The 47,120-nt window shown below is 70.3% G+C and carries 51 protein-coding genes (1 of these 51 running past the window's edge); 20 read left to right on the forward strand and 31 right to left on the reverse strand.

Features of this window, described 5'->3' with window-relative positions:
• A protein-coding gene (locus tag ACIA8R_RS00495) for a germacradienol/geosmin synthase (protein WP_397035661.1) crosses the window boundary here: on the forward strand, positions 1–562 show its end. 1,646 nt of this gene lie to the left of the window's left edge; 562 of the gene's 2,208 nt are visible here — the last part of the coding sequence; its start codon lies beyond the left edge, outside the window; it ends in the stop codon at positions 560–562.
• Here ACIA8R_RS00495 and ACIA8R_RS00500 read toward each other — a convergent pair.
• Together ACIA8R_RS00500 and ACIA8R_RS00505 are read right to left on the reverse strand one after the other, a co-directional pair.
• Positions 529–876 (reverse strand): STAS domain-containing protein, encoded by a 348-nt coding sequence (locus tag ACIA8R_RS00500; protein WP_397035663.1) that lies wholly within the window; start codon positions 874–876, stop codon positions 529–531. The two genes, ACIA8R_RS00495 and ACIA8R_RS00500, sit on opposite strands and share 34 nt — an antisense overlap.
• Positions 877–1,329: 453 nt before the next feature.
• Complete coding sequence (locus ACIA8R_RS00505) at positions 1,330–1,596, reverse strand: hypothetical protein (protein WP_357702350.1); 267 nt, start codon at positions 1,594–1,596, stop codon at positions 1,330–1,332.
• Between the two features lie 452 nt (positions 1,597–2,048).
• Here ACIA8R_RS00505 and ACIA8R_RS00510 point away from each other — a divergent pair, with 452 nt between their 5' ends.
• On the forward strand, positions 2,049–2,483 hold the full coding sequence (locus tag ACIA8R_RS00510; RefSeq protein ID WP_357702348.1) for an NlpC/P60 family protein: 435 nt from the start codon (positions 2,049–2,051) through the stop codon (positions 2,481–2,483).
• Between the two features lie 248 nt (positions 2,484–2,731).
• Here the strand turns inward: ACIA8R_RS00510 and ACIA8R_RS00515 are convergent, their stop codons facing one another.
• From ACIA8R_RS00515 to ACIA8R_RS00525, 3 genes are all read right to left on the reverse strand, one after another.
• A complete protein-coding gene (locus tag ACIA8R_RS00515) occupies positions 2,732–2,998 on the reverse strand; it encodes a hypothetical protein (protein WP_357702346.1) in 267 nt (88 codons plus the stop codon).
• Between the two features lie 650 nt (positions 2,999–3,648).
• Complete coding sequence (locus ACIA8R_RS00520; RefSeq protein WP_364084171.1) at positions 3,649–4,143, reverse strand: MarR family winged helix-turn-helix transcriptional regulator; 495 nt, start codon at positions 4,141–4,143, stop codon at positions 3,649–3,651.
• Entirely contained in the window at positions 4,140–4,757 is a 618-nt protein-coding gene (locus ACIA8R_RS00525) for a DJ-1/PfpI family protein (protein ID WP_397035666.1), read from the reverse strand. The genes ACIA8R_RS00520 and ACIA8R_RS00525 overlap by 4 nt, the downstream gene beginning before the upstream one ends.
• A gap of 61 nt (positions 4,758–4,818) precedes the next feature.
• Between ACIA8R_RS00525 and ACIA8R_RS00530 the strand changes: the two genes are divergently transcribed.
• Positions 4,819–6,165 carry an NERD domain-containing protein gene (locus ACIA8R_RS00530; protein ID WP_357702340.1) on the forward strand — a complete coding sequence of 449 codons (1,347 nt, stop codon included), beginning with the start codon at positions 4,819–4,821 and terminating at the stop codon, positions 6,163–6,165.
• An 8-nt stretch (positions 6,166–6,173) separates the two neighbouring features.
• On the opposite strand, the gene ACIA8R_RS00535 is transcribed toward ACIA8R_RS00530, so the two are convergent.
• A complete protein-coding gene (locus tag ACIA8R_RS00535) occupies positions 6,174–8,855 on the reverse strand; it encodes a BTAD domain-containing putative transcriptional regulator (protein WP_397035668.1) in 2,682 nt (893 codons plus the stop codon).
• A 115-nt stretch (positions 8,856–8,970) separates the two neighbouring features.
• Between ACIA8R_RS00535 and ACIA8R_RS00540 the strand changes: the two genes are divergently transcribed.
• On the forward strand, positions 8,971–9,879 hold the full coding sequence (locus ACIA8R_RS00540; RefSeq protein ID WP_357702336.1) for a M23 family metallopeptidase: 909 nt from the start codon (positions 8,971–8,973) through the stop codon (positions 9,877–9,879).
• Between the two features lie 6 nt (positions 9,880–9,885).
• On the opposite strand, the gene ACIA8R_RS00545 is transcribed toward ACIA8R_RS00540, so the two are convergent.
• Positions 9,886–10,689, reverse strand: a complete 804-nt coding sequence (locus ACIA8R_RS00545) for an FKBP-type peptidyl-prolyl cis-trans isomerase (RefSeq protein ID WP_397035671.1) — start codon at positions 10,687–10,689, stop codon at positions 9,886–9,888.
• A 107-nt stretch (positions 10,690–10,796) separates the two neighbouring features.
• Between ACIA8R_RS00545 and ACIA8R_RS00550 the strand changes: the two genes are divergently transcribed.
• The 3 genes from ACIA8R_RS00550 (at position 10,797) to ACIA8R_RS00560 (ending at position 12,644) form a co-directional block, all read left to right on the forward strand.
• The gene (locus ACIA8R_RS00550) at positions 10,797–11,843 is read left to right on the forward strand and encodes a DUF2293 domain-containing protein (protein ID WP_397035673.1); all 1,047 of its coding nucleotides are present in this window, start codon (positions 10,797–10,799) and stop codon (positions 11,841–11,843) included.
• 98 nt (positions 11,844–11,941) lie between these two features.
• Positions 11,942–12,121 (forward strand): hypothetical protein, encoded by a 180-nt coding sequence (locus ACIA8R_RS00555; protein ID WP_397035675.1) that lies wholly within the window; start codon positions 11,942–11,944, stop codon positions 12,119–12,121.
• A 148-nt stretch (positions 12,122–12,269) separates the two neighbouring features.
• Positions 12,270–12,644 (forward strand): MmcQ/YjbR family DNA-binding protein, encoded by a 375-nt coding sequence (locus ACIA8R_RS00560; RefSeq protein ID WP_357702328.1) that lies wholly within the window; start codon positions 12,270–12,272, stop codon positions 12,642–12,644.
• Here the strand turns inward: ACIA8R_RS00560 and ACIA8R_RS00565 are convergent.
• The 7 genes from ACIA8R_RS00565 to ACIA8R_RS00595 form a co-directional block, all read right to left on the reverse strand.
• Complete coding sequence (locus tag ACIA8R_RS00565) at positions 12,624–13,232, reverse strand: LysE family translocator (protein WP_364084153.1); 609 nt, start codon at positions 13,230–13,232, stop codon at positions 12,624–12,626. The genes ACIA8R_RS00560 and ACIA8R_RS00565 overlap by 21 nt on opposite strands.
• Positions 13,233–13,502: 270 nt before the next feature.
• The gene (locus tag ACIA8R_RS00570; protein ID WP_397035677.1) at positions 13,503–14,714 is read right to left on the reverse strand and encodes a serine hydrolase domain-containing protein; all 1,212 of its coding nucleotides are present in this window, start codon (positions 14,712–14,714) and stop codon (positions 13,503–13,505) included.
• 123 nt (positions 14,715–14,837) lie between these two features.
• Positions 14,838–16,034 carry a kynureninase gene (kynU, locus tag ACIA8R_RS00575; protein ID WP_397035679.1) on the reverse strand — a complete coding sequence of 399 codons (1,197 nt, stop codon included), beginning with the start codon at positions 16,032–16,034 and terminating at the stop codon, positions 14,838–14,840.
• A gap of 118 nt (positions 16,035–16,152) precedes the next feature.
• Positions 16,153–16,668 (reverse strand): 3-hydroxyanthranilate 3,4-dioxygenase, encoded by a 516-nt coding sequence (locus ACIA8R_RS00580; RefSeq protein ID WP_357702320.1) that lies wholly within the window; start codon positions 16,666–16,668, stop codon positions 16,153–16,155.
• Positions 16,665–17,090 carry a RidA family protein gene (locus ACIA8R_RS00585; protein WP_357702318.1) on the reverse strand — a complete coding sequence of 142 codons (426 nt, stop codon included), beginning with the start codon at positions 17,088–17,090 and terminating at the stop codon, positions 16,665–16,667. The genes ACIA8R_RS00580 and ACIA8R_RS00585 overlap by 4 nt, the downstream gene beginning before the upstream one ends.
• The gene (locus ACIA8R_RS00590) at positions 17,087–17,884 is read right to left on the reverse strand and encodes a 2-keto-4-pentenoate hydratase (protein ID WP_397035682.1); all 798 of its coding nucleotides are present in this window, start codon (positions 17,882–17,884) and stop codon (positions 17,087–17,089) included. Before ACIA8R_RS00590 ends, ACIA8R_RS00585 begins: the two co-directional genes overlap by 4 nt.
• Positions 17,877–19,286 carry an aldehyde dehydrogenase family protein gene (locus ACIA8R_RS00595; RefSeq protein WP_397035684.1) on the reverse strand — a complete coding sequence of 470 codons (1,410 nt, stop codon included), beginning with the start codon at positions 19,284–19,286 and terminating at the stop codon, positions 17,877–17,879. The genes ACIA8R_RS00590 and ACIA8R_RS00595 overlap by 8 nt, the downstream gene beginning before the upstream one ends.
• 258 nt (positions 19,287–19,544) lie before the next feature.
• On the opposite strand from ACIA8R_RS00595, the gene ACIA8R_RS00600 reads away from it, so the two are divergent.
• The 3 genes from ACIA8R_RS00600 (at position 19,545) to ACIA8R_RS00610 (ending at position 21,287) form a co-directional block, all read left to right on the forward strand.
• On the forward strand, positions 19,545–20,027 hold the full coding sequence (locus ACIA8R_RS00600; RefSeq protein WP_397035686.1) for a VanZ family protein: 483 nt from the start codon (positions 19,545–19,547) through the stop codon (positions 20,025–20,027).
• Between the two features lie 153 nt (positions 20,028–20,180).
• Positions 20,181–20,933, forward strand: coding sequence for a GntR family transcriptional regulator (locus tag ACIA8R_RS00605; protein WP_357702310.1), 753 nt, complete (start codon positions 20,181–20,183; stop codon positions 20,931–20,933).
• Between the two features lie 123 nt (positions 20,934–21,056).
• Positions 21,057–21,287, forward strand: coding sequence for a hypothetical protein (locus ACIA8R_RS00610; RefSeq protein ID WP_397035688.1), 231 nt, complete (start codon positions 21,057–21,059; stop codon positions 21,285–21,287).
• 156 nt (positions 21,288–21,443) lie between these two features.
• On the opposite strand, the gene ACIA8R_RS00615 is transcribed toward ACIA8R_RS00610, so the two are convergent.
• On the reverse strand, positions 21,444–22,478 hold the full coding sequence (locus ACIA8R_RS00615; RefSeq protein ID WP_397035690.1) for a hypothetical protein: 1,035 nt from the start codon (positions 22,476–22,478) through the stop codon (positions 21,444–21,446).
• 147 nt (positions 22,479–22,625) lie between these two features.
• Here ACIA8R_RS00615 and ACIA8R_RS00620 point away from each other — a divergent pair, with 147 nt between their 5' ends.
• Complete coding sequence (locus ACIA8R_RS00620; protein ID WP_357702304.1) at positions 22,626–23,147, forward strand: gamma carbonic anhydrase family protein; 522 nt, start codon at positions 22,626–22,628, stop codon at positions 23,145–23,147.
• Here the strand turns inward: ACIA8R_RS00620 and ACIA8R_RS00625 are convergent.
• Positions 23,119–24,000: a hypothetical protein gene (locus tag ACIA8R_RS00625; protein ID WP_364084134.1), complete on the reverse strand. Its 882-nt coding sequence runs from the start codon at positions 23,998–24,000 to the stop codon at positions 23,119–23,121. The two genes, ACIA8R_RS00620 and ACIA8R_RS00625, sit on opposite strands and share 29 nt — an antisense overlap.
• 74 nt (positions 24,001–24,074) lie before the next feature.
• Here ACIA8R_RS00625 and ACIA8R_RS00630 point away from each other — a divergent pair, with 74 nt between their 5' ends.
• The gene (locus ACIA8R_RS00630; protein ID WP_397036519.1) at positions 24,075–25,403 is read left to right on the forward strand and encodes a hypothetical protein; all 1,329 of its coding nucleotides are present in this window, start codon (positions 24,075–24,077) and stop codon (positions 25,401–25,403) included.
• Positions 25,404–25,617: 214 nt separating this feature from the next.
• Positions 25,618–25,779 carry a hypothetical protein gene (locus ACIA8R_RS00635; RefSeq protein WP_020540796.1) on the forward strand — a complete coding sequence of 54 codons (162 nt, stop codon included), beginning with the start codon at positions 25,618–25,620 and terminating at the stop codon, positions 25,777–25,779.
• 118 nt (positions 25,780–25,897) lie between these two features.
• Here ACIA8R_RS00635 and ACIA8R_RS00640 read toward each other — a convergent pair whose 3' ends face one another.
• From ACIA8R_RS00640 to ACIA8R_RS00670, 7 genes are all read right to left on the reverse strand, one after another.
• Positions 25,898–26,179, reverse strand: coding sequence for a metal-sensitive transcriptional regulator (locus ACIA8R_RS00640; protein WP_352327377.1), 282 nt, complete (start codon positions 26,177–26,179; stop codon positions 25,898–25,900).
• 29 nt (positions 26,180–26,208) lie between these two features.
• Positions 26,209–27,276, reverse strand: a complete 1,068-nt coding sequence (locus ACIA8R_RS00645; protein WP_397035693.1) for a glycosyltransferase — start codon at positions 27,274–27,276, stop codon at positions 26,209–26,211.
• Complete coding sequence (locus ACIA8R_RS00650; RefSeq protein ID WP_397035695.1) at positions 27,273–28,067, reverse strand: hypothetical protein; 795 nt, start codon at positions 28,065–28,067, stop codon at positions 27,273–27,275. Before ACIA8R_RS00650 ends, ACIA8R_RS00645 begins: the two co-directional genes overlap by 4 nt.
• A gap of 147 nt (positions 28,068–28,214) precedes the next feature.
• The gene (locus ACIA8R_RS00655) at positions 28,215–30,314 is read right to left on the reverse strand and encodes a (Fe-S)-binding protein (protein ID WP_397035697.1); all 2,100 of its coding nucleotides are present in this window, start codon (positions 30,312–30,314) and stop codon (positions 28,215–28,217) included.
• Between the two features lie 126 nt (positions 30,315–30,440).
• Complete coding sequence (locus ACIA8R_RS00660; RefSeq protein WP_357702293.1) at positions 30,441–31,025, reverse strand: TetR family transcriptional regulator; 585 nt, start codon at positions 31,023–31,025, stop codon at positions 30,441–30,443.
• Positions 31,026–31,041: 16 nt separating this feature from the next.
• Positions 31,042–31,830, reverse strand: a complete 789-nt coding sequence (locus tag ACIA8R_RS00665; RefSeq protein WP_364084125.1) for a class I SAM-dependent methyltransferase — start codon at positions 31,828–31,830, stop codon at positions 31,042–31,044.
• Complete coding sequence (locus tag ACIA8R_RS00670; RefSeq protein ID WP_357702289.1) at positions 31,827–32,636, reverse strand: sugar phosphate isomerase/epimerase; 810 nt, start codon at positions 32,634–32,636, stop codon at positions 31,827–31,829. Before ACIA8R_RS00670 ends, ACIA8R_RS00665 begins: the two co-directional genes overlap by 4 nt.
• Before the next feature lie 115 nt (positions 32,637–32,751).
• Here ACIA8R_RS00670 and ACIA8R_RS00675 point away from each other — a divergent pair, with 115 nt between their 5' ends.
• The 5 genes from ACIA8R_RS00675 (at position 32,752) to disA (ending at position 36,757) form a co-directional block, all read left to right on the forward strand.
• The gene (locus ACIA8R_RS00675) at positions 32,752–33,450 is read left to right on the forward strand and encodes a class I SAM-dependent methyltransferase (protein ID WP_364084122.1); all 699 of its coding nucleotides are present in this window, start codon (positions 32,752–32,754) and stop codon (positions 33,448–33,450) included.
• 66 nt (positions 33,451–33,516) lie between these two features.
• The gene (locus tag ACIA8R_RS00680) at positions 33,517–33,891 is read left to right on the forward strand and encodes a MerR family transcriptional regulator (protein WP_357702285.1); all 375 of its coding nucleotides are present in this window, start codon (positions 33,517–33,519) and stop codon (positions 33,889–33,891) included.
• The gene (gene trxA / locus ACIA8R_RS00685; protein WP_357702283.1) at positions 33,888–34,196 is read left to right on the forward strand and encodes a thioredoxin; all 309 of its coding nucleotides are present in this window, start codon (positions 33,888–33,890) and stop codon (positions 34,194–34,196) included. The genes ACIA8R_RS00680 and trxA overlap by 4 nt, the downstream gene beginning before the upstream one ends.
• A gap of 37 nt (positions 34,197–34,233) precedes the next feature.
• Entirely contained in the window at positions 34,234–35,640 is a 1,407-nt protein-coding gene (radA, locus tag ACIA8R_RS00690; protein WP_357702281.1) for a DNA repair protein RadA, read from the forward strand.
• A gap of 40 nt (positions 35,641–35,680) precedes the next feature.
• The gene (gene disA / locus ACIA8R_RS00695; protein ID WP_357702279.1) at positions 35,681–36,757 is read left to right on the forward strand and encodes a DNA integrity scanning diadenylate cyclase DisA; all 1,077 of its coding nucleotides are present in this window, start codon (positions 35,681–35,683) and stop codon (positions 36,755–36,757) included.
• A gap of 14 nt (positions 36,758–36,771) precedes the next feature.
• Here disA and ACIA8R_RS00700 read toward each other — a convergent pair whose 3' ends face one another.
• Positions 36,772–37,443, reverse strand: coding sequence for a hypothetical protein (locus ACIA8R_RS00700; protein WP_357702278.1), 672 nt, complete (start codon positions 37,441–37,443; stop codon positions 36,772–36,774).
• Between the two features lie 78 nt (positions 37,444–37,521).
• Between ACIA8R_RS00700 and ACIA8R_RS00705 the strand changes: the two genes are divergently transcribed.
• Positions 37,522–38,397, forward strand: a complete 876-nt coding sequence (locus tag ACIA8R_RS00705) for an A/G-specific adenine glycosylase (protein WP_364084116.1) — start codon at positions 37,522–37,524, stop codon at positions 38,395–38,397.
• 17 nt (positions 38,398–38,414) lie between these two features.
• Here ACIA8R_RS00705 and ACIA8R_RS00710 read toward each other — a convergent pair whose 3' ends face one another.
• Together ACIA8R_RS00710 and ACIA8R_RS00715 are read right to left on the reverse strand one after the other, a co-directional pair.
• Positions 38,415–38,831: a cupin domain-containing protein gene (locus tag ACIA8R_RS00710; protein ID WP_357702275.1), complete on the reverse strand. Its 417-nt coding sequence runs from the start codon at positions 38,829–38,831 to the stop codon at positions 38,415–38,417.
• A gap of 45 nt (positions 38,832–38,876) precedes the next feature.
• Positions 38,877–39,254, reverse strand: a complete 378-nt coding sequence (locus tag ACIA8R_RS00715; protein ID WP_364084113.1) for a cupin — start codon at positions 39,252–39,254, stop codon at positions 38,877–38,879.
• Between the two features lie 59 nt (positions 39,255–39,313).
• On the opposite strand from ACIA8R_RS00715, the gene ACIA8R_RS00720 reads away from it, so the two are divergent.
• A complete protein-coding gene (locus tag ACIA8R_RS00720) occupies positions 39,314–39,784 on the forward strand; it encodes a MarR family winged helix-turn-helix transcriptional regulator (RefSeq protein WP_364084110.1) in 471 nt (156 codons plus the stop codon).
• Positions 39,785–39,789: 5 nt separating this feature from the next.
• On the opposite strand, the gene ACIA8R_RS00725 is transcribed toward ACIA8R_RS00720, so the two are convergent.
• From ACIA8R_RS00725 to ACIA8R_RS00745, 5 genes are all read right to left on the reverse strand, one after another.
• Positions 39,790–40,728 (reverse strand): TIM barrel protein, encoded by a 939-nt coding sequence (locus ACIA8R_RS00725; RefSeq protein ID WP_357702269.1) that lies wholly within the window; start codon positions 40,726–40,728, stop codon positions 39,790–39,792.
• A 579-nt stretch (positions 40,729–41,307) separates the two neighbouring features.
• Positions 41,308–43,809 carry an ATP-dependent Clp protease ATP-binding subunit gene (locus tag ACIA8R_RS00730; RefSeq protein ID WP_357702267.1) on the reverse strand — a complete coding sequence of 834 codons (2,502 nt, stop codon included), beginning with the start codon at positions 43,807–43,809 and terminating at the stop codon, positions 41,308–41,310.
• Between the two features lie 1,052 nt (positions 43,810–44,861).
• Positions 44,862–45,194, reverse strand: coding sequence for an Lsr2 family protein (locus tag ACIA8R_RS00735; RefSeq protein ID WP_125641669.1), 333 nt, complete (start codon positions 45,192–45,194; stop codon positions 44,862–44,864).
• Positions 45,195–45,708: 514 nt separating this feature from the next.
• Complete coding sequence (locus ACIA8R_RS00740) at positions 45,709–46,197, reverse strand: RDD family protein (protein WP_397035704.1); 489 nt, start codon at positions 46,195–46,197, stop codon at positions 45,709–45,711.
• Positions 46,198–46,302: 105 nt separating this feature from the next.
• On the reverse strand, positions 46,303–47,120 hold an 818-nt coding region (locus ACIA8R_RS00745; protein WP_397035706.1), incomplete at its 5' end, for an RDD family protein.

Below are 47,120 nucleotides of genomic sequence, written 5' to 3' on the forward strand. Positions count from 1 at the left end.
GCTCACCTTCGGCTCGGAGCTGACGATGAGCCTGTGCCGGCTGCGGCACGCGCACACGCTGCCCGAGGCGCTGTACGAGAGCGGCCCGATGCGGGCGCTGGAGAACGCGGTCATGGACTGCGGAATGTTGATGAACGACATCTTCTCGTACCAGAAGGAGATCGAGTTCGAGGGCGAGGTGCACAACTGCGTCCTGGTGGTCCAGAGCTTCTTCGACTGCGACTACCCGGCGGCGCTGGGCATCGTCAACGACCTGCTGACCTCGCGGATCAAGCAGTTCCAGCACATCGCCGCGCACGAGCTGCCGGTCCTGTGCGACGACCTCGGGCTCGACTGCGCGGCGAGGGGGGTGCTCGACGCGTATCTGGCCGACTGCCGCCACTGGCTGAGCGGCATACTCAACTGGCATCGCGGCTGTTCCCGCTACGACGAGCCGTCCCTGCGGCGGCACCACCGGCCGCCGGTCTTCCGGCTGTCGGGTCCCCACGGGCTGGGCACGTCGGCGGCGACCCTGCTCTACAGCGGCGTCTACAGCGGCGCGTCGTACGGGCGCGGGGCGTAGAACCAGCCCATCATGCGCAGCAGCCGCCGCACATGCGGCGTGACGTTGTGCAGGCGGATCCACCGCTGGTCCGGGGGCAGCGCGGGCAGCGCCAGCACCCGCAGCCCGGACAGGTCGATGAAGGTCAGTTCACCGGTGTCGACGTCGATGTACGTGCTGCCCCCGCGCGAGTCGGACAGCGTGCTGGCGAGCGCGGGGCTGTTGGTGACGTCGATCTCCCCCGCCAGGGCGACGGCCGGGGCGCCGGCGGCGACCCGCAGCGTGATGCTGAGCTGCCCGTCCTGATAGAGCAGCCGCTCTTCGAGATCGTTCACGACGTGCGCACCCCCCAACAGCTATGGACCAGGGGGTTGCCGGTGGGATGACCGTCAGGGTTCCTCCCGGCCGTCCTGGCCGCCCTGAGGAGGTCACGGCGCCTTTCGCCGCGCTGACGATTAACCCGAAACCAGGTTACACGAATTATGTTTCACTATGGGATGTTCAGGCAAAAATGACCGAATTGCAGCCCAATGATGAAGGGCCGCCTCCGGGGCCTGATCTCCGATCCCTGAACCCCGCTCTCCGGTCTTCGCGGACGAACGAGGCCGGCCCAGCACGCAGGGCTGGGCCGGCCTCGGACCGTCCTCGCGGCGGGGCTCGCCCGCGTCCCGTCGCGGCCGATCCGGCGGCGTTCCGGCAAGGTGCCGCCACGAGGGGTCGTGGCTGTCGGAACGCCTTCAGGTCAGCCTGACGGGCGCACGGACGGGCCGCCGCCGATCAGCGATTGCTCAGTTGTTGTCGCCGTAGTGGCTCTGGGCGTCCAGGATGTTGAGCTCGATGTCCTGGAGGTGCAGGGCGGTGAGGACGTCGACGTACTTGACGGAGTCGTTGAGGACGTCGTTGGCCAGCGTCAGGTCGTCCAGGATGGACAGCTGGCTCAGGATGGCCTTGCCGCTGTTGTAGGCGTTGGGGCCGACGTCGGCCGAGGCGCTCGTGGTCGTGAACCCGAACAGCGCGCCGGCGATGGCTGCACCGGTGAGAATGCGACGCATCATTTTTACTTCCCTTTCATCGGAATCGGCGCAGCGGTGCGCGTCATCATTTATTACCCGCCTCCCGAGTGGCAGGAATTTCGCGAATAACGATCTCGTGGGATCACGGTGGCCCGCAAGGGGAATATGCTAAGCCAAAGTCAAGTACCCGCACTTATTCCTTTGGCCGTCGATCGGGAGATAGTCGTCCCGAAATGCCCGGAAATATCGTGACTCGTCGGATGCGGCGGGCTGTTTTATCCCCATACTCCCGGAGAAGGTAATCGGAAGAAGTCGCTTGAAACGCCGTGCCGTAACGGCGGCATGGCCTGTCCCGCGGGGGTGCCTAATATGCCATGAACGGACTACTGCGGTTGCTGGCAATAGCATTGGCGCACATCAGCGTGTGCGTTTTTCATTCGTTTCCCGCGTATGGCGCCGCCGGATGCCATCCGCACGGGTGCCGCGCGCAGGCCGTGGCCGTCCGGTCGGCGGCGGGCTCGATCGCGCTGAGGGCGGCGGTGGAGATGATCGGCGTCCCGTACACGTGGGGCGGCGGCGGGCCGGGCGGTCCCGGCTTCGGGATCGGAAAAGGGGCCAAGACCTGGGGGTTCGACTGCTCGGGTCTCACCGAGTACGCCTGGGCGCGAGCCGGCGTGGCCATCGGGACGACGACGTACGAGCAGTGGAGGTCCGGGATCCGGATAGCGCGGGAGGAGATCCAGCCCGGGGACCTGGTGTTCTACGACAGTGACGCCGACACCCCGGGTCCTGAGCACGTGGCGCTCGCGGTGGACGGCACCCAGATCGTGCACGCGCCCTTCAGCGGCGAATCCGTACGGTTCGACGCGCTGGAGCGGCCGCACTTCCTGGGCGTCGTACGCCCGAGCCCGGGTCGTTCCGACGCCTAGGCCGGGTCCGCCGGCTCGGCGCGGGTACGAACGAGCCCCGCGGCCCAGGTCGTCCTGCAGTGATCGACCCGGGCCGCGAGGCGTTCAGAGCTCGGTGCGCACCAAGCCCGTGCCGTGGCCTCGCGAAATGCCACGGCGCGTACTTTCGGTCCACCTCAAGGCACCAGGAAGCCGACCTTGGCCGGGCGGCTCGGCGGCATTGTCCGCGAGACGCCGATCGTCTTCCTGCCTACGCCATGTGAGGAGGCTCAGTTGTTGTCGCCGTAGTCGTCCTGGTTGTTGAGGACGTTGGCCTCGATGTCGTTCAGGTGCAGCAGGGTGAGGATGTCGATGTACTTGATGGAGTCGTTGGCGACATCGTTCAGCGCCGTCAGGTCGTCGAGAATGCTCAGCTGGCTAAGGATGCTCTGCCCGTTGTTGTACGGGTTGGGGCCGACGTCGGCGGACGCGGCGGAGACGGAGAAGCCGAGAGCGGTGACCGCGATAGCTGCACCGGCCAGAATGCGACGGATCATGTTTGCTTTCCTCCATGGATCGGCGCCGAATTTGTGCGCCATGGTCGTTTGTGCAGGGCTGTGAGGTGCCGCAAATAACCATCGCGGCAGGCAGCGAAAATCGCAACCTGGATTGGCCTAACGAAGGTCAAGGGGACGCCTCGATTTCTTGGGGATCGGTTTCCGCGCTCATCGACCGGGGACTGCATATATCCCGGCCCCGCTGCCCGGCGAACGGGATTCTTTTGGCCTTCCGGCGGCGAGGTTGGGGCGTTCGTGCACTGCCGTTTAGGCAACGATCACCCGAAACTTGATGAACGGCCTACGCCGAACGGCGTACCTGGGGCGCCATCCATGGGCGGACGTCCCGGGCGAACAAAGGGGTGACGGCGCGGCCTGAGTTCGGCGAATCCGGAGATCGGACGAGTGCAATGCGGACGGATATCCGCAAGACCGTCGTGGTTATCCATGTGGTCGCCTCGGTGGCGATGCTCCGACCAGCCATTGGAGGGTGTTCCGCCATTACTGGACGACGGTCGAGCCGGTTTCCCCGGCGGCCGCGCTCCGCGCGGGCACGTTCCCGTTCGGCCCCGGGGAATGGCGACGGCCCGCCTCCTCCCCCGGGCCCGGAGAGCGGAACCGGCCCGGGGCCGAAGAGCAGAGCGGGGAGGTCAGGCGTCGGTGAGGTGGGTGAGGGCGGCGGTGAGGTGGTGGAGGGCGGTCAGGGCGTCGCGGGTGGCGTCGAGGCCGAGCACCTCCACCAGGCGGGCGGCGAAGTCGCGGTGGCCCGGGACGATTCCGGCGATCGCCTCGCGGCCCGCGTCCGTCGGCTGGAGCAGCTTGGCGCGGCGGTGGGCGGGGTTGGGCCGGTATTCGGCGAGGCCCCTCTCCACCAGCAGGTCCGCGATCCGCTGGACCCCTTGCCGGGTCATGCCCATCACCCGTGCGATCCCCGCCACGGGCAGCGGCTCCCCCAGGACGGCGCCCAGCACCTGCCACCAGGCCGCGGTCATCCCCGCCGGCTTGGCCAGTTCCTCGGCCACGTGCAGGAACTGGCCGTTGAGCCGGAACGACGCCAGCGCCAGCCCGGACAACAGCTCAGCCGCCACATCCCCATCCGGCACGTCCGCGTGGTTGCCGGGGTCGGGGGTGGTGCTCGGGGTCATGCGGCCATCAGCACCTCGAACGCCGAGGCGTCGCTCTTGCCGAACAGGCGGTACCAGGCGTCGAGGACGTCGGGGCGGTAGATGTCGAGCCGGCGGAAGATCTCCCTGGCGAAGGCGGCGGGCTCGGTGGGCCCGGCGGTGACCAGGTCGCCGTCGAGGACGGCGTCCCCCTCCCGGTAGCGCCCGGCGCCGGCGTACCCCTGCTGGGCCATCAGGTACGGCGGCGCCGCGCTGGTGTGGTCGCGGTCGTCGAGCAGGCCCTCGCGGGCGAGGCCGGCGGTGGCGCCGCAGATGGCCGCCACCGGCACGCCCGCCTCCAGGAACTCGCGGGCCTTGCGGGCGAACGGCGCCAGCTCGTCCCCCGCGTCCCAGAGGTCGGCGCCCGGCAGGATGAGCAGCGAGCTGCCCTCGGGCGTGAGCCGGTCGAGCGCGAGGCCGGGCGTGACCCGCAGGCCGCCCATGCTGACGACGGGCTCGGCGGTCAGGCCGACGTTGACGACCTCGTACGCCCCCGGCTCACGCTGGAAGCGCCCGCTGCGCAGATGGGCGGTCGCGTGCCCGGTCTCCCAGTCGGCGAAGGTGTCGTAGACGGCGTGGTGAATGATTCCCTTCATGACAACACACTGTCATTTCGACAGCATGTTGTCAACAGAGAACCGTGGGAGGATAGGCGCCATGGCACAGATCGTCGGCGGAGGACGGCCGGTCAACGACGCCGAACGGCGCGTGATCTCCTACTTGCGCGACCACGCCCCCGCCGACTGGCTGCTGCTGCACAACGTCGAGGTCCCCCGCGGCGACGACGTGTTCGAGGTCGACCTGCTCGTGCTGACCGGCCACTCGCTCGTGGTCGTCGACGTCAAGGGCACCCGCGGGCGCATCGAGGTGTCGGGCACCCGCTGGTACCCGCCGCGCAGGGAGGCGTTCGGCTCGCCGGTGACCAAGCTGCGGGGCACGGCCAAGGCGCTCAAGGGCCTGCTGGTGTCCAGGGCCACCCAGCTCGAACGCGTCTACGTCGACAGCCTGGTCGTGCTCACCTCGCCCGACGCCGAGCTGGTCGACCAGGCCGGCCGCGACGCGCCCAACGTCACCGACCTGCCCGGCCTGGTCGCCACGCTGGGCGACGTCTCACGGGTCAGGCGGGGGTGCAGCCCCGACGCGCGCCCCTACCTGACGGCGGTGCTCGACGCGCTCAACCAGACCGTGCGCCGCAGCACCGCGCCGCCCAGGTTCGGCAACTGGGAGGTCGAGGAGCAGCTCGGCGGCGACGCCAAGATCACCGAGTACCGCGCGTTCAACGCCACCCTGCCGGGCAGCGAGACCGTGCTGCTGCGGGTCTACCAGGCAGACCCGCTGGCCGACCACGAGGCGCGGGCCGCCGAGCGCCAGCGCATCGCCAACGCCTACCAGTCGCTCGCCCGCATCCCGCCCCACCCGTGCGTCGTGCGCTCGCGCGACTTCTTCGCCATCGACGACGAGAGCCGGTTCGTGCTGGTGCTCGACGACGTCCACGGGGAGGCGCTGCACCTGTCGCTGGGCAAGGGGGCCAGGCTGGGCGTGATCCAGGACCTGCTGCGCGGGCTCGCGCACGCGCACGCCAACGGCGTCGTCCACCGGGCGCTCACGCCCGGGTGCGTGCTGGTCACCGACGACGGGCACGCGGTGCTGACCGGGTTCGACTACGCCAAGCCGGGGCCGCGCAACTACACGGTCGCCCACGAGCTGGGCAACGTGCTCGACGCCCATTACGTGGCGCCCGAGTGCCAGGAGCGTCCCGACCGGATGACCACCGCGTCCGACGTCTACGCGGCGGGGGCCATCGCCTACCAGCTGCTCACCGGGGAACTCCCGACCAGCGCCGACGCCCACGGTCCCGACGTGCCCGACGTGGTGCGCCGGATGCTCGACCACGCTCCCGCCAAGCGGCCGAGCGCGGCCGAGGCGCTCGACGCGCTCCAGGGCGTGCCGTTGCAGCAGTCGCGGCTGCGGCGGCTGGTCCGCCGGCTGGTCTCCGGCCCGTGACACCCCCGTCAGGCCGGCAGGCTGCGGCGCAGGGCGCTGGCGTGCCTGAGGTAGTCGAGGGCCAGGCCGGTGCGCCCGGCCGAGCGGTGCAGCTCCCCGAGTAGCTGGGTGGCCGCCGCCTCGCCGCTGCGGTCGCCGAGCTCCTGGAAGACCTCCAGCGAGCGTTCGAGGCCGGTCGAGGCGCGGGTCAGGTCGCCGCGCGCCGCCTGGAGACCCGCCAGGCTCTGCAGCGCGTAAGCCCCGCAGTGGCGGTCGCCGAGCGACTCGAAGATCTCCAAAGCGTGCCGGTGGAACGACATCGCCTGGTGCAGGTGGCCCATCTGGAGGCACACGCATCCCTCCCGGTGGGCGTCCCCGAGCTCCTGGGCCAGCCGCATGGCCTCGCCGAGCGACTCCGCCGCCTGGACGAGGTCGCCCGAGTTCAGGCAGGCCCGTCCGATGGCCTGGTGGGCGAACGCCTCGCCGTGCCGGTCGTCCGAGGCCACGAACATGGCCAGCGCGCGGCGCAGGTGCGCGAGCGACCGGACGTGCCGGCCGCGGAACTGACTCACGGCGCCGAGCCCGCAGACGGAGGTCGCCTCGGCCCTGACGTCCCCCAGTTCGTGGAAGATCTGGCGGGAGAGGGTGAAGCCCTCGGCGGACTCCTCGTACTGGTCCTGGTACAGGCTGACCTGGGCCAGGCCCCTGAGCATGGCGGCCTCGCCGTACCGGTCGCCGGCGGCGCGGGCGGCGGCCAGGGCGACGGTGTGCGTACGGCGCCAGGTGCCGAGGTGGCAGTGCAGATCGAGGTAGGGCACCATGGCGGCGGCCAGCCCCCAGGCCGACTCGGCCAGGCCCAGCTCGGCCGCCAGGTCCACGGCTCCGGCCAGCGCCTCGTGCTCGGACTCGAACCAGCTGATCGGGTCGGCGGTGAGCCGGTCGAGCGTGCGCGCGGGCAGCCGCCACCTGGCCGCCCTGGCCGCGGTGAGGCTGAAGACGGTGGTGGGCAGGCGGGCCATGGCGTGCTCGGTGGTCGCCGTCCAGGCCGCCAGCACCCGGGCCAGCGCGGCACGGTCGGGGCCGCGTTCGCGCGCGTGCCTGCCGACGAGGTCGGGCACCCGGTAGCGCGGCTGGCCCACGTCGTCGGTGCCGACCGGGTCCAGCAGGTGGACGTCCACGAGCAGGTCGGTGACGTCGTGCGCGCCGTGCCGGCCGAGCGCGGCGTCCACCACCCAGCCCGGCTGCGCCCCGGCGGCGGGCCCGAGGACGCCGAGCGCGCTCAGCGTACGGGCAGCCTCCGCCGGCAGCCTGCGGTAACCGGCGTCGAGGCAGCCCCGCACCTCCTTCAGCTCGGCCAGCCAGTCCTCCTCCAGCCGTTCGCGCAGCACCGACAGCGACCAGCCGGGCCGGCCCGCCAGCCGGGCTCCGGCGCTCCTGACCGCCAGCGGCGACCCGCCGCAGAGCGTCACGACGGCCAGGGCGTCGGCCGGTTCGCGGGCCACCCGTCCGGCCCCGGCGACGCCGCCGAGCAGCGTCAGCGACTCCTCCGGCGACAGCTCGCCGAGCTCGACGCGCAGCGCGCCGGGCAACTCGGTGATGCGCCGCCTGCTGGTCACGATGACGGCGCTCTCGTTGCCGGGGAGCAGCGGGCCTACCTGGGCGGCGTCGCGGGCGTCGTCCAGCACGACCAGCATCGGGCGCTCGGCCAGCAGCGACCGGAACAGCGCCGACCGCTCGCCGGGCGTCGGCGGCGCGCCGGTCACGCCGAGCGCCCGCAGGACCTCGGCCAGCAGCTCGCCCGGCGCCCTGCCGCCCAGCTCCAGGTAGAGCTGGCCGGCGGGGAAGGCCGCGCGCAGGCGGTGGGCGGCGTGCACGGCCAGGGCCGACTTCCCCACGCCGGGCGGGCCGGAGATCACCGCGACCGAGAACGTCCCGCCCAGCGCGGCGAGGGGCGCGGCCCTGCCGATGAAGTCCGGCAGATCGGGCGGGAGCTGCCGGGGCACGGCGGGCGCCGCGCGTCCCTCGTCGGCCAGGATCAGCTCGTACGCACCGCGCAGCTCCGCCCCCGGCTCGACGCCGAGCTCGTCCACGAGCTGGTCGCGGACCGCCGCGTACGTGCGCAGCGCCTCGGCCTTGCGGCCCCCGCGATGCAGGGCGAGCAGCAGCCGGCCCCACAGGTCCTCCCGGTAGGGATGCTCGGCCAGCAGGCCGCGCAGCTCGTCGGCCGCGCCGTCGTGGTCGCCGGCCTTGAGCCGCCGCTCGATCAGGCACTCGGCGGCCCGCAGCCGCAGCCGGTGGAGGTGCTCGATCCGGCGGTCCCAGACCGGGCTGCCGGGCAGGTCGCTCAGCGGCGCGCCGCGCCACAGCGCGAGGGCGTGGCCGTACTCGCCGCGGCCGGTCAGCTCCTCGAACAGGCGCAGGTCGAGGGCGTCGTCCGCGACGTCGATCGTGTAGCCCGCCCCGGCGGCGCGCAGGCCGACCGGCCCGAGCTGGGACCTGAGCGCGCTCACGTAGGTGCGGACGTTGGCCAGGGCCGAACGCGGGGGCCGCCCCGGCCAGAGCACCTCGGCGAGCCGGTCGGCGCCGACCACCTGCCCGGCTTCCAGCAGCAACGTGGCCAGCAGCATGCGGGGTTTGCCGCCGGAGATCCGTAGGGGGCGGCCGCCGGAGCGGATCTCCAGCGGCCCGAGGACGTGGAAGGTGACCGTCATGACAGCATCAGCCCCTTTACGGGAGATCTGACAGCTCTTTGTATCGGTTCTGGATGATTCTTGTGCGGCCAATGCGGACTCTGGTGTCACAGATCCCACTGGAAAGGATCACCCCATGAAGCTCAGCCGATCAATGGTCGCGGGCCTCGCATTGTTACTCGGCCTCGGTACGACGACCCCCGCCTTCGCCGACCCGGAACCGGAGTCCGCGCAGGCGCAGCTCCTCGCGACGAACTTCCAGATGCCGTTCCCCTGCGGCCAGACCTGGACCGGCAACTCCAGCGGGAGCAGCGCCCACCAGTCGTGGGAGATCGACTTCAACCGGGGCAGCACGGCCGACGCCGACCTCGGCGACCCGGTGGTGGCCGCGGCGTCGGGAACGGTGGCGATCTCGGCGCACCAGGGCTCGACCAACGGCTACGGCAACCTCGTCAAGATCGACCACGGTGGCGGCTGGACCACCTACTACGCCCACCTGAACACCCGGCTGGTCAGCGCCGGCCAGTCCGTCTCGCAGGGCCAGCAGATCGGCACGGTCGGCAACACCAGCAAGCCGGGCAACAACATCAGCCCCCACCTGCACTACGAGGTGCGCCTGGGCACCAGCTACCCGTCGAACATCCAGAAGGCCGTCTTCAACGGCGTCACCTTCGGCTACCCGGTCCAGACGGTGACCTCGAAGAACTGCGGCGGGTCCGCCAACCCGTACACGCCGCAGGAGGCCTGCGGCTCCGGCTACGACGTGATCGACTCGGCCGGGCTCGGCGCCGACGGGACCGTCTACCTGCTCTACAACAACTCCAACGGCAACAACTGCGTGGTCACCATGAAGGCGAAGTCGCTCGGCACGGCGACCGCGACGACCGCCTACCTGGAGGTGCAGGGCAGTACCAGGAAGACGGACTCGGGCAACTACGGCTACTACGCCGGCCCGGTCTACGCCGCCGCCGCGAACACGTGCGTCAAGTGGGGCGGCAAGGCCGGCGCCTCGGCCTACGACAGCCCGTTCGAGCACTGCGGCTGAGACGGCTCAGGCAGGCGTGATCGTGTCGAGGACGTCGATCACGTACAGCATGGGCCGCTCCCCCGGGGAGCCCACGGCCAGCCGGCTGCCGACCTGCTGGCCGACCAGGGCCTCCAGCCAGGCGGGCGGCACCGAGCCCGGCTTGAGCGTGAAGGCGCTCGGGCCGCCCCTCCGGTAGGACGAGTCCACCACCGAGCGGGACGGCCAGGACGCGGCCACGTACTGGATCACCACCTTGGAACCCGCCGTGACGTCCCGCCCCGAACCGTCGATGAGGGTCCGGGGCGCGGAGTCCGGCCGCAGGTCGGGCGGGATCGCCGGCAGGGCCCGCCCGACGAGCCGCGCGTCGGGCGGGTAGCCGCCGAGGATGTCGAAGACCACCACCAGCGTGTCGGCCGGCGAGACGCCGGTCAGCGGCACGTTCGGGCCCAGGGCCTCCGACGCCGGGCTGACCAGCATGACCCGGCTGCCGGCCGGTCTGCCGATGAGCGAGGCCCGCCAGGTCTCGGAGACCTGCCTGCCGTCGAAGACGACCGTGGTGGGCTGGTTGCCGTCGTAGGTGCTGAGATACGGCTTGTTCCCCGACCATCGCCGGATGTCCACGTCGGCGAGCACGACGTCCCCCGGGACCGTACGCCGGCCGTTGCCCATGGAGAGCACCGTGATCCGCGGCGTGCGTCCCGGCTTCCCCCGAGGTATGGCGACGACGGGCTTGCTGCCGAACGCACCCGTCACGACGGGCTGGGAACCGTCCTCGGCGACGCCACACGAGGTGGCCAGCATGAGTACGGCAGGCCAGAGCAGGCGCACGATTTCCCCCAAGATGCCAGATCCGAAGGGGTTACTTGCCGCAATAGCCAAAAGGAAAGCTGCGGGTCTCGCCATCTCACGACAAAGGGCGCGGGAGACTGGACCGCGTGAGCAAGCCCAACCTGGCCCGCAGGGTCGCAGCAGCAGCCGAGATCGCGTTGACCAGCCGCCACTACGTGACGTTCATCGACGTCGTGACGGGGTTGCGCTGGCTGCACTCCCGGCACGTCGACCTCTGGCGGCAGGGCCGGGCCGGCACGCTGGCCGAGCTGGCCGCGGTCGACGAGGAGCGCCTGCTCGCCACGGCCGGGCTACTGCGGGAATGGGCCCTGGCCAAGGGGCTCAAGCCGGTGGACACGCCGTACGTGGCCGGCACCCGCGACCGGCGCGACCTGCGCTTCACGTCCGGGCACGGGCAGGACGCCTTCCGCGTCCACTGGATCTCGCCCGACCTGAGCGAGGCCAGGGTACGGCGGCTCACCGAACGGCAGAGCAAGGCGCCCGACCTGGTGGCGGTGGCCTCGCAGGAGCCGTGGAGGTGCGCGTCCTGCGGTGACACCGGGCCGTACCTGATCATGGAGGACGACCTGCCCCACTGCCTGAGCTGCGCCGACATGGACCACCTGGTGTTCCTGCCGTCGGGGAACGCGGCGCTCAGCCGGCGGGCCAAGCAGGAGAGCGGGCTGTCGGCGGTGGTCGTCCGGTACAACCGGCGGCGCAAGGTCTACCAGCGTCAGGGCGTCCTGGTCGAGGAGGCCGCCCTGACCGCGGCCGAGGAGCGCTGCCTGGCCGACGAGGAGGCGCGTATGCGCCGCCGGGAGCGCGACCAGGAGCGCAGGGCCGAGCAGGACGTCGGGTTCCAGGCGGCGATGGCGGCCGAGATCGCCCGGCTGTTCCCGAGCTGCCCGCCCGAGCGGGCCCACGAGATCGCCGAGCACGCCGGCCAGCGCGGCAGCGGCCGGGTGGGCCGGACGGCGGCGGCCAAGGCGCTCGACGAGAACGCCATCACACTGGCGGTGATCGCGTCGGTCCGGCATCTCGACACCGACTACGACCGCCTGCTCATGTCGGGCGTCCCCCGCATGGAGGCCCGCGACCGCATCAGGAACGCCATCGAGGCCAAACTGACGGAGTTCCGGCGACCGTCCCGGTGAGCGATCGTGGGCAGGCTCACCGGGTTCCGGCGAGCGTGTCGATGATCGGTCGCCAGGTGGTCAGTTCGACGAGGGGTGGGCGGGTCAGGCCGACCACCTTGCCCAGGTCGTCGGCGCGGCGCAGGGCGACGGCGGCCGGGCCGTGCGGCGTGGCCGGCCTCGTCGCCCGGGGCCAGCAGGTGCCCGAGGTCGTGCACCAGCCCGGCCACCTGGAGCTCGCGGTCGCCGGGGTGCCGATCGCGCAGCAAGGCGGCCACCTGGAGGCCGTGGTCGAGTAGCGGCACGGGGTCGCCGGTCCGGTCGGGGGCGTCCCAGGCGTCCTCGCACCGGGCCAGCAGGTCCATCAGCTCGTCGACCGTCACGTCACCAGCCTCCCGCGCCGCCGGCCAGTGCCGCCAGGCGGGACTTTTCGATACCGTCCATCGCATGGACGACTGGCACACCGTACGGGAGGAGCTGCGGACCTTCGCGCTGGGCCTGCCCGAGACCCACGAGGACCATCCGTGGGGCGAGACGGTCATCAAGGTCAACAAGAAGGTCTTCCTGTTCCTCGGCCTGGACGAGCAGACGGAGAAGTGGGACCCGACGTTCGGCGTGAAGCTGCTGTCGGAGGCGCACGGCCACGCGCTGACCGTCGAGGGCGCGGCCCCCAGCGGCTACGGCCTGGGCAAGGCCGGCTGGGTGACCGTGCCGTTCCTGTCGGCGCTGCCCGAGACCGACGTGCTGCTCGACTGGGTGGAGGAGAGCTACCGGACCATCGCCCCGAAGCGGGCGGTCAAGCTACTGGACGGCGAGCCGTAGCGCGAAGGCGACCAGCAGCACCCCGGTCACCCGCTCGACCCTGGCCCGCACCCGCGGCCTGCGCAGCAGCGCGCTCACCCGGTCGATGATCACGTTGTAGAGGCTGAACCAGAGCACGTAGAGCACGGCGATGATGCCCGACAGCAGCAGGGCCCGTCCCAGGGTGTCGCCGTGGCCGGGCAGGAACTGCGGCAGCCAGGTCACGAAGAGCAGCAGCACCTTGGGGTTGAGCAGGTTCGACAGCAGCCCTCTGCGTACGTGCACGAGCGGCGAGCCGGTCGGGGGCGCGGCGGCCTCCACGACCTTGGTCCGGTTCCGGCTGGACAGCAGCGCGTGCACCCCGAGCCAGAGCAGGTAGCAGATGCCGAGGGCGCGTACCACGGTGAAGGCGGTGGGCGAGGCGACCAGCAGCGCCGACAGGCCGACCGCCGCGGCGGCGGCGTGCACGGAGAGGCCGAGCAGGCCGCCGAGCATGGTCAGCAGGCCGGCCACGCGGCCGTGCGCGAGGGAGTTGCGCATGATCAGCGCGGCGTCGGGGCCGGGAATCATGATCATGATGAGCGTCGTGACCGCGAAGGTCAGCAGCATGGCGGGGGTCTCCCGGAGCCGAGGGCGCGCTCCCGCCCGACCCGCCGGGTGTGCGGAGGTCGCACGGTCACGCGGGCGAACATCGTCAGTGCCTTGTGGGCACTGACCATGATACTGGGACCAGTTTGCCCAAACACGCCAGGGCGGCCGATAAGGGATCTCTCCGGCGAAAGCCACCCTGGGCGCCCTGACGGGCCCCTACCGGGCGAAGACCGGGGGCCCTACTGGGCGAAGAGCGCGGGCCTCTGCTGGGCGAAGGCCGCAGGGCCCCTACTGGGCGGAGGTTGCGGGCGCCTCTTTGGCGAAGGCCGCCAGCGCGACGCCGATGCCGCGCTCGTTCTGGCCCTGGGCCTTGGCGTCGGTGGAGTTGATCGAGTAGATCACGACGCGGCTCAGGTCGCGGGTGGCGCCGATGCCGGTGGAGCTGCCGTACCGGGCGCCGGTCTTGCCGTACGCGACGATGCCGCCGGGCAGCACCAGCTCGGTCAGGCCGGAGGTGTAGTGGGCCGGCTCGTCGTCGGTGCCGAACATGGTGACCTTCGGCACGGTGAACATCAGCTCCAGCTGCTCGGCGGGCACGAGTCCGCCGCCGAACAGCGCCTTGGCGAACTTCTCCAGGTCGGCGGTGGTGGAGATGAGGTCGCCCGAGGCCCAGGTCGAGGTGACCTCCATCTCGGTGACGTCCACGACGTACCCCTTGCCGTAGGCGAAGGAGTCGGGGAAGCCCTTCGGGACGACCTGGTAACCGCTGTTGTGCCGGCCGTGGACCTTGACGGACGCGCCGGGGAAGTAGCTCTGGTTCATGCCGAGCGGGCGCAGGATGCGGTCGCCCACCTCCCGCTCGTACGACCTGCCGGTGACCTTCTCGATCAGCAGGCCCTCGACGAAGGTGTTGATGTTGAGATAGTGCTGCTTGGTCCCGGGGGTGAACTCGATCGGGTTGAGCACGGCCTGGCGGACGTACTCCTTCGGGGTGATCGTCTTGAAGCGGTCGGCGTAGACCCGCTCGAAGCCGCCCTCCGACTTCGGCGCGGGCAGGCCGCTGGTGTGGTCGAGCACCTGGGACAGCTTGACCGGCGGGTAGTCGGCCGGCAGCAGCCCCGGCAGGTAGTCCTGGACCGTGCGGTCGAGGGAGAGTTCGCCCTCGGCCACGAGCTGGAGCACGACCGCCGTGGTCAGCACCTTGGTCACGCTGCCCGCCCGGAACCTGGCCCCCTCCCGGGCCGAGTGCTTCCCGCGCAGGTCGGTCACCCCCGAGACGCCGCGCCACGAGCCGGCCCAGCCGCTCACCCTGACCTCGGCGGCGGTGGCGTCGGGCGCGGGCAGCCCGGCGATGCTCTTCCGCAGCGCCGTCTCGTTGATCGGCGGCACCTGCACGGTGACGGCGCTGTGGGAGCTCGCCTGAGTCTGGGCCAGGGCGGGGGCGCTGACGGTCAGGGCGGCCAGAGCGAGGACGGCGGCGGCGATACGCGTGCGCTTCATGGGGGATCTCTCCAGGTCACATCGGCTTTCGATGGGACAATCCTGGCTGGCGACCCCCCGGCGGCGGATCGCCGACGACGGCGATCCTCCGGCTCGCTCTCAAGAGGGAGAGGACTCGCCCGATCAGGTGACCGCGAGCCGCCGGGCGTACTTCTCGTCCCGCCACAGCTCCTTGTCCAGCACCTCCAGCAGCGTGGCGGCCGCGTCGTAGACGTCCGTGTAGCCGATGTAGAGTGGCGCGAAGCCGAACCGCAGGACGTCCGGCGCGCGGAAGTCGCCGTGCACGCCCCGGTCGATGAGGGCCCGCATGACCGGGTAGCCGTCGGGGTGGTGGAAGCAGACCTGGCTGCCGCGCGACTCCGGCTCGGCGGGCGAGGCCAGCTTGAGCGCGTCGCCGACGAGGTCGGCGAAGAGCGAGGTCAGGGCGATGCTCTTGGCCCGCACCTGCGCCATCGGCACCCGCTCCCACACCTCCAGAGCCGCCTCCAGCGCCGCGAACGACACCACGTGCGGCGTGCTGACCGCGAACCGCCGGATGCCCTCGGCCGGGCGGTAGCCGGTCTCGAAGGCGAACGGCTCGGCGTGGCCGTGCCAGCCGGACAGCACGTTCTCGGCGGTGGCGTGGTGGCGCGGGTTGACGTAGAGGAAGGCGGGCGCGCCCGGCCCCGCGTTGAGGTACTTGTACGTGCACCCGACCGCGAAGTCGGCCTGCGACACGTCCACCTCCATGGCGCCGACGCTATGGCACACGTCCCAGACCATGAGCGCCCCGGCCGCCTGGACCTGGGCGGTCACCGAGGGCACGTGCCGCCTGGCGCCAGTGCGGTAGTCCACCTCCGACAGCAGCACCACGGCCGCGTCGTCGAACCGGCCCTCGGCATAGTCGCGCACCTCGTAGTCGCCGAGCAGCCGGGCCAGGCCCTGGGCGATGTAGTGGTCGGTGGGGAAGTTCCGGGGGTCGGAGACGATCACCTTGCGGCCGGGGCGCAGCCGTACCGCGGCGGCCAGCGCCTGGTAGGCGGCGATCGTGGTGGTGTTGCCCACGACGACCTGGCCGGGGCCGGCCCCGATCAGCGGCGCGATCCGGTCGCCGGCGGTCAGGGGCTGGTCGTACCAGCCGGCCGCGTTCCAGCCGCCGACGAGCTGGCCGCCCCACTCGTCCACGACCGTGCGGCGCACCCGTTCCGCGGCGCGGCGGGGCATCGCGCCGAGCGAGTTGCCCACGAGGTAGACGACCCCTTCGGGCAGGACGAACTCGTCCTTGAACGGCCGCAGCGGATCGTCGGCGTCGAGGGCGAGGCAGGCGTCACGGTCCAGCACCGGTTGCGCTCCTTACAGGGGGGAGATGGTGGCAATTATCCGGTTTACACCATTCTGGTGCTGGTTGACGTACCAGTTCTGCACCGGATCGTGTGCCCGATCTCCGTGGCCAGTACGCCTAGCCCTTGCCGGGGTGCAGAGCACCGCACCGGTCGCACGTACGGGCCTTCTCGTCAGCGTAGAACGCCTCGAAGACCGGCGGCAGGTCCTTGACGATGTCGCGCACCTGGAGCTCGACCTCGTGGACCTTGGCGCCGCACTCCATGCAGTACCACTGGAACCTCTCCAGCTCGCCCTCGGGCCGGATCCGCTCCACCACCAGCCCGACGGACCCCTCCTCGGGGCGCTGCGGCGAGTGGGGCATGCGCGCCGGCAGCAGCCACATCTGCCCCTCGCGGACGTGCACGGTCTCGGGGCCGTTCTCGGTCACCACGTTGACGTGCATGTTGCCGCGTACCTGGTAGAACAGCTCCTCGTACGGGTCGACGTGGAAGTCGGTCCTGGAGTTGGGCCCGCCGACCACCATCACGATGAAGTCGCCGGCGCCCTCGAAGACCACCTTGTTGCCGACCGGCGGCTTGAGCAGATGGGCGTGCTCGTCGATCCACCTGGTGAAGTCAATGGGGGGAATCATGATCGCTCCTGTGGATGGTAGGCGACGGCCTGCATCTCGATGAGCAGGTGCGGATGCGGGAGCTGGTGCACCGCGACCGTGGTCCTGGTGGGACCCTCCTCGTCGAAGAATTCGGCGTACACCTCGTTGTAGCCCTTGAAGTCGTTCATGTTTACCAGGTACGTGGTGATCTGTACGAGATCAGCCAGCGAGCCTCCGGCGGCCTTGAGCAGGTCGCCGATGTTCTCGATGACCGCCCGCGTCTGGGCGCGGATGTCCAGGTCGGTGACGCCGTACCGGTCGGCCTGCGCGCCCGCGAAGGTGCCGTCCGGCCTGCGGGAGCTGGTGCCGGAGACGTACAGGAAGTCGCCCGCGCGTCTGACGTGCGGGAAGCGTCCCCGGGGCACGGCCTTGCCGGGGACGGTGACGGCCTCGCGGCTCATGCGCCGAACACCGCCCGCACCGATCCGAGTCCCTCGATCCTGGCCTCGAACACGTCCCCGGCCTCGACCGGCACCACCGGGCCGAGCGCGCCGGTCAGGACGACGTCCCCGGCGCGCAGCGGGTGGCCGGCACCGGCCAGTGCGCCGGCCAGCCAGAGGGCGGCGTTCAGCGGGTTGCCCATGCACGCGGCCCCCGACCCCGAGGAGACCTCCTCGCCGTTGCGCGTCATCGTCATCGCCGCCGTGCCGAGGTCGAGCGCCGTCAGCTTCTTCGGCGTGCCGCCCAGCACGTACGCGCCGCCGGAGGCGTTGTCGGCGACCGTGTCGGCGATCGTGATGTCCCAGTCGGCGATGCGCGAGTCGGCGATCTCGATGGCGGGCAGCGCGAACTCCACCGCCCTGATCACGTCCACCAGCGTGAAGGGCCCCTCGGTCAGGTCCCGGCCGAACACGAGCGCGACCTCGGCCTCGGCGCGCGGTTGCAGGAACCGCTCCACCCGGACGGGCCGGGCGTCGAGCTCGGCCATGTCGGCGAAGAGCATGCCGTAGTCGGGCTGGTCGATGCCGAACTTCTGCTGCAGCAGCGGGTTGGTGGCGCCGATCTTCCTGCCGACCAGCCGCCGGCCTTCCTCCAGCGCCCGCCGGGTGTTGATCTCCTGCACCGCGTAGGCGTCGGCCACCGTGGTGATGAGGTCCCTGAGCGGCGCGCAGGGCTTGCCGGTACGCGCGGCCTCGACGAGCCGATCGGCGGCCTGCCCCCGGGTGTCGACGGCCAGGGACCATTCGTCATGCATCGGGTTGCTCCAGTTTGATGGTGATCGTGGTGGGCTCGGAGTAGAAGTCGAGCGACTGCGTGCCGCCCTCCCTGCCGATGCCCGACAGCTTCACGCCGCCGAACGGAGTGCGCAGGTCGCGCAGGTACCAGGTGTTGACCCAGACCAGCCCCGCCTCCAGGCGCTGGGCCACGCGATGGGCGCGGTCGAGGTTGGCGGTCCAGAGGGTGGCGGCCAGGCCGTACTCGCTGCCGTTGGCCAGGTCGACGGCCTCGGCCTCGCTGTCGAAAGGAGCCACGTGGCACACGGGACCGAAGATCTCCTCTCGATTGAAACGGGACCACTCCGATAACCCTGTCATTACCGTTGGTTCCACGAAATATCCGGTATCGCGATGATCGCCGAACGTGGGGACGCCTCCTCCCGTGTGCACCTTGGCTCCCTCCGAGCGGGCCAGGGCGTAGTAGGACAGCACCTTCTCCCGGTGTCCGGCCGAGATCATCGGCTGTAGCTCGACCTCCTGTGCCCGGGACGCGAGCCGGCCGCAGAAGTCATCGAAGATCGTCCGCTCGACGTAGAGCCGCTCGGTGCACAGGCACACCTGGCCGCCGTTGGTGAAGACCGACTTCACCGTCCCCTCGACGGCCCGGCCGAGGTCGCAGTCCTCGAAGACCAGGCCGGCGTTCTTGCCGCCCAGCTCGAACGAGATCGGCTTGACCCGGTCGGCGGCCGTCTTCATGATCTGCGTCCCGGTGGCGGTCGAGCCGGTGAACGTCACGCCGTCCACGCCCGGGTGCTCGACGAGGAGCTGGCCCGCCGGGCCGTGCCCGAAGATGATGTTGACCACGCCCGGGGGCAGGCCGGCGTCGGCGCAGATCTCGGCGAAGACCGCGGCCGAGCCGGGCGTGTGCTCCGACGGCTTGACCACCACGGTGTTGCCCGCGACCAGGGCGGGGGCGAGCTTCCACGTCATGAGCAGGAACGGCAGGTTCCACGGCACGATCACCGCGACCACGCCGAGCGGCCTGCGGACGGTGTAGCTCAGCACGCCGGCCAGGTGGAAGGCGTCGTCGGGGCGCTGGGAGGCGATCTCGGCGAAGGCGCGGAAGTTCGCGATGCCACGCGGGACGTCGAGCGTCCGGGTCTGGCCGAGCGGTTTGCCGGTGTCGGCGATCTCGGCCGTGACCAGATCGTCGAAGCGCACCTCGATGCCCTCGGCGAGGCGGCGCAGCCAGCCGGCCCGTTCGGCCACCGGCAGCCCCGCCCAGTCGCGCGCCGCCTCCCTGGCCGCGCGCACCGCCCGGTCGACCACCTCCGGGTCGGCCTCGTGGACCTGTCTGATCACCCCGCCCGTCACCGGGTCGTGGACCGGGAACGCCTTGCCCGCCGCCACCGGCAGCCCGCCGATGAAATGGGTCAGCACAGCAGCCTCCTCTAGCCTCACTCCCCGGTATAGATCGTCGGGCGACGGTGAGACAACAGTCCGGCGGGAGCGGGAAGCGCGCCGGGCCGTCATGCCCCGGTGGCGACGGTGACACTGAGCCACCCCTCGGCCGCGTCCGGGAGGGCCTGTCCGTACGGACATCTTCCGGTACCCCTCGGCTCCCGAGATGATGACCGAATGGCGCGCACATGGGAGCTGTGGGGAAATATCGTTATTGCTGGTGTTTTAGCGCTTCCGGTGGCTCTGCTGGCCATCATGGCGATCGCCCGCCACCGCGCCCGCGCCGGGCATCCGGCGCCGCTGCGCACCTCGCTCGCCGACGTCGGCATCGCCGTCGGGACCGCGCCCTGGATCTGGATGATCCTCACGCCGTCCACCGGTCGGGCAGGGGTCGGCCTCGTCCCGTTCGCGGACCTCGCCGATCTCGTCGGGGCGTCGTGGGAGACGGTGTTGGTGCAGGTCGGCGGCAATCTGCTGGTGTTCGCCGCGCTGGGGGCGCTGCTGCCCGTACGCACCGCCGGGATGGCCTCCTACGGCCGGGTCGCGGCCGTCGCGGCGGCCCTCTCGATCACGGTCGAGTTCCTCCAGTACGCCCTGAGACTGGGCCGGTTCTCCTCCGTGGACGACGTGATCATGAACACCGCGGGCGCGGTGCTCGCCGCGTCGGTTACTCGCCGCTGGTGGGCCCCGCGAATAGCGGCCAGGACCGTTCCACGATAACGGCCTGCATAAACGTCCTCCACTTCATCACACAGGCACGATCAGCTCAAAAGAAGCTCGGGACCAACCTCTGTATCTGTGCGATCGTGGACAAGACGGGGCAAGTTCTCTGGAGACGCCACAACCTGGTTGGTGACAGAGGGTGATCGAAACGTGTCTGAATCCCCGGTACCCCACGAGCCTCCTATTTATCGCCGCATCGCCGACGGCCTCCGCTCCCGGATCCTGTCCGGCGAACTGCGCGACGGGGACCGCCTACCGGGCGAGAACGCGCTCATGGCCGACTACGCAGTCGCACGCGCCACCGCCAGGCAGGCGCTTGCCGTACTGATCAACGAAGGGCTGGCGGTGCCCAAACGAGGCTCGGGGGTCTACGTGCGCCTGTTCAAACCGATCCGCAGGCACGGCTCGCGCCGCCTGTCACGAGAGCAGTGGGGTCAGGGGCGTGCCATCTGGGACGCCGACACCCGGGGCCGTCCGTTCACCGTGGACCAGGTGGAGGTGGTGCTGGAGCGCGCCCCGGAGGAGGTGGCGGACGTCCTGGAGAGCGGCGAGGTATGGGTTCGTCGGCGTCGCTACTCGGTGGACGGCCGGCCCGTGCAGCTGGCGACCTCCTCCTTCCCCGCCCGGCTGGTCCAGGGCAGCGCCATCACGCTGCCCGACAGCGGACCGGGCGGCGTCTACGCCAGGCTCGGCGACCTGGGCCTGCCCCCGGCCCACTTCACCGAGGAGGTACGTGCCCGCATGCCCGGCCCCCGCGAGACCGGGCTGCTCGACCTGCCCGGCGGCACCCCCGTCATCGTCATCGCGCGCACCGCGTACACGGCGGGCGGCCTGCCCGTCGAGCTCAACGAGATGGTCCTGGACTCGGCGGCGTACGTACTCCAGTACGACTTCGACGCCTAGTTCACGATCTGTCAAGCGATAGGTGGACCTGTCCACCCCGATCATTGAATTCTCTAGAGAAGTCCCTCATCTTCTAAGGAGATGGAACCGTTCAGGAGCGTGGGGCCCGGGAGAGGTGTGCAGATGTCCGTCGACCGGCATCTTGCCGAAATCGCCCGGGAGTACCCCAAGTGGACCATCTGGCGGAGCGACGCGGGCCGCTGGTGGGCCACCCGGCACCATCCGCTCGACGCGGCGCAGCGCGAGGCCGGATGTGCGACGACCATCGACGCCGACGACCCGGACGATCTGCGCGACCAGCTCCGGGACCAGGAGGAGCGGACCGGCCGGCGGGCCGGCCCCGCCCCTCCCTGACGCGGGCCGTGGAGCGTTCCCCGGCCCGCACACGAGCAGCCCGGTGCCGGGTCCAGCGTCTCGGCGGCCCCGGTACCGGGCCACCAACGGGGCCACGTACGCGGAAGTCTCCGACCCTATCGGGGGCGGGGGCTTCCGCTCCCCGCCCCTCACCCTCTACGAGTGGTACTCGCCCAGCCGCAGGATGTGCACGTCGGTGTCGTCGGAGACGCCCTCCTTCGGCTTCTCCTCCTCCTCTTCGACGATGACCCGCACGTCGTCCTGGACGGAGAACTGCGGGACCGGCTGCGGCGCGGCCTCGATGGCGGGCTCGGGCGTGCGCGCCGGGACGGCCGCGGGCTGCTGGGCGGCCGACACGGGCGGCAGCGCCGACTCCGGCACGAGCTGCCCGGCCCCCGCCTCGGTGCGCATGAGGTCGCCGAGCACCGAGCCGATCTCGGTCAGCCGCCGCACGACCTCGGTGTGGGTGTTGGTCAGGTACTCCACCCGGCGGCCGGCGTGCTCGTCGAGCGAGGCGGTGCGCTGACGCGCCGCGGCCAGCATCGACTCGGCCTCCGCGTGCGCCCCCGACAGCAGCTGCTCGGCCTGCCCGTTGGCCGTCGCCATGACGCGCTCCGCCTCGGCGTGCGCGCCGCCGAGAACCCGCTCGGCCTCGGCGTGCGTCTCGCGCAGCAGGCCCTCGGCCTCGGCGCGGGCCGACCCCAGCTGCTCCTCCGCGTCCGCGCCTGCCTGGGCCAGCATGCGCTCGGCCGCCTGCGTGGCCTCGGCCACCCGCCGCTCGGCCTCCGCCTGAGCCGAGGTCAGCATCTTGTCGGACGTCTCGCGCGAGGTCGTCACCAACCGCTCGGCCTCCGCCCTGGCGCTCTCCCGCACGGCGGTGGCCTCGGCCTCCGCGTCCGCGCGCTTGGCCGCGGCCTCCTCCTCGCCCAGCTTGAGGATCTGCGCGAGCCTCGGGCTGAGGTCCTCGTAGCTCTGGGGCGCCTCGACCATCCGCCGCCTGGCCTCCGCCAGCTCGACCCGGCCCTGCTCCGCCTGGTCGATCGCCCGTGCCAGCCGCTCTTCCAGATCCCGGATCTGGTTCCGGGTACGGATCATGTAGTCGTGCACCTGACGGCGGTTGTAGCCGCGCATCACGACTTCGAAGGTGTCCTCTTGCATCAGATCGGGAATGCTCTCGTGCTGGTTTGTCATGGGGGTTACCTAAGGGTTTGCGTGAGGCGGGGGAAAACTGCGAGTTGTGAGGGTCTGACGACGAGACGTCAGGAAACGACTTTCCTGCCATCTGCCCACGTCCGCAACCGGAACGCCACACCTGAGGCGGGAATTACGATTGGACGAATGTACATAGCAGCGTTGGACAACGGGGCGGTGCCGGACCTCCATCCGGAGGCGTACATCGCGCCCGGCGCCGTCGTGGTCGGAAGCGTGCGGGTGGGCCGGGCGTCCAGCATCTGGTACGGCTCCGTTCTCCGAGGGGACGACGAGCGGATCGAGATCGGCGAAGAGTGCAACGTACAGGATCTGTGCTGCCTGCACGCCGACGCGGGCCAGCCGGCGATCCTTGAGGACCGGGTCAGCCTGGGCCACAAGGCCATGGTCCACGGCGCGCACGTCGAGACCGGCGCGCTGGTCGGCATCGGCGCGATCGTGCTGGGCGGCGCCCGGGTGGGCGCGGGCACGCTGGTGGCGGCCGGCGCGCTGGTGGGCCCGGGCAAGAAGATCCCGTCCGGGGTGCTGGTGGCCGGCGTGCCCGGCAGGATCGTGCGCGAGCTCACCGACGACGACCGGGCCTCCTTCGCCCGCACGCCGGACAACTACATGGCCAAGGCGATCAGGCACCGGCAGGCGTCAGCAGTTTGATCAGGACCTGGTCCGACACCGAGGCGGTGTTGAGCGGGTCTGCGTAGTCCGGCAGCTCGGGGCGGAGGAAGCGGACGAAGTCGACGGTCAGCTTGAGGTCGGGGGTGCCCTTGATCTGCTTGGCGTTGGCCTTGGCGGCGTCCTTCTTGAGCGTGCCGTAGCTGTCCCAGTCGGTGTAGGCGGTGACACCCCATTGCAGCACCTCGGGGAGGTTCGAGGGCCAGCGCCTGGCCACCTTCCAGGCGCCGCCGTCCTCCTTGTAGAGCGCGACGGCGACCCGGCCCAGCCTGGCCAGCACGAGGTCCACCCAGCCGCTCTTGACCGCCGTCTCCAGCGGCTTGGAGCTGCCGTCCAGGGTGAACTTGGCCTCGACCTGCCCGGCCGCGTCGGCGGTGCCGGTGGTGACGGACATCCAGTTGGGCTTGTCGTACGTGCCGGGCTGGCGGGCCATGAGCCCGCCGAGCGAGAACTTGCGCGCGGGCCTGCCGCCCTTCGCGCCGGTGACCTTGACCCGGGCGTGCATGACGATGTCCCCGGCCAGCTCCTGGTAGACGAACGGGCCGCGGAAGCCGTCGTACCAGGTGGAGGTCTTGGGCTCCAGGTAGAGGGCGCCCTTGGCGGTCTTGTTCACGTCGAGCTTGGCGATCCTGTCGACGTCCTTCTCGGTGTCGCTCAGCTTGCTCCACACGGCCAGCTCCGCGGCGTCGGCGAACTCGCCGGAGGCCGACCCGACCTCGCCGCCGGGCGTGGGCGCCTGGGCGTTCTGGACGGTCAGCACGCCGGGACCGGTGGGGGTGGGCGGGGCCTCGGCCGCGAGTCCGCAGCCGCTCACCACTCCAGCCACCGCCAACACCCCTGCCACCTTTGCCCTCATAGCGGACATTCTGCCGTGAAATGCCGACAGGTAGAGTCCGGCAGGCCAGTACGATGACGGCCGTGCGCCCCTGGGATGCGTTCACCTCGACAGAGGCGGAGGTCCGCGCGATGGTCGCGGACCCGCGCTGGCAGGGCCTGTCCGTGCCCGACCGCGCGCACGTCCTGGCAGCTCGGGTCCTGGTGACCCCCGACGGCGACCGCTGGCTCCACGGCGCGTACGCGCGCTGGCACCTGCACGACCCCGGCGACGGCCGCTGGCATCCCGCGCCGCCTCCCAGGGGCGAACGGGCGCGCAAGGTGGGGCACGTCACAGCGGCATTGCCGGACGAGGTGGTGCCCACCGGGCCCGACTTCGCCGCCGAGCCCGGCTCGACCCAGGCGTTCATCGGCCCCGACGTACCGCAGGCGGTGACCGAGCAGATCGCCGAGACGGTCCGCGGCGCCGGCCGCAAGTCGGAGCTCGACTACCCGCTGACCGCCTTCGGCGAGATCTTCGCCGCCGACGTGCCGAGCACGGTCGCCGCCGTCTGGGGGACGATCATGTGGTGCGCGTACGCGCCGGCCTTCGACGGCAACGAGCGCCTGATCACGCTCTTCGGCGAGTACCTGCGCCGCTCGCTGCCCGGCGACGAATGGGTGCGCTGGCTGCCCGCGCCGCCGCTGCTCGACCTCGTCACGCTGGTGTCCGAGCGCACCCGTGCCGGCCGCCCGCGGGCCGCGCTCCGGCTGGCCGCGCTGATCGCCGACACGGCCCAGGTGCTGCTGTCCGACATCCGGTTCAGGCCGCGGGCGCTGGCGCTGCTCACGATGGTGGAGCCGACGCTGCGCCGGCCCGGCCGCGACGACGCCGCGGCCGCTCGGGGCGACGACGCCGTACGCCGGGCCTGGCTGGACCGTTGCCCGCCGCGGCTGGCCCTGGCCCTGCTGCCGGAGACCGATCCCGGCGCCTGCTTCGCCCACTCGGTGTACGACCTGGTCGAGGCGCTGAGCTTCGTGGGCGACGCGTCGGGGGCGGCGGCGGCGTACCTGGCCGATCTGTCCGACTCCAGGAGGATGTTGCCCGAGCGGCTGAACCACCGGCTGCGGCGGGCGTACGGGGAGTTGGAGCGTGCCGGGCTGACGGGCACCTCGGCGGCCGAGCGCACCGAGCCGGAGGGCTTCGCCGTACGTCCGGGCGGGGAGCCCGTGCCGCAGGCGGCGGTGGTGACGCCGCCGGACCGGGAGAGCAAGGCGGCCGTGCTGGGCGCGGCGTACGCCACGTGCCTGGCGTGGAGCCGGCTGACCGGGGCCAAGGTGCCGCAGCATGGCCTGGCCGGCCAGAGCGCGCTGGTCCGCGAGCTGATCCACGAACGCGACGATCACCACATCGGTCACACGTAACCCACTATTACCGTAATTTCACCCTTACTACGCCCATATCCCCGTATCACTTCAGTCACCGGGCAATTCGCTGAATTGTGATCTCGACTTCGGGAAATGATCCCTGTGGGGCCCCCGTGACGCCGAAAGGAATGACTCCGATGGGCCATGTCGCAGGAAGGGCGCTCGCCGTAACCTCGTAGAGGGTGTGGGCTGCGGAAGGAAGGACGACGCGGTGGGGCACGACGACCTGGACTCTCGGGTCCACGACCGTGTCGCGTTGGACGAGATTGCGCTCTACGCCGAGGTGCTCACCGCCGTCGCTGTCAGCGAGCGGCGGCTGACCTTGGACGAACTCGACGACGCGCTCGGATTGCGGACTTCGGCGAGTCGCTGAAGACCATCGAAAATTACCTGTCCCGGGCTCCGATGGGGTCCGGGACAGTCGTTCCCGGGGATTCCAGGTAACTAGTCAATCGAGGGTGTCTCTCTCCTACGTATGGAGGAGGACGGCCCTATGACTTGACCAGGCGGGCGATGGCGGCCGACGCCTCCTTCACCTTCGCCTCGGCCTCCGGGCCGCCCGTGTTGATCGCGTCGGCGACGCAGTGGGAGATGTGCTCCTCCAGCAGCCCGAGCGCCACGGCCTGAAGGGCCCGCGTGGCCGCGGAGACCTGGGTGAGCACGTCGATGCAGTAGGCATCGTCGTCGACCATGCGCTGCAGGCCCCTGATCTGGCCCTCGATTCGCCGGAGGCGCGTCAGATATGCCTGCTTGTCTCCGCTGTACCCATGCATGCTTCTACGGTACCCGTAACCCGTATGAGCTAGCGGAGATCTGAGAGCAGCTTCTCCCACTGTTCGGCGACTTCCTCGGCCGAATGGCGTACGGCGGTGTCCAGAGCACCGGCCGCGAGCGAGCGACGGCGGCGCTCGTCGTCGATGAGCGCGAGCAGCGCGCCCGCGAAGTGCTGCGCCTCGCTCTCGCTCTCGGGCACCAGCACGCCGTTGTAGCCGGTCGCCACGAACTCCCTGGGGCCCCTCGCGCCCTCGAAGGCCACCACCGGCACCCCGCACCCCATGGCCTCCAGCACGGTCATGCCCAGGTCTTCGCTGCGGGAGGGGTTGGCCACGATCGACGCCTTGGCGAACTCCCCCGCCAGATCGGGCGTGACGCCCATGAAGTAGACGTGGTTGTGCAGGTCGAGCTCGCCCACCAGCGAGCGCAGCCGCCGCTCCTCGGGGCCGCCGCCGTACAGGCGCAGCCGCCAGTCGGGACGTTTGTCCGCCACGATCGCGAACGCCCTGATCAACCGGTCGTACGCCTTGACCGACACCCACCTGCCCCCGGCCGCCACGATCCGGTTGTCCATTCGCGAGCGCGGCCACGGGCCACCCGGCAGCGCGTCCGGCACGGAGTGGACGGCGAGCCCGCCGCCGAGCAGCCTGACCCATTCCTCCTGGGCCGACTCCGTGGCCGTCACGACCGCGTCGAGGCGCGGGTAGAGCCGCTGCACCGGCCCGGGGACGGCGGGCCGCCCCCACTCTCTGGCGATCTTGAGGGTTTCACGTGGAGCATGCCGCGCCACCTGGACGCCGATGCCCGGCCTGGTGGTGATCACCACGTCGGCCCTGAGCCCGCGCAACATCCGCCAGAGCGCCATCTCGGTGCGCATCTGGCCGCGCGGCAGCAGGTGGCGCACCCCGGGACGGGCGTCGACCACGCTGCGCATGGCCACCTTGGCGCCGATGGGGAAGAACGGCTTCTCCTTCTGCCGCCTGACGCTGACGACCTCGACCTCGTGCCGCTCGGACAGGGCGGTGGCGAGGTTGAGCATCGCGCGCACGTCGCCGCGCATCCCGTACGCCGAGGCGAGGACCAGGCTGACCTTCATCCGCCCACCTCGATGCGCAGCTCGTCGTCGGCGGTGTAACTGGGCCGGACGGGCACGCCGTCGATCTCGGCCGACGGATAGTGCAGCCGTCTGCGTTTGCCGTCGACGTCGTCGAGCCAGGCGCCCAGCCGCAGCGGCGTGGGCACGCCCTCGACCTCCAGCGCGGGTTCCCACGTACCGGCCGTGTCGGGATCGGCCTCGACCACGTTCACCAGCGACACCGCCGCGTGGAAACGCACGCCCTGGACGGTGGCGGTGGACGACACCCGTTCCCTGGTCGGCCTGCGGTCGAGGGTGAGCGTGGCCTCGCGGCGCGCGTCGTCGTCCTCCAGCCCGGTGTACGCCAGCAGCCCCGTCACCTCGAACCGGCCCTCCCTGAACCAGATCGCCCGTACCTCGGCCACCGGCGCGGCGTCGGCTATCTTCAGGGCCAGAAACCCGTTCCGGGTCCGGTACGACCGGTAGGCCAGCGTCCGGCGGCACAGCGCGTACGCGTCGAGATGGTCGAGCGAGAACCCGGGATCGACGCTGCGCAGTCTGCTGCGGCCGCCCTCGTGCCGCAGGTAGGCGTCCCATCGGCCGGCGGTCAGCTCCAGCGGCGCGAGCGAGACGGCCAGCGTGGCCTCCCGCGTCCGGCTTCCCGTCCGGCCCAGACGCACGTCGCGCTCGACCCCCGTGGCGCGATGGCGCAGGACGAGCTCGGTGCCGTCACCCAGGGGCTCGTCGATGGCGAGTCGCAGGGAGAGCACGTCGGCCAGGGTGACTTCGGCGTCCGTGACCACGACGCGCATCACTAGCCCCCTCCCCGTCGAATAAGGCCATGCGACGTTGAGGTTACCGTGATTTTCCCGTTATGTGGATGGGAGATTTCCTGGGCATGGCCTCGTGACGTGCGGAACTCCTCTACAGAGCCTGTAGAGGAGTCCGACTTTTCGAGGTCAGGAAGCGCCCTTGACAGATTTGATCAAGAGCTGCGCGACGTCCACGACTTCCAGCGTTTCCTTGGCCTCGCCGTTGTTCTTCTTCTCGTTGATCGCGTCACCGAGCATCACCATGCAGAACGGGCACGCGGTCGAGACGGTGTCGGGATTCGTGGTCAGCGCCTCGTCGACCCGCTCGGTGTTGATGCGCTTGCCGATGCGCTCCTCCATCCACATGCGCGCGCCGCCCGCGCCGCAGCAGAAGCCGCGGTCCTTGTGGCGGTGCATCTCCTGGGTCTGCACGCCGGGCACCTTCGACATGATGTCGCGGGGCTGGGAGTAGACCTTGTTGTGGCGGCCGAGGAAGCACGGGTCGTGATAGGTGATCTTCTCCTCGATCGGCGTGACCGGGGTGAGCAGACCCTCGTCCACCAGCTTCGACAGCAGCTGCGTGTGGTGCACGACCTCGTAGGTGCCGCCGAGCTGCGGGTACTCGTTAGCCAGCGTGTTGAAGCAGTGGGGACAGGTCGCGACGATCTTCTTGACGCCGGCCTCGTTGAGCGTCTCGATGTTCTGCTGGGCGAGCATGTTGAACAGGTACTCCATGCCCAGGCGCCGGGCCGGGTCGCCGGTGCACGCCTCCATCGGGCCGAGCACCGCGAACTTCACGCCCGCGATGTGCAGCAGCTCGGCGACCGCCTTGGTGGTCTTCTTGGCGCGGTCCTCAAGGGCGCCCGCGCAGCCCACCCAGAACAGGTACTCGGCGTCCTCGGGCATCTTCTCGTCGACCAGCTCGACCTCGAAGTCGAGCTCCTCGATCCAGTCGGCCCGCTTCATCTCGGACATGCCCCACGGGTTGCCCTTGTTCTCCAGGTTCTTCACCATCACCCCCGCCTCGGACGGGAACGACGACTCCACCATGACCTGGTAGCGGCGCATGTCGAGGATGTGGTCGATGTGCTCGATGTCCACCGGGCACTGCTCGACGCACGCGCCGCAGTTGGTGCACGACCACAGCACGTCGGGGTGGATGACGCCGTCCTCGCCGACGAGCGGCTTCTCCAGCAGCGCGAGCACGTCGGTGCCGGCGTGCTCGTTGCTCGCGGCCATCAGGTACGGGGCCACCTTGAAGGCGTGGTCGCGCTGGTCGAGGATGAGCATCTTCGGCGAGAGCGGCTTGTCGGTGTTCCAGGCCGGACACTGCGACTGGCAGCGGCCGCACTCGGTGCAGGAGTAGAAGTCGAGGAAGCCCTTCCAGGTGGTGTCGCCGATCTTGCCGCGGCCCAGGCGTTCGGCGTCGAGCTCCTCGTCCTCGAAGTCGACGAGCTTGCCGTCGACGCGCAGCTCCGAGGCGGCGCCGAGGCCGTTGGGACGCCGGGAGAAGAGCACGTTGAGCGGCGCGGTGAAGATGTGCAGGTGCTTGGAGTTCACCACGATGACCAGGAACACCAGCATGAAGCCGATGTGCAGGAGCAGCGCGATCTCCTCCAGCAGCGGGCTCGCCGGCAGCGCGTCGCCGAGCGCCAGGGAGACGAAGGCGCCGGAGGAGTAGGGGAAGTTGCCGTTGGCCGCCGAGGCGCCGCGGGCCAGGAACAGCGTCCAGATGATGTTGAAGATCATGAACAGGACGAGCCACGCGCCGCCTAGGTGCGAGCCGGAGAAACGCGACTTGCGCCCCAGCGTCTTGGGCGAGTTCTTGACCCGGATGATCGCGAAGGCGACCAGCCCGAGCAGACACGCGACCGCGATGAAGTCCTGGAGGAGGCCGAGCACGCCCCAGGTCCCGATGAGCGGGATGTGGAAGTCGGGCTCACCGGTGATCGCGCCCTGGATGATCGCGCCGTACGCCTCGATGTAGACGGTCAGCAGGATGAAGAACGCCCACATGACGAAGAAGTGGGCGATGCCCGAAGGCGTCCACTTCAGCAGCTTCTTCTGGCCGAAGACCTCGACGAGCTGGGCCTTGAGCTCATCGGCGGCGTGCTCCTTGGCGTACTCGACGCGTTCGGGCGCCGGCGGCCCCGAGGTCGCCAGCTTGAACAGGAACAACACCCTGCGGCCGGCGACGGCCACCGCCAGGACGGTCATGACCAGCCCGATGATCGCTACCCAGAGCACGGGGTCCTCCCACAGACGACGATGGCTGCCAGCATACGGACACGCGTTTCCAGGAATCTTACCGGCCAGTAACTTCCCGGGACGACACCTATACCCTAAGGTCAGTGCCCTATACCGAACAATGCTCTACGCCGTGAAGTACCTCTGGATGGTCGGCGCGATCAGCTCGACCAGCTCTTCCGGGTCCGCGCCGGCCAGTGGCTCCAATTTGATCACGTAGCGGGCCATGATGAGGCCGTACATCTGGGCGAACGCGGCCTCGATCCGCAGGTGCGGCACGCCGAGACTGTCGGCCACCTGGAAGAGCAGGGCGTTCGTGATGAACTCGCGGAACATCGCCGCGGCCTGCTCGTTCGTCAGCGCCGAGCGGATCAGGGCGATCATCGGCTCGCGGGTCTCCGGCTCGGCGGTCACGCCGAGGATCGTCCGCACCAGCCGCTCGCCGATCTCCTCGCGCGGGCCGTCCAGCAGCATCGGGACGATCTCGTCGGGGGTGATCGGCAGTTGCAGGGCCGCCGCGAACATGCCCTCCTTGGTCTCGAAGTAGTGGTGCACCAGAGCCGGGTCGACCTTGGCCTCCCGCGCGATCCCGCGCACCGTGGCCTTGTCGAAGCCCTTCTCGGCGAACACCCGCCGCGCCGCCGCCAGGATCTCGCCGCGCGTGTCGGCGGACCCGGGCCTGCGTCCGGGCCGCCGTCGTACGTCGGTCATGGCCGCGCCCCGCCGGTCACCGGCCCACCGCCAGGTACACCCGCATCGGCACCGACAGCACGCCCTCGGGGAAGACCTTCCCCAGCTCCCCGCGCTGCCGGGCGACCAGCCCGTCGGCCGCCTCCGGCGACAGCGCCGCCATGTACGAGTGGGACCGCAGATCGAGCAGGAAGTCCTCGATGCCGACCAGCCTCGTCCACGGGATCCAGCGCTCCTCGACCACCTCGAAGGCCGCGGCGATGGGCGGCACCGACCACTCCTCGACCGCCGGCCCCCAGTACGTGGGCACCGCCTCGGCCAGCCGCGCCTCGTAGGCGGCCAGCCAGTCGGCCTGCGCCGCGTGGTGGAGGTTCCAGCAGCCCACGATCGCGCCGCCGGGCCGCAGCACCCGCCTGGCCTCGGCGATCGAGACGACGGGGTCGAGCCAGTGCCATGACTGCGCGTACGTCACCAGGTCGGCCACCCCGCCGGCCAGCGGCAGCGCGTTGCCGTCGGCGATCAGCGCCGTGACGGCCGGCGGCTCGCCGTCGATCCGCGAGACCAGCCGTGCCAGCATCTCCGCGCCCGGGTCGACCGCGATCACCTGCGAGCCGCGGGCCCGCAGCGCGTGTGTCAGGATGCCCGTGCCCGCGCCCACGTCGACCGTGGTGGCGCCGTCGAGCTCGACCCCGGTGATCTCGGTGAGCGCGCGGAACATCTCGTCGGGATAGGTCGGGCGGCCCGCGTCGTAGGCGTCGGCCACGCTGTCGAAGACCCTGGCGAGGTCTCTGGTCGGCCCCACGTTCCTGGTCGGTCCCACGTTCATCGGGACGCCGCCAGGTGCAGCCGGGCGAAGGCCAGCGCCTCGGCCAGGTCGTCGACGCGCTCGGTGCGGCTGGCCGCCTTGCGGGTGTTGATCTCCAGCACCACCAGGCCGCCGTAGCCGGAGGTCGCCAGGCGTTCCAGCATCTGCGCGCACGGCTGGTTGCCCCTGCCGGGGACCAGGTGCTCGTCCTTGTTCGTCACGCCCATGCCGTCGGCCAGGTGGAGGTGGGCCAGCCGGTCGCCGAGCTTGGTGGCCATCTCCATGGCGTCGGAGCCGGACACGGCGGTGTGCGACAGGTCGAGGGTGACCTGCGGGAAGTCGTAGTCGATCGGGTTCCAGTCGGGCGAGTACGGCACCACGTCGTTGCCCCTGGCGCGCAGCGGGAACATGTTCTCGACCGCGAACGTGACCGCGGTCTCGTCACGCATGCGGGCCAGGCCGTTCTCGAAGTCGCGCGCGTAGTCGCGCTGCCAGCGGAAGGGCGGGTGCACCACGACGGTCGAGGCGCCGAGGCGCTCTGCGGCCTTCTGCGCCCTGACCAGCTTGGCCCAGGGGTCCCTGCCCCAGACCCGCTGCGTCACGAGCAGACAGGGCGCGTGGATCGCCAGGACGGGCACCTGATAATGCTCCGACAGCCGCTCGATCACGTCGATGTCCTGGCTCACCGGATCGGCGCCGACCATGATCTCGACACCGTCGTAGCCCAGGCGCGCGGCCAGTTCGAACGCGTCGGGAGTGCGTTCTGGATATACCGAAGCGGTGGACAATGCGATCTTCGCATTGGGCACGCGGATGACATCAGCCACGTTGCCAGCCTAAGCCGGAGAAGCGCCTCTGGCGCGTGAGCCCCACCAGATAGCCCTACCCAACCCCCCATCCCACCCCAAAGACGCTCCCTCACACCCCACTACGGTTGGGACCATGCCACGGATAGCCAGAGGCGCGATCCCGAGCCCGAACATCTGGAACACCCCCCAGGTCTACGAGCTGGAGAACCGCGCCGTCGACCCCCAGGGCGCGGCCGACGCCGCGATGCGCGAGCTGCGCCCCTGGGCCGGCGCGACCGTGCTCGACATCGGCTGCGGCACCGGCTACCACCTGCCCGTCCTGGCCGCCGACGCGGCCGCCGTGATCGGCGTCGAGCCCCACGGCGACCTGGCCGGCCTGGCCCGCCGCCGCTGCGCGAACCTGCCCAACGTCTCGGTGCACGCCGCCACCGCCCAGAACCTCCCGATCCCCGACGCGAGCGTCGACGTGGCCATGGCCCGCTGGGCCTACTTCTTCGGCCCCGGCTGCGAGCCCGGCCTGCGCGAGCTGTCCCGCGTCGTACGCCGCGGCGGCGCGGCCTTCGTCATCGACCTCGACGCCACCCGCGGCTCGTTCGGCCGCTGGTTCTCCCGCACGGTGCCGGCGTACTCGGCGCGCGAGGTGGAGGCGTTCTGGGTCCGCCAGGGCTGGCAGCGGCGGCCGCTCGACCTCACGATGTCCTTCGAGCGCCGGGCCGACCTGGAGGCGGTGCTGCGCATCGAGTTCGCCCCCGACGTGGCCGAGCAGGCCGTCGCCGAGACCCCCGGCCTGGAGATCTTCTACCCGAACGTGCTGCGCTGGCGCTACTTCTGAGCTCATGGCCACACCTTGCCCGGAGGACTTGACGTTGACGTCGGTGTCAACGTTTACCTTGGACGCATGCGCATCGGGGAGCTGGCGGAACGCACCGGGGTGAGCACCCGTTCACTCCGCTACTACGAGCAGCACGGCCTGCTCTCGGCCAGACGCGGCCCCAACGGCTACCGCGAGTACGCCGAGGAGGACGTCAAGCTGGTGTCCGAGATCCGGTCGTTGCTCTCGGTCGGCTTCACGCTGGAGGACACCAGGCCGTTCGTCGACTGCCTGCGCTCGGGCCACAGCTCGGGCGGCTCCTGCTCGGAGTCCGTCGAGGTCTACCAGCGCAAGATCATGCAGATCGACGAGGAGATCCGCGTGCTGCTCGCCCGCCGCGCCGAGGTCGCCGCCCAGCTCGCCCAGTCGTGCCCGGGCTGTTTCGTAAGGGGAGACAAATGATCACGTTGACCACCGACAACTTCGAGGAGCAGGTGCTCAAGAGCGACCAGCCGGTGCTGGTCGACTTCTGGGCCGAGTGGTGCCCGCCGTGCCGCATGGTGGCCCCCGTCCTGGACGAGATCGAGGCCGAGCACGGCCTGGCCATCGGCAAGCTCAACACCGACGAGAACCCCGAGATCATGTCCCGCTACGGCGTCATGGGCCTGCCCACGCTGCTGCTGTTCGAGAACGGCGAGCCCGTCAGGCAGATCGTCGGCGCCCGCCCCAAGCGCCTGCTGGTGCAGGAACTGGGCCTGTCACGGTAGTCGAGGATTGTCGGCACGGGCCGCTAGCCTGCTCGACATGGCCAAGACAGCGCAGAAGCCCGGTTACCGCTGTGCCGAGTGCGGCTGGCGCACGAGCAAGTGGGTCGGCAGGTGCGGCGAGTGCCAGGCGTGGGGCACTGTCGACGAGGAGGGCGCGCGCGCCGGGGTCAGCGTCGTCCAGGGCGGCGCGACCACCGGGCCCGCGCTGCCCATCGGCCAGGTCAAGGCCGAGGTGGCCACGGCCCGCACGACCGGGGTGAGCGAGCTCGACCGGGTGCTCGGCGGCGGCCTGGTGCCCGGCGCGGTGGTGCTGCTGGCCGGTGAGCCCGGCATCGGCAAGTCCACGCTCCTGCTGGAGGCCGCGGCCCGCATCGCCGAGCGCACCACCGTCCTCTACGTGACGGGCGAGGAGTCGGCGGCCCAGGTCCGTCTGCGGGCCGACCGCATCGGCGCCATCCAGGACAATCTCTACCTCGCCGCCGAGACCGAGCTGTCGGCGCTGATCACCCACATCGACAAGGTCGAGCCGAGGCTGCTGGTGGTCGACTCGGTCCAGACGATCGGTTCGGCCCAGGCCACGGGCGTGCCCGGCGGCGTGACCCAGGTGCGCGAGGTGGCCGCCAACCTGGTGCGCCTGGCCAAGGAGCGCAACCTCGCCACGGTCCTCGTCGGCCACGTCACCAAAGAGGGCTCGATCGCCGGCCCCCGCACCCTTGAGCACCTGGTCGACGTCGTGCTCAGCTTCGAGGGCGACCGCCACTCCAGGCTGCGCATGGTCCGCGCGATCAAGAACAGGTTCGGCCCCACCGACGAGATCGGCTGCTTCGACCTGCACGAGCGCGGCATCGAGGGCATCACCGACCCCAGCGGGCTGTTCGTCTCGCGACGCACCGAGCCGGTCGCCGGCACCTGCGTCACCGTCACCGTCGAGGGCACCCGCCCGCTGCCCGCCGAGGTGCAGGCGCTCGTGGCCCGCACCGAGGCCCAGCAGCCGCGGCGATCGTCCTCCGGGCTCGACACCTACCGCGTGCAGATGATCCTCGCCGTGCTGGAGCGCCGGCTCAACGCCCGGCTCGGCGGCTGCGACGTGTTCACCGCCACCGTGGGCGGCATCAAGCTGGCCGATCCCGCCGTCGACCTGGCAGTGATGCTCGCCGTCGCGAGCGCCGCGGGCGACAAGCCGCTGCCGGCCGGGCTGGTGGCGCTCGGCGAGGTGGGCCTGGCGGGCGAGCTGCGCCCGGTCAAGGACGTGCGCAGGCGGCTGACGGAGGCGGCCAGGCTGGGGTTCAAGCGGGCGCTCGTCCCCGCCGGATCCCTCGAAACGGGCACCGGGAAACGCAACGGGCAGCGGGCTCTGGTGCCTGTGGGGCCCGTCGCTTTCGCACCCGGGTTCGAGGTCGTCCAGGCCGAGAACGTCTGGGACGCACTCACGCACGTCACATAGCACGGCTAAGCTGGGCGTGACCAATCGACACGGGGGTCAGGTGGACAGGAGTCTTGACGACCGCCGTCGCGACGCTTTGGCCGCTGTGGCGCCGGGCACTCCGCTGCGCGACGGCCTTGAGCGCATCCTGCGCGGGCAGACCGGCGGGCTGATCGTGCTCGGCCACAACCGGACCGTCGAAGAGGTCTGCAGCGGCGGCTTCGAGCTCGACGTCGAGTTCTCGGCCACCCGCCTGCGCGAGCTGGCCAAGATGGACGGCGCGATCGTGGTGAGCAACGACCAGAAGATCGTGCGCGCGGCTGTGCACCTCGTCCCCGACCCCGCGATCCCCACCGACGAGTCGGGCACCCGCCATCGCACCGCCCAGCGCGTGGCCAGGCAGACGGGCCTGCCCATCATCGCGATCAGCAAGTCCATGCGGATCATCGCCCTCTACCTCGACGGCATCCGCTACGTGCTGGAGGAGTCGGCGGCCATCCTGTCCAAGGCCAACCAGGCCCTGGCCACCCTTGAGCGCTACAAGCACCGGCTCGACGAGGTCTCCGGCACCCTGTCGGCGCTGGAGATCGAAGACCTGGTCACCGTGCGCGACGTGTCGGCGGTGGCCCAGCGTCTGGAGATGGTCCGGCGCATCTCCGACGAGATCAAGGGCTACGTGGTCGAGCTCGGCACCGACGGGCGGCTGCTGTCGCTGCAGCTCGACGAGCTGGTGGCGGGCGTCGACTCCGAACGCGAGCTGGTCGTGCGCGACTACCTGCCGGCCCCCGCGAGCCGCCGCCAGAAGCGCCTGACCGAGGCCCTCCACGACCTCGACCACCTGTCGGGCGGCGAGCTGCTCGACCTCTCGGCCGTGGCGCACGTGCTGGGCCACGGCGGGGCCGAGCGGCTCGACAGCCCGGTGAGCCCGCGCGGCTTCCGGCTGCTGGCCAAGGTGCCCCGGCTGCCCGCCACGGTGGTCGACCGCCTGGTCAACCACTTCGGCGGCCTGCAGAAGCTGCTGGCTGCCAGCATCGACGACCTGCAGGAGGTGGGCGGCGTCGGGGAGTCGCGCGCCCGCAGCGTCCGCGAGGGCCTGTCGCGCCTCGCGGAGTCCTCGATCCTCGAACGTTACGTCTGAGCGGGCCGCCCCGGTCAGCGCAGGTGGAAGACGCCCTTGCCGCTGCGCAGCGCGCCCATGCGGGCGGTGGCCACGTACGTGCCGGGCAGGGCGGCGGCCGGGGTCGAGCGGCAGTCGGTGCTCGACCGGCGCCGGTCCCACTCCAGGGTCCGCACGTACGGAACCCCGCGCTGCAACTCCCTGACCTCGGTGCCCAGCCCGCTGACGCAGTCGGCGGTGGACCAGATGCGGTCGGCGCCCGAGGTGATGCGGATCTCCATGGCCCGCGGCCCGACGTCGGCCGTGCACATCACCGGCCCGGTGTTGACCAGCGTGACGATGAAGGTCGGCCGCGTCGCGCCCGTGTAGATCGGCTCCTTGCCGCCCTGGAGGCTCAGCACCAGGCTGTCCTGCGGGCACGGCTCCCCCGGCCGTCTGGGTTTGACGGCCGGGCTCTCCTTGGGCGCCGGGGTGGGCGAGGGGCTGGCCGTCCCCATGGCGAGCGTGCGCAGGCCGGCCAGCAGCGGATCGGTGGCGGGCGTGGCGCTCGGTGAGCTCTGCGCGTTGGACGGTCGTTCCGGCCCGGAGCCCCCGCTGGAGCACGCCCACGCCACCACGGCCACCACGACGAGAACGGCCACCAGCACGCTCATGCGACGCCGCCAGTAGACGTCACCGCCGTCGCCACCCATCGAATCCGGATCCATAGGCACAGCATGGTAATTGATCGGCTACCAACAGTGACGACACGCCGAACGACTCCGTCTCCGAATACGCTTGACCCCGTGGTTGAGCCGAACCTCCTGCACGCCCCCGTTCTGGAGTGGTACGAGGACAACGCCCGAGACCTCCCCTGGCGCGCCGACGACGCGACCCCGTGGGGGGTGCTGGTCAGCGAGATCATGCTCCAGCAGACCCCGGTCGTCCGCGTCCTGCCGGTGTGGCTGGAGTGGATGGCCCGCTGGCCCACGCCCAAATCGCTGGCCGCCGAGCCGCCGGGCGAGGCCGTACGGCATTGGGGCAGGCTCGGTTATCCGCGCCGGGCGCTGCGGCTGCACGCCTGCGCCCGTGCCATCGCCGACGAGCACGGCGGCGAGGTGCCCGACGACCACGCGACCCTGCTGGCGCTGCCGGGCATCGGTGAGTACACCGCCGCCGCGGTCGCCAGCTTCGCGTACGGCGGCCGGCACGCCGTCCTGGACACCAATGTGCGCCGGGTGTTCGCGCGGGCCGTACGCGCCGAGGAGTACCCTCCCACGGCCACCTCCGCGGCCGAGCGGCGGCTGGCCGAGTCGCTGCTGCCCGAGCTGGGCGCGGCTCGCTGGGGCGTGGCCGTGATGGAGCTGGGCGCGCTGGTCTGCACGGCCCGCGCGCCGCGCTGCGCCGACTGCCCGATCGCCGACCTGTGCGCGTGGCGGCTGGCCGGCAAACCGCCGCACACCGGCCCCGCCCGCAAGGGCCAGACGTACGCCGGCACCGACCGCCAGTGCCGCGGCCGCCTGCTCGCGGTGCTCCGCGCGGCCCACGGCCCGGTGCCGAAGACGGCCCTCGACGTGGTGTGGGACGACGCGGTCCAGCGCGAACGCGCACTCGACGGCCTGGTCACCGACGGCCTGGCCGAGGTGCTCGACGACGGCACGTACCGCCTGCCGCACTCCTGAGCCGGCCGGGCCGCCCGCTAGGCCATCCACGGGGGCACGGTGCGGTCCGTGCCCTTCGGGGCCAGGTCGCAGGCGTCGGGCGCGGACTCGCCGCCGGGGTTGTAGACCTCGACCCCCGCGGGCGCGACGACGATCGAGACGAACCCGCGCCCGGGGGCGGCGAACATCCGCCGGCTCACGTCGGCGGGCAGGACCATGGTGTCGCCCGGCCCCACCTCGAACCGCTCGCCGCCCAGCTCGACGACCGCGCCGCCCTCCAGCCAGGTCCACACCTGCTCGCCGGCGGCGGCGTGCACCGGGCCCTCCATGCCGGGGTTGGCGTCCACGCGCCACATGGCCACCCCCGCCCGCCCCTGGGTGGGCGAGGCGAGCGTGGTCATCAGGGCGTTGGGCGTACGGACTTCACGGGCGTCGGCGGACATGACGACTGGCATCGTACGAACTCCTTTGGTTCTCGGCTGGAACGTTCCTGATGGCGATCACGCGATCCACGGCGGAGTGCCGACGTCGGTGCCGTCGGGCATGATGGCCCTGGCCCCGGCCGCGGCGGTGACGACGGCCGTGTAGCCGGCGTCCGCGTCGGCCAGCACCCTGCGCAGCACGCGGGCCGGCATGACCACGGTGTCGCCCGCGGACACCACGAACCGCTCGTCGCCCAGCTCGACGGTGGCCCCGCCGGAGAGCCAGCTCCACACCTGCTCGGTGTCGATGTCGTGCTGGGGCCCTGCGACGCCCGGCTTGGCGTCGACCCGCCAGAGCGAGCACGAGGCCCCGCCCTGCGTCGGCGAGGCGAAGGTGGTCATGACCCCGCCCGGCGTCTCGGAGCGCCGGGAATCCGCGTCACGAATGACAGACACGATGCAACCCCCTAAGATAGGTAACTACGTTGTCTATATAGTTAACCAGGTTGTCTATCGTGTCAAGCGACACCCCGGGCTTCGAACTGCCTCTGCGGCTTCTGCTCGCCTTCCGCACGCTCATCGACGAGCTGCACGCCGAACTGGCCCGCCAGGGCCATCCGGACATGCGCCCGAACCACGGATTCGTCATGCAGGCGATCGGCCCACGCGGCACGACCGCCGTCGACCTGGGCCGTACCCTGGGCGTCTCCAAGCAGGCCGCGGGCAAGACGATCGAGGCACTGGAACGCGTCGGCTACGTCGAGCGCTCCAGAGACGACGCCGACACCCGGCGCAAGATCGTGCGCCTCACGCCCCGCGGCGTCGACGCGCTCGACCGTTCAGCGCGGATCTTCGACGACCTGCGCGCCCGTTGGGCCGCGGAGCTGGGCGAGGACCGCCTGCGGGCCCTGGAGTCGGACCTGCGCAGGATGACGCCGGCGAACGTGTGGCGCCTGGACACGCCAGGCTGGTTCGCCGGCCTCTGAGGGGATCAGGCGGCCAGTTGCAGGCCGAGGCTGGTCAGGTTCGTACGGGCCCAGGCCAGCTCCTCGGCCAGCAGCGACACCAGCGCGCCCGGCCCCTTCGCGCGCCCCGGCACGAACAGGTTGTGCGTCTCGACCTCGATGTGCGCGCTCCCGCTGACCGCGCCCGACAACATCGCCGTCAGCGTGTCGTGCAGCACCGCGCCGGTGCTCGGCGTCTCGCCCGTGTGGTTGTGCACGTGCCCCAGCTTGACGACGGGCGCGCCGGCCTCCGCCAGGCCCTTCAGCGCCGCGCCGGGCTCCTCGGCCCCGCAGGCGAGGTGACAGGCGTCCAGGCACACGCCCAGGTGCTCGGAGTCGATGCCGCCCACCCGCTCCAGCGCCTGCTCGGTCGTCTCCAGGACGCAGCCCGGCCACGGCTCGAACCCGACCCTGATGGTCTTGCCGGTCACGCTGTAGATGCCGCGCAGCTCGCGGGCCAGCCGCTCCAGGCGGCGGGTGGCGATGGCGTGCAGGTCGGCGGGCCAGTCGCGGCGCCAGCCGATCGGGATCGTCGAGATGCTGCCGAACCGTACGTCGTCGGGCAGCAGGAACGCCAGGATCTTGGCCAGCGCCATGGTGTAGCGGTAGCGCTCGGGCTTGGCCCAGTCGGGGCCGGGGACCTCCTGGTTGCGGCCGCCGGTGCCGTTCAGGCTGACGACCTCCAGGCCGCGCTCCTCCAGGGAGCGGCGCAGCCGTACGAGCTCGATGCGGTCGGCCGTGAGGTGATCGGCGACGCCGGGCGACAGCCACAGCCCGATGCCCATCCGCTCCACGCCCAGCCTCTTGCGCACCGGCACCGCGTAGCGGGTCAGGTGGGCGATCAGGTTCTCCAGGTCCTCGGCAGGATGGATACCTGCGTTGTAGGCGAGGTGAACGAGCGTTCCGTCGTTGTGACGCAGGCGCATCGGTTCCTCCACGGCTTGCTTGAGTGTTCCCGTCGCCCGCCTCAGACGCGCGAACCCTGTGAGCATGCCTGCTTCCGGGTGGCGCACGCGTCCGCCCTGAGTTGATTCCCTACTACTCCCCAGGGAGCAGCCCTGACTCTAGGAACACGCTCTTGCGGATCACTTGGATGAGACTTGGCGATGCTCTACGGAGTGTAGTACTACTAGCGGTGGCGATGTACCCAACCACCCAACAATTACGCAACAACCCCGTCTCACAGCTTCGAACGCCCCCGCCACCATGCAGGAAGCGCCGCCCACCATGGGCGAGCCGAGATGGGACGCGCGGCGGCACTCAACGATCACGAGCGGACGCACCCCAGAGCCACGCCGAAAGCAGGGGGCCCTGAAACCGGGATATGCGCGGCGTATTGTTGGCCGGCCCTGTGCGGCGTCCGGGCTTGCTCGGCCCCGCCGCGAAGAACCGGCGTCCGGAAAGAAGCAGCCTCCGGGAAACACACGGTGCTGCGGACGGTCGGGCCCGGACATGCGAAAACCCCCGCCGGGGCGGGGGTTTTCGGTGGTGCGTCGGTGCGTCGGTCAGTGCTGGATCGGCGCGGCGATCGCCGCCGCCGAGTCCGGGACCTCCGTGGTGGACTCGCCCTTGAAGACGAACTTGGCGTTGTCGCCCTCGCCCTCGATCGTCACCTTCACGACCTGCCCCGGACGGAGCTCGCCGTAGAGGATCTTCTCGGACAGGGAGTCCTCCAGCTCGCGCTGGATCGTACGGCGCAGCGGCCGCGCGCCCATGACCGGGTCGTAACCGCGGTCGGCCAGCAGCTGCTTGGCCTCGGGCGAGACGTCGAGCCCCATGTCGCGGTCCTTCAGCCTGGCGTCCACCTGGGCGAGCATCAGATCGACGATCTTGATGATCTCGTTCGGCGTCAGCTGGTGGAAGACCACGATGTCGTCGACACGGTTGAGGAACTCGGGCCGGAAGTGCTGCTTGAGCTCCTCCTGAACCTTCGCCTTCATCCGCTCGTAGTTGGACTCGGTGTCGTTGGACTTCGCGAACCCGACCCCGATGCCCTTGGAGATGTCACGGGTGCCGAGGTTGGTGGTCATGATGATGACCGTGTTCTTGAAGTCGACCACGCGGCCCTGGGCGTCGGTCAGGCGACCGTCTTCCAGGATCTGCAGCAGCGAGTTGAAGATGTCGGGGTGGGCCTTCTCGATCTCGTCGAACAGGACCACGGAGAACGGCTTGCGCCGCACCTTCTCGGTGAGCTGGCCGCCCTCCTCGTAGCCGACGTAGCCGGGAGGCGAGCCGAACAGCCTGGAGACGGTGTGCTTCTCCATGAACTCCGACATGTCCAGGCTGATCAGAGCGTCTTCGTCGCCGAAGAGGAACTCCGCCAGAGCCTTGGACAGCTCGGTCTTACCGACACCGGACGGGCCCGCGAAGATGAACGAACCACCGGGACGGCGCGGGTCCTTCAGACCGGCGCGGGTACGCCGGATGGACCGCGACAGACCCTTGATGGCGTCGTCCTGGCCGATGATCCGCTTGTGGAGCTCGTCCTCCATGCGGAGCAGGCGCTGGGACTCCTCCTCGGTCAGCTTGAAGACCGGGATGCCGGTGGCGGTGGCCAGGACCTCGGCGATGAGCTCCTGGGTGACCTCGGCCACGACGTCCATGTCGCCGGCCTTCCACTCCTTCTCCCGGCGCTCGCGCTTGAGCTGGAGCTGCTTCTCCTGGTCGCGGAGCGCAGCGGCCTTCTCGAAGTCCTGCGCGTCGATCGCGGACTCCTTGTCGCGACGGACGTTGGCGATCTTCTCGTCGTACTCGCGCAGGTCCGGCGGAGCGGTCATCCGGCGGATGCGCATCCGGGAACCGGCCTCGTCGATGAGGTCGATCGCCTTGTCGGGCAGGTAGCGGTCGCTGATGTAGCGGTCGGCCAGCTGCGCGGCGGCCACCAGGGCGTCGTCGGTGATGGACACGCGGTGGTGGGCCTCGTAGCGGTCGCGCAGGCCCTTGAGGATCTCGATCGTGTGGCTGAGAGAGGGCTCGGCCACCTGGATCGGCTGGAAGCGGCGCTCCAGCGCGGCGTCCTTCTCAAGGTACTTGCGGTACTCGTCGAGGGTGGTGGCGCCGATCGTCTGCAGCTCGCCACGGGCCAGCATCGGCTTGAGGATGCTGGCGGCGTCGATCGCGCCCTCGGCGGCGCCCGCGCCGACGAGCGTGTGCAGCTCGTCGATGAACAGGATGATGTCGCCGCGCGTGCGGATCTCCTTGAGGACCTTCTTCAGGCGCTCCTCGAAGTCACCGCGGTAGCGGGAGCCGGCGACCAGGGCGCCGAGGTCAAGCGTGTAGAGCTGCTTGTCCTTCAGCGTCTCGGGCACCTCGCCCCTGACGATCTTCTGCGACAGGCCCTCGACGACGGCGGTCTTGCCGACGCCGGGCTCGCCGATCAGCACCGGGTTGTTCTTGGTCCTCCGGGAGAGGACCTGCATGACCCGCTCGATCTCCTTCTCACGGCCGATGACCGGGTCGAGCTTGCCCTCGCGGGCCGCCTGGGTCAGATTACGGCCGAACTGGTCGAGCACCAGGGACGTGGACGGCGCCGACTCCTGGGGACCACCCGCGGCGGCCGGCTCCTTGCCCTGGTAACCGTGGAGCAACTGGATGACCTGCTGCCGGACACGGTTGAGATCAGCTCCAAGCTTGACCAGCACCTGGGCGGCCACACCCTCACCCTCGCGGATGAGCCCGAGCAGGATGTGCTCGGTGCCGATGTAGTTGTGGCCCAGCTGCAAGGCCTCACGGAGCGACAGCTCGAGGACCTTCTTGGCCCGCGGGGTGAACGGAATGTGCCCCGACGGAGCCGACTGGCCCTGGCCGATGATCTCCTCGACCTGCTGACGCACACCCTCAAGGCTGATGCCGAGGCTCTCCAGAGCCTTGGCGGCTACGCCCTCACCTTCATGGATCAAACCAAGAAGAATGTGCTCAGTGCCGATGTAGTTGTGGTTGAGCATCCTGGCCTCTTCTTGGGCCAAGACGACAACACGCCTCGCTCGGTCGGTGAACCTCTCGAACATCTCGTCGCTCCTCACAGAGCGGTCAGTCAGGCCGGTAAATCCGGTCCCGTCATCCCGCATGCTAGCCCTGGCTCGGCGAACCGTGCCCACTGCCGCTGACACGCTCTATAGCAGAGACGTTCCCCGAGAGCAGGGCGTTCACCCTCTATCCAACTACTGTTCGGGGGTGACGTGTTCCCGATACGCCGCAAGCGAACGATGTTTAGGCGCTTCCCGGAAGCGCCTGGAATTCGACGCCCGCGGCCCAGGGCGGACCAACACGGATCGGCCATCGGACGCTGGGCGAAGCCAGCCTTGGGGTGCCCGTCCGCCCACGCATCTCGGATGCCCGCGCCCGTATCTGTTACGTAATCATCGTATGTCCTGCACCAAACCGAGTCCAAGCGCGGACGCTACGCCCTGAGCACAACGCGGCACGGAACGCACGCCACGCGTAATCCCCATCGGGTCAGCCGGGTTACCGGTCCGCCGTCGCCGTGGGGCTCCCGCGACGGGACAATGTGCGGCACAAGGGAGAGGACGCCGGTTTTCCATCGCGTCCCACCAGTCGCACGGCCACGTTTTGCGGCCGTCCGCGACGCCGCCCCCGAGAAGCCCGAGAACCCCGCAGAAGACCGTAAGAAGCCGGTGCGCAAGAGGGCGGACTCAGGACGCGCCAGAAGGGCCCACCAGAAGGGCGCGGTCCGGTTTGTGTGGCGGAGCGTCACCGCTTTGCGCGTACGCCGCAGGAGCCGGGAACGGGAACATTGCGGCGGGTGACGGCATTGGCCCGTTCCCGGCGCGGGAGGCGGCGAAGAAGCGAGCCCGCCGGGGCGCCCGGGAATTGGCACGGACGCCGCCGCAAAGCCCGGCGCGTTCCACTCCCCCACAAGACGCCTTCCACGGCGTCCCAGGAGAGCAATACGCCCACATTTGGGCGAATCAGAAGATCAACAAGTGGCCGGGAAGATTCGCGAACTCCCCACAAAAACGATCATGCGCTTATGGCGCTCGCCGGGGTCCTAGGCGAACGGCATAAGCGCATGGTCAGGAGATGGCTCTCTCGACGAGGCTCAGTGAGCCGCTTCGTACTTCTCCACGACGGTGGAGGCGATGCGGCCGCGCTCGCTGACCGGCAGACCGTGAGCCTTGGCCCACTGCCGGATCTCCGAGCTCTTCTCGCGGCTCATCGCACGGTTGCCGCCGCGACCACGGCGGCGGGCGGACACGGCTCCTGCCCTGCGGGCGTGCTGCACGAAAGGCGTGAGTGCGTCCCTCAGCTTCTTGGCGTTAACGTCGCTGAGGTCAATCTCATAGGAGGAGCCGTCAATAGCGAAGCTGACCGTCTCATTGGCCTCGCCCCCATCGAGGTCATCGATGAGAATCTCCTGGATCTGCTTGGCCATCTACGCAATCCTTTCCCGGAGCATTGTTTCATTCGCTCGCCCAAACATATACCCGGAAAGGCGCGGAGACAATTCAGCGCCACGTGGATTCGCTGACTGGCAGATCAGTTCTGGTTCTCGGCCTGATCCTGGTGGTTTGACCGGCGCCCGGCGACCTCGGAGCGCAGCAACTTCACCGCGCCAAAGATGAAGGCGCCGCCTACCACGACCGGGGGGATGAGCGCTGACAATACGTCTGTTACGGCTTCCATTCGTCCTCGCCTCCAGGGCTAGCGGGGTTTCGGGGGCGCTAAATACGCATCCCGGCGCGACCTGCGGAGCACGCCGGACGCTCATGACGCCTAGGTGACAACTCACCCGGAACCGACCATAGCCACACACAGTCGCCCTCAGGGAGCAGGGGCACCGACATCCGGCAACCCGGACGCCCCATAGCCTAATGCCAGTCTCTCCAGGCTCCTTACCGGATCAAGGGAAAATTTTGCGAAAAGGCATCTTCCCAGGTGCGGATGCCTCAACGAAGATCTTTTACCACCCGCGTTCCGGCCAGCCTGTCATGCGGCCCGCGCTCCAACGGCTTGTCGATCAGGATGAGCAGGCCGACGCCGAACAGCAGCATTCCGGCCAGCAGATTGACCACCGGAATGCCCATCAGCATGACAGGCCCGGGATAGATCAGCGCTCGTTTCAGCAGGGCCCGGCGCGGCAGGACGTCCGGCGCCAGGCGAATCTTCATGATCGCCTGGCCGAAGGTCCGCCGGCGCAGGCAATGGGCCCGCCAGTCATAGGCCGTATAACACAGGCCGGCCAGGAACCACGCGAAGATCCCCGGGAGCCGCCCGTCGAACGCCTCCAACATCCCGACAGTTCGGAAGATGCCCCACAGCGCGATGAACAGAATGTAATAGAAGACCCCGAAGACCAGCGCCTCAATGAAGCGGGCGGCGAGGCGTTCCCACCATTCCGCGGGCACGGTGCCCGCCCACGACGGTGTCCCGGCCATATCCCACCTCACGGGGTCGGCGGTCGTCCCCCCATTTTGGTACGTCCCGCACACACAAAACAGAGGCCGGCGGGAAGCCGGCCCCTGTTTTACGCTGACGCGGGATTACTTGATCTTCACGACCACCGTGCCCGCGAACTTGTCCGCGAACGTCTGCTGCAGCGGCTTGTCCCACAGCTGCGAGGCACCGTTGACCGCGACGCACACCCAGCCGATCAGCGCACCCAGGATCGGGATGATGCTCAGGATGTAGCCACCCCAGGTGACGCCGGCACGCTTGATCGCCATGTCGGACGCGAGCCCGCCCGGAGCCAGCGCCTGGCCCACCGGGACGACCTTGATCCCCATGACCAGCTTGCCGACCGTCTGGCCGTTCGACTTCGTCATGAAGAACTCGTAGACCACCCAGATGGCGGTCGTGACGATCGTCGACAGGATGGCGATGACGAAGGCCGACATGAAGCCGGACGTCGAGCCGGTCGCCGAGTCGTAACCGATCGCGAACAGGCCGAAGATCAGGCCGATCACGAAGTTCACGATCCCGAGGATGACGCCGTCGATGATCCTCGCGACCAGACGCTGCCACCACTCCGCCAGAGGGGCCGGAGCGCCCGGGGGCTGCACGCCGACGGGCTGACCGTAGGGCTGGCCGTAGCCGGGCTGACCGTAGGGCTGCGACTGCTGCTGCTGGCCGTATGCCTGGCCGTACTGCTGCTGGTCACCGTACTGCTGTTGCCCGTAGCCCTGCTGCTGCTCGCCGTACTGCTGCTGGGCGTAGCCCTGCTGGCCCGAGGCGGGCTGCTGGCCGTAACCCTGCTGGCCGTACTGCTGCTGGGCGTAACCCTGCTGCTGCTCGCCGTACTGCTGCTGGCCGGAGGACTGCGGCTGCTGGCCGTAACCCTGCTGGCCCTGCTGCCCGTACT

It is taken from the genome of Nonomuraea sp. NPDC051191, assembly GCF_044455665.1.
Taxonomy (GTDB): Bacteria; Actinomycetota; Actinomycetes; order Streptosporangiales; family Streptosporangiaceae; genus Nonomuraea.

What these genes read in the sequence shown, in the direction of transcription:
- ACIA8R_RS00505 (WP_357702350.1), bottom strand. Translation starts at nt 1,596, where the DNA reads ATGATGCGTCGCATTCTCACCGGTGCAGCCATCGCCGGCGCGCTGTTC.
- ACIA8R_RS00515 (WP_357702346.1), bottom strand. Translation starts at nt 2,998, where the DNA reads ATGATCCGTCGCATTCTGGCCGGTGCAGCTATCGCGGTCACCGCTCTC.
- ACIA8R_RS00520 (WP_364084171.1), bottom strand. Translation starts at nt 4,143, where the DNA reads ATGACCCCGAGCACCACCCCCGACCCCGGCAACCACGCGGACGTGCCG.
- ACIA8R_RS00525 (WP_397035666.1), bottom strand. Translation starts at nt 4,757, where the DNA reads ATGAAGGGAATCATTCACCACGCCGTCTACGACACCTTCGCCGACTGG.
- ACIA8R_RS00530 (WP_357702340.1), top strand. Translation starts at nt 4,819, where the DNA reads ATGGCACAGATCGTCGGCGGAGGACGGCCGGTCAACGACGCCGAACGG.
- ACIA8R_RS00535 (WP_397035668.1), bottom strand. Translation starts at nt 8,855, where the DNA reads ATGACGGTCACCTTCCACGTCCTCGGGCCGCTGGAGATCCGCTCCGGC.
- ACIA8R_RS00540 (WP_357702336.1), top strand. Translation starts at nt 8,971, where the DNA reads ATGAAGCTCAGCCGATCAATGGTCGCGGGCCTCGCATTGTTACTCGGC.
- ACIA8R_RS00560 (WP_357702328.1), top strand. Translation starts at nt 12,270, where the DNA reads ATGGACGACTGGCACACCGTACGGGAGGAGCTGCGGACCTTCGCGCTG.
- ACIA8R_RS00565 (WP_364084153.1), bottom strand. Translation starts at nt 13,232, where the DNA reads ATGCTGCTGACCTTCGCGGTCACGACGCTCATCATGATCATGATTCCC.
- ACIA8R_RS00570 (WP_397035677.1), bottom strand. Translation starts at nt 14,714, where the DNA reads ATGAAGCGCACGCGTATCGCCGCCGCCGTCCTCGCTCTGGCCGCCCTG.
- ACIA8R_RS00580 (WP_357702320.1), bottom strand. Translation starts at nt 16,668, where the DNA reads ATGATTCCCCCCATTGACTTCACCAGGTGGATCGACGAGCACGCCCAT.
- ACIA8R_RS00585 (WP_357702318.1), bottom strand. Translation starts at nt 17,090, where the DNA reads ATGAGCCGCGAGGCCGTCACCGTCCCCGGCAAGGCCGTGCCCCGGGGA.
- ACIA8R_RS00590 (WP_397035682.1), bottom strand. Translation starts at nt 17,884, where the DNA reads ATGCATGACGAATGGTCCCTGGCCGTCGACACCCGGGGGCAGGCCGCC.
- ACIA8R_RS00610 (WP_397035688.1), top strand. Translation starts at nt 21,057, where the DNA reads ATGTCCGTCGACCGGCATCTTGCCGAAATCGCCCGGGAGTACCCCAAG.
- ACIA8R_RS00615 (WP_397035690.1), bottom strand. Translation starts at nt 22,478, where the DNA reads ATGACAAACCAGCACGAGAGCATTCCCGATCTGATGCAAGAGGACACC.
- ACIA8R_RS00620 (WP_357702304.1), top strand. Translation starts at nt 22,626, where the DNA reads ATGTACATAGCAGCGTTGGACAACGGGGCGGTGCCGGACCTCCATCCG.
- ACIA8R_RS00630 (WP_397036519.1), top strand. Translation starts at nt 24,075, where the DNA reads ATGACGGCCGTGCGCCCCTGGGATGCGTTCACCTCGACAGAGGCGGAG.
- ACIA8R_RS00640 (WP_352327377.1), bottom strand. Translation starts at nt 26,179, where the DNA reads ATGCATGGGTACAGCGGAGACAAGCAGGCATATCTGACGCGCCTCCGG.
- ACIA8R_RS00645 (WP_397035693.1), bottom strand. Translation starts at nt 27,276, where the DNA reads ATGAAGGTCAGCCTGGTCCTCGCCTCGGCGTACGGGATGCGCGGCGAC.
- ACIA8R_RS00650 (WP_397035695.1), bottom strand. Translation starts at nt 28,067, where the DNA reads ATGCGCGTCGTGGTCACGGACGCCGAAGTCACCCTGGCCGACGTGCTC.
- ACIA8R_RS00660 (WP_357702293.1), bottom strand. Translation starts at nt 31,025, where the DNA reads ATGACCGACGTACGACGGCGGCCCGGACGCAGGCCCGGGTCCGCCGAC.
- ACIA8R_RS00665 (WP_364084125.1), bottom strand. Translation starts at nt 31,830, where the DNA reads ATGAACGTGGGACCGACCAGGAACGTGGGGCCGACCAGAGACCTCGCC.
- ACIA8R_RS00675 (WP_364084122.1), top strand. Translation starts at nt 32,752, where the DNA reads ATGCCACGGATAGCCAGAGGCGCGATCCCGAGCCCGAACATCTGGAAC.
- ACIA8R_RS00680 (WP_357702285.1), top strand. Translation starts at nt 33,517, where the DNA reads ATGCGCATCGGGGAGCTGGCGGAACGCACCGGGGTGAGCACCCGTTCA.
- trxA (WP_357702283.1), top strand. Translation starts at nt 33,888, where the DNA reads ATGATCACGTTGACCACCGACAACTTCGAGGAGCAGGTGCTCAAGAGC.
- radA (WP_357702281.1), top strand. Translation starts at nt 34,234, where the DNA reads ATGGCCAAGACAGCGCAGAAGCCCGGTTACCGCTGTGCCGAGTGCGGC.
- ACIA8R_RS00700 (WP_357702278.1), bottom strand. Translation starts at nt 37,443, where the DNA reads ATGGATCCGGATTCGATGGGTGGCGACGGCGGTGACGTCTACTGGCGG.
- ACIA8R_RS00710 (WP_357702275.1), bottom strand. Translation starts at nt 38,831, where the DNA reads ATGCCAGTCGTCATGTCCGCCGACGCCCGTGAAGTCCGTACGCCCAAC.
- ACIA8R_RS00725 (WP_357702269.1), bottom strand. Translation starts at nt 40,728, where the DNA reads ATGCGCCTGCGTCACAACGACGGAACGCTCGTTCACCTCGCCTACAAC.
- ACIA8R_RS00730 (WP_357702267.1), bottom strand. Translation starts at nt 43,809, where the DNA reads ATGTTCGAGAGGTTCACCGACCGAGCGAGGCGTGTTGTCGTCTTGGCC.
- ACIA8R_RS00735 (WP_125641669.1), bottom strand. Translation starts at nt 45,194, where the DNA reads ATGGCCAAGCAGATCCAGGAGATTCTCATCGATGACCTCGATGGGGGC.
- ACIA8R_RS00740 (WP_397035704.1), bottom strand. Translation starts at nt 46,197, where the DNA reads ATGGCCGGGACACCGTCGTGGGCGGGCACCGTGCCCGCGGAATGGTGG.